Annotated in this window: 55 protein-coding genes (1 of these 55 running past the window's edge); 19 read left to right on the forward strand and 36 right to left on the reverse strand. The window is 45.2% G+C overall.

The annotated features are described in order from the left end of the window. Positions 1 to 26: 26 nt before the first annotated feature. The 18 genes from AC5JL3_RS32480 to AC5JL3_RS32565 all read right to left on the reverse strand — a co-directional run bounded on the left by AC5JL3_RS32480 (position 27) and on the right by AC5JL3_RS32565 (position 19,160). Positions 27 to 611 (reverse strand): YdcF family protein, encoded by a 585-nt coding sequence (locus tag AC5JL3_RS32480; RefSeq protein ID WP_496078388.1) that lies wholly within the window; start codon positions 609 to 611, stop codon positions 27 to 29. Positions 612 to 786: 175 nt separating this feature from the next. Then, the gene (locus tag AC5JL3_RS32485; RefSeq protein WP_496078389.1) at positions 787 to 1,971 is read right to left on the reverse strand and encodes a glycosyltransferase; all 1,185 of its coding nucleotides are present in this window, start codon (positions 1,969 to 1,971) and stop codon (positions 787 to 789) included. 534 nt (positions 1,972 to 2,505) lie between these two features. Next, entirely contained in the window at positions 2,506 to 3,270 is a 765-nt protein-coding gene (locus AC5JL3_RS32490; protein ID WP_496078390.1) for a class I SAM-dependent DNA methyltransferase, read from the reverse strand. 18 nt (positions 3,271 to 3,288) lie between these two features. Then, entirely contained in the window at positions 3,289 to 4,149 is an 861-nt protein-coding gene (locus AC5JL3_RS32495; RefSeq protein WP_496078391.1) for a phosphotransferase, read from the reverse strand. 206 nt (positions 4,150 to 4,355) lie between these two features. Further along, positions 4,356 to 5,459 carry a glycosyltransferase family 4 protein gene (locus AC5JL3_RS32500; RefSeq protein ID WP_496078392.1) on the reverse strand — a complete coding sequence of 368 codons (1,104 nt, stop codon included), beginning with the start codon at positions 5,457 to 5,459 and terminating at the stop codon, positions 4,356 to 4,358. Between the two features lie 112 nt (positions 5,460 to 5,571). Beyond that, a complete protein-coding gene (locus AC5JL3_RS32505; protein ID WP_496078393.1) occupies positions 5,572 to 6,771 on the reverse strand; it encodes a hypothetical protein in 1,200 nt (399 codons plus the stop codon). Between the two features lie 104 nt (positions 6,772 to 6,875). Then, positions 6,876 to 8,015 carry a glycosyltransferase family 4 protein gene (locus AC5JL3_RS32510; RefSeq protein ID WP_496078394.1) on the reverse strand — a complete coding sequence of 380 codons (1,140 nt, stop codon included), beginning with the start codon at positions 8,013 to 8,015 and terminating at the stop codon, positions 6,876 to 6,878. Then, positions 7,991 to 9,169: a glycosyltransferase gene (locus AC5JL3_RS32515; RefSeq protein WP_496078395.1), complete on the reverse strand. Its 1,179-nt coding sequence runs from the start codon at positions 9,167 to 9,169 to the stop codon at positions 7,991 to 7,993. The genes AC5JL3_RS32510 and AC5JL3_RS32515 overlap by 25 nt, the downstream gene beginning before the upstream one ends. A gap of 20 nt (positions 9,170 to 9,189) precedes the next feature. Continuing rightward, positions 9,190 to 9,855 (reverse strand): class I SAM-dependent methyltransferase, encoded by a 666-nt coding sequence (locus AC5JL3_RS32520; protein WP_496078396.1) that lies wholly within the window; start codon positions 9,853 to 9,855, stop codon positions 9,190 to 9,192. Then, entirely contained in the window at positions 9,849 to 10,703 is an 855-nt protein-coding gene (locus AC5JL3_RS32525) for an FkbM family methyltransferase (protein WP_496078397.1), read from the reverse strand. The genes AC5JL3_RS32520 and AC5JL3_RS32525 overlap by 7 nt, the downstream gene beginning before the upstream one ends. After that, positions 10,703 to 11,389 carry a class I SAM-dependent methyltransferase gene (locus AC5JL3_RS32530; RefSeq protein ID WP_496078398.1) on the reverse strand — a complete coding sequence of 229 codons (687 nt, stop codon included), beginning with the start codon at positions 11,387 to 11,389 and terminating at the stop codon, positions 10,703 to 10,705. The genes AC5JL3_RS32525 and AC5JL3_RS32530 overlap by 1 nt, the downstream gene beginning before the upstream one ends. Before the next feature lie 21 nt (positions 11,390 to 11,410). Further along, a complete protein-coding gene (locus AC5JL3_RS32535) occupies positions 11,411 to 12,616 on the reverse strand; it encodes a glycosyltransferase family 4 protein (protein WP_496078399.1) in 1,206 nt (401 codons plus the stop codon). 20 nt (positions 12,617 to 12,636) lie between these two features. Then, entirely contained in the window at positions 12,637 to 13,365 is a 729-nt protein-coding gene (locus tag AC5JL3_RS32540) for a class I SAM-dependent methyltransferase (RefSeq protein ID WP_496078400.1), read from the reverse strand. Positions 13,366 to 13,391: 26 nt separating this feature from the next. Then, on the reverse strand, positions 13,392 to 14,513 hold the full coding sequence (locus tag AC5JL3_RS32545) for a glycosyltransferase (protein ID WP_496078401.1): 1,122 nt from the start codon (positions 14,511 to 14,513) through the stop codon (positions 13,392 to 13,394). Further along, entirely contained in the window at positions 14,510 to 15,241 is a 732-nt protein-coding gene (locus AC5JL3_RS32550) for an FkbM family methyltransferase (protein ID WP_496078402.1), read from the reverse strand. The genes AC5JL3_RS32545 and AC5JL3_RS32550 overlap by 4 nt, the downstream gene beginning before the upstream one ends. A gap of 79 nt (positions 15,242 to 15,320) precedes the next feature. Next, the gene (locus AC5JL3_RS32555) at positions 15,321 to 16,880 is read right to left on the reverse strand and encodes a lipopolysaccharide biosynthesis protein (protein ID WP_496078403.1); all 1,560 of its coding nucleotides are present in this window, start codon (positions 16,878 to 16,880) and stop codon (positions 15,321 to 15,323) included. After that, on the reverse strand, positions 16,867 to 17,073 hold the full coding sequence (locus tag AC5JL3_RS32560) for a hypothetical protein (protein WP_496078404.1): 207 nt from the start codon (positions 17,071 to 17,073) through the stop codon (positions 16,867 to 16,869). Before AC5JL3_RS32560 ends, AC5JL3_RS32555 begins: the two co-directional genes overlap by 14 nt. Positions 17,074 to 17,615: 542 nt before the next feature. Beyond that, on the reverse strand, positions 17,616 to 19,160 hold the full coding sequence (locus AC5JL3_RS32565; RefSeq protein WP_496078405.1) for a calcium-binding protein: 1,545 nt from the start codon (positions 19,158 to 19,160) through the stop codon (positions 17,616 to 17,618). A gap of 1,179 nt (positions 19,161 to 20,339) precedes the next feature. Here AC5JL3_RS32565 and AC5JL3_RS32570 point away from each other — a divergent pair. Beyond that, positions 20,340 to 22,634, forward strand: a complete 2,295-nt coding sequence (locus AC5JL3_RS32570; RefSeq protein ID WP_496078406.1) for a GumC family protein — start codon at positions 20,340 to 20,342, stop codon at positions 22,632 to 22,634. A gap of 145 nt (positions 22,635 to 22,779) precedes the next feature. Here AC5JL3_RS32570 and fmt read toward each other — a convergent pair whose 3' ends face one another. Next, positions 22,780 to 23,787, reverse strand: coding sequence for a methionyl-tRNA formyltransferase (gene fmt / locus AC5JL3_RS32575; RefSeq protein WP_496078407.1), 1,008 nt, complete (start codon positions 23,785 to 23,787; stop codon positions 22,780 to 22,782). Positions 23,788 to 23,918: 131 nt separating this feature from the next. Continuing rightward, a complete protein-coding gene (locus AC5JL3_RS32580; RefSeq protein WP_496078408.1) occupies positions 23,919 to 24,797 on the reverse strand; it encodes an OmpA family protein in 879 nt (292 codons plus the stop codon). Positions 24,798 to 25,148: 351 nt separating this feature from the next. Here AC5JL3_RS32580 and AC5JL3_RS32585 point away from each other — a divergent pair, with 351 nt between their 5' ends. The 3 genes from AC5JL3_RS32585 to AC5JL3_RS32595 all read left to right on the forward strand — a co-directional run bounded on the left by AC5JL3_RS32585 (position 25,149) and on the right by AC5JL3_RS32595 (position 28,268). Beyond that, the gene (locus tag AC5JL3_RS32585) at positions 25,149 to 26,000 is read left to right on the forward strand and encodes a hypothetical protein (protein ID WP_496078409.1); all 852 of its coding nucleotides are present in this window, start codon (positions 25,149 to 25,151) and stop codon (positions 25,998 to 26,000) included. Between the two features lie 643 nt (positions 26,001 to 26,643). After that, on the forward strand, positions 26,644 to 27,555 hold the full coding sequence (locus AC5JL3_RS32590; protein WP_496078410.1) for an ion channel: 912 nt from the start codon (positions 26,644 to 26,646) through the stop codon (positions 27,553 to 27,555). Positions 27,556 to 27,692: 137 nt separating this feature from the next. Beyond that, positions 27,693 to 28,268, forward strand: coding sequence for an Alr1449 family protein (locus tag AC5JL3_RS32595; RefSeq protein WP_496078411.1), 576 nt, complete (start codon positions 27,693 to 27,695; stop codon positions 28,266 to 28,268). Positions 28,269 to 28,393: 125 nt separating this feature from the next. Here AC5JL3_RS32595 and AC5JL3_RS32600 read toward each other — a convergent pair whose 3' ends face one another. Together AC5JL3_RS32600 and AC5JL3_RS32605 are read right to left on the reverse strand one after the other, a co-directional pair. Next, positions 28,394 to 28,600 carry a hypothetical protein gene (locus tag AC5JL3_RS32600; protein ID WP_496078412.1) on the reverse strand — a complete coding sequence of 69 codons (207 nt, stop codon included), beginning with the start codon at positions 28,598 to 28,600 and terminating at the stop codon, positions 28,394 to 28,396. A gap of 56 nt (positions 28,601 to 28,656) precedes the next feature. Further along, the gene (locus tag AC5JL3_RS32605; RefSeq protein ID WP_496078413.1) at positions 28,657 to 29,424 is read right to left on the reverse strand and encodes a Coq4 family protein; all 768 of its coding nucleotides are present in this window, start codon (positions 29,422 to 29,424) and stop codon (positions 28,657 to 28,659) included. A 102-nt stretch (positions 29,425 to 29,526) separates the two neighbouring features. Between AC5JL3_RS32605 and AC5JL3_RS32610 the strand changes: the two genes are divergently transcribed. Beyond that, positions 29,527 to 30,159 carry a TetR/AcrR family transcriptional regulator gene (locus AC5JL3_RS32610; protein WP_496078414.1) on the forward strand — a complete coding sequence of 211 codons (633 nt, stop codon included), beginning with the start codon at positions 29,527 to 29,529 and terminating at the stop codon, positions 30,157 to 30,159. A 90-nt stretch (positions 30,160 to 30,249) separates the two neighbouring features. Here the strand turns inward: AC5JL3_RS32610 and cysS are convergent, their stop codons facing one another. Next, positions 30,250 to 31,737: a cysteine--tRNA ligase gene (gene cysS, locus AC5JL3_RS32615; protein WP_496078415.1), complete on the reverse strand. Its 1,488-nt coding sequence runs from the start codon at positions 31,735 to 31,737 to the stop codon at positions 30,250 to 30,252. 143 nt (positions 31,738 to 31,880) lie between these two features. Here cysS and AC5JL3_RS32620 point away from each other — a divergent pair, with 143 nt between their 5' ends. Then, entirely contained in the window at positions 31,881 to 32,984 is a 1,104-nt protein-coding gene (locus tag AC5JL3_RS32620) for a CobW family GTP-binding protein (protein WP_496078416.1), read from the forward strand. A gap of 152 nt (positions 32,985 to 33,136) precedes the next feature. Here the strand turns inward: AC5JL3_RS32620 and AC5JL3_RS32625 are convergent, their stop codons facing one another. From AC5JL3_RS32625 to AC5JL3_RS32640, 4 genes are all read right to left on the reverse strand, one after another. Continuing rightward, positions 33,137 to 33,379, reverse strand: coding sequence for a hypothetical protein (locus AC5JL3_RS32625; protein ID WP_496078417.1), 243 nt, complete (start codon positions 33,377 to 33,379; stop codon positions 33,137 to 33,139). A 171-nt stretch (positions 33,380 to 33,550) separates the two neighbouring features. Next, complete coding sequence (locus tag AC5JL3_RS32630) at positions 33,551 to 34,426, reverse strand: SEC-C domain-containing protein (protein WP_496078418.1); 876 nt, start codon at positions 34,424 to 34,426, stop codon at positions 33,551 to 33,553. Positions 34,427 to 34,455: 29 nt separating this feature from the next. Continuing rightward, positions 34,456 to 35,178 carry a hypothetical protein gene (locus tag AC5JL3_RS32635; protein WP_496078419.1) on the reverse strand — a complete coding sequence of 241 codons (723 nt, stop codon included), beginning with the start codon at positions 35,176 to 35,178 and terminating at the stop codon, positions 34,456 to 34,458. Continuing rightward, positions 35,165 to 35,437, reverse strand: a complete 273-nt coding sequence (locus tag AC5JL3_RS32640) for a BrnT family toxin (protein ID WP_496078420.1) — start codon at positions 35,435 to 35,437, stop codon at positions 35,165 to 35,167. The genes AC5JL3_RS32635 and AC5JL3_RS32640 overlap by 14 nt, the downstream gene beginning before the upstream one ends. 205 nt (positions 35,438 to 35,642) lie before the next feature. Here AC5JL3_RS32640 and ilvA point away from each other — a divergent pair, with 205 nt between their 5' ends. From ilvA to AC5JL3_RS32655, 3 genes are all read left to right on the forward strand, one after another. Beyond that, on the forward strand, positions 35,643 to 37,175 hold the full coding sequence (gene ilvA / locus AC5JL3_RS32645; protein ID WP_496078480.1) for a threonine ammonia-lyase, biosynthetic: 1,533 nt from the start codon (positions 35,643 to 35,645) through the stop codon (positions 37,173 to 37,175). Positions 37,176 to 37,243: 68 nt separating this feature from the next. Then, positions 37,244 to 37,741 (forward strand): DUF29 domain-containing protein, encoded by a 498-nt coding sequence (locus tag AC5JL3_RS32650; RefSeq protein WP_496078421.1) that lies wholly within the window; start codon positions 37,244 to 37,246, stop codon positions 37,739 to 37,741. A gap of 386 nt (positions 37,742 to 38,127) precedes the next feature. Next, entirely contained in the window at positions 38,128 to 38,619 is a 492-nt protein-coding gene (locus tag AC5JL3_RS32655; protein WP_192217752.1) for a CAAD domain-containing protein, read from the forward strand. Between the two features lie 385 nt (positions 38,620 to 39,004). On the opposite strand, the gene AC5JL3_RS32660 is transcribed toward AC5JL3_RS32655, so the two are convergent. After that, positions 39,005 to 39,616 (reverse strand): (2Fe-2S) ferredoxin domain-containing protein, encoded by a 612-nt coding sequence (locus AC5JL3_RS32660; protein WP_496078422.1) that lies wholly within the window; start codon positions 39,614 to 39,616, stop codon positions 39,005 to 39,007. Positions 39,617 to 40,236: 620 nt separating this feature from the next. Between AC5JL3_RS32660 and AC5JL3_RS32665 the strand changes: the two genes are divergently transcribed. Next, complete coding sequence (locus AC5JL3_RS32665; protein ID WP_496078423.1) at positions 40,237 to 40,866, forward strand: SH3 domain-containing protein; 630 nt, start codon at positions 40,237 to 40,239, stop codon at positions 40,864 to 40,866. A 234-nt stretch (positions 40,867 to 41,100) separates the two neighbouring features. After that, positions 41,101 to 41,805, forward strand: a complete 705-nt coding sequence (locus AC5JL3_RS32670; RefSeq protein ID WP_496078424.1) for a hypothetical protein — start codon at positions 41,101 to 41,103, stop codon at positions 41,803 to 41,805. 251 nt (positions 41,806 to 42,056) lie between these two features. Here the strand turns inward: AC5JL3_RS32670 and AC5JL3_RS32675 are convergent, their stop codons facing one another. Continuing rightward, entirely contained in the window at positions 42,057 to 43,340 is a 1,284-nt protein-coding gene (locus AC5JL3_RS32675) for an aspartate aminotransferase family protein (RefSeq protein ID WP_496078425.1), read from the reverse strand. Between the two features lie 382 nt (positions 43,341 to 43,722). Here AC5JL3_RS32675 and AC5JL3_RS32680 point away from each other — a divergent pair, with 382 nt between their 5' ends. Both AC5JL3_RS32680 and AC5JL3_RS32685 read left to right on the forward strand, forming a co-directional pair. After that, entirely contained in the window at positions 43,723 to 44,790 is a 1,068-nt protein-coding gene (locus AC5JL3_RS32680; RefSeq protein WP_496078426.1) for a potassium channel family protein, read from the forward strand. A gap of 318 nt (positions 44,791 to 45,108) precedes the next feature. Next, entirely contained in the window at positions 45,109 to 45,507 is a 399-nt protein-coding gene (locus AC5JL3_RS32685) for a response regulator (protein WP_496078427.1), read from the forward strand. A gap of 302 nt (positions 45,508 to 45,809) precedes the next feature. Here AC5JL3_RS32685 and AC5JL3_RS32690 read toward each other — a convergent pair whose 3' ends face one another. Next, complete coding sequence (locus AC5JL3_RS32690; RefSeq protein WP_192217745.1) at positions 45,810 to 46,391, reverse strand: methylmalonic aciduria and homocystinuria type D protein; 582 nt, start codon at positions 46,389 to 46,391, stop codon at positions 45,810 to 45,812. 881 nt (positions 46,392 to 47,272) lie between these two features. On the opposite strand from AC5JL3_RS32690, the gene AC5JL3_RS32695 reads away from it, so the two are divergent. Beyond that, entirely contained in the window at positions 47,273 to 47,464 is a 192-nt protein-coding gene (locus AC5JL3_RS32695; RefSeq protein WP_496078428.1) for a DUF1707 domain-containing protein, read from the forward strand. A gap of 111 nt (positions 47,465 to 47,575) precedes the next feature. Here the strand turns inward: AC5JL3_RS32695 and AC5JL3_RS32700 are convergent, their stop codons facing one another. The 3 genes from AC5JL3_RS32700 to AC5JL3_RS32710 all read right to left on the reverse strand — a co-directional run bounded on the left by AC5JL3_RS32700 (position 47,576) and on the right by AC5JL3_RS32710 (position 50,908). Then, positions 47,576 to 48,187: a YdcF family protein gene (locus AC5JL3_RS32700; protein WP_192217740.1), complete on the reverse strand. Its 612-nt coding sequence runs from the start codon at positions 48,185 to 48,187 to the stop codon at positions 47,576 to 47,578. A gap of 854 nt (positions 48,188 to 49,041) precedes the next feature. Next, the gene (locus tag AC5JL3_RS32705) at positions 49,042 to 50,145 is read right to left on the reverse strand and encodes a tocopherol cyclase family protein (protein ID WP_496078429.1); all 1,104 of its coding nucleotides are present in this window, start codon (positions 50,143 to 50,145) and stop codon (positions 49,042 to 49,044) included. 202 nt (positions 50,146 to 50,347) lie between these two features. Further along, positions 50,348 to 50,908, reverse strand: a complete 561-nt coding sequence (locus AC5JL3_RS32710) for a hypothetical protein (RefSeq protein ID WP_496078430.1) — start codon at positions 50,906 to 50,908, stop codon at positions 50,348 to 50,350. 86 nt (positions 50,909 to 50,994) lie between these two features. On the opposite strand from AC5JL3_RS32710, the gene AC5JL3_RS32715 reads away from it, so the two are divergent. The 4 genes from AC5JL3_RS32715 (at position 50,995) to AC5JL3_RS32730 (ending at position 55,836) form a co-directional block, all read left to right on the forward strand. Then, positions 50,995 to 51,996, forward strand: a complete 1,002-nt coding sequence (locus AC5JL3_RS32715) for a hypothetical protein (RefSeq protein ID WP_496078431.1) — start codon at positions 50,995 to 50,997, stop codon at positions 51,994 to 51,996. 198 nt (positions 51,997 to 52,194) lie between these two features. Next, complete coding sequence (gene bchI / locus AC5JL3_RS32720; RefSeq protein WP_496078481.1) at positions 52,195 to 53,304, forward strand: magnesium chelatase ATPase subunit I; 1,110 nt, start codon at positions 52,195 to 52,197, stop codon at positions 53,302 to 53,304. Between the two features lie 206 nt (positions 53,305 to 53,510). Next, positions 53,511 to 54,290 carry an ABC transporter ATP-binding protein gene (locus AC5JL3_RS32725; RefSeq protein WP_496078432.1) on the forward strand — a complete coding sequence of 260 codons (780 nt, stop codon included), beginning with the start codon at positions 53,511 to 53,513 and terminating at the stop codon, positions 54,288 to 54,290. Between the two features lie 130 nt (positions 54,291 to 54,420). Further along, positions 54,421 to 55,836: an MlaD family protein gene (locus AC5JL3_RS32730; protein ID WP_496078433.1), complete on the forward strand. Its 1,416-nt coding sequence runs from the start codon at positions 54,421 to 54,423 to the stop codon at positions 55,834 to 55,836. Here AC5JL3_RS32730 and AC5JL3_RS32735 read toward each other — a convergent pair. After that, the gene (locus AC5JL3_RS32735) at positions 55,833 to 56,129 is read right to left on the reverse strand and encodes a DUF3288 family protein (RefSeq protein WP_348259205.1); all 297 of its coding nucleotides are present in this window, start codon (positions 56,127 to 56,129) and stop codon (positions 55,833 to 55,835) included. The two genes, AC5JL3_RS32730 and AC5JL3_RS32735, sit on opposite strands and share 4 nt — an antisense overlap. Before the next feature lie 59 nt (positions 56,130 to 56,188). Here AC5JL3_RS32735 and AC5JL3_RS32740 point away from each other — a divergent pair, with 59 nt between their 5' ends. Beyond that, positions 56,189 to 56,776 carry a calcium-binding protein gene (locus AC5JL3_RS32740; protein WP_496078434.1) on the forward strand — a complete coding sequence of 196 codons (588 nt, stop codon included), beginning with the start codon at positions 56,189 to 56,191 and terminating at the stop codon, positions 56,774 to 56,776. Between the two features lie 27 nt (positions 56,777 to 56,803). Here AC5JL3_RS32740 and AC5JL3_RS32745 read toward each other — a convergent pair whose 3' ends face one another. Beyond that, positions 56,804 to 57,070: a type II toxin-antitoxin system antitoxin gene (locus tag AC5JL3_RS32745; RefSeq protein ID WP_496078435.1), complete on the reverse strand. Its 267-nt coding sequence runs from the start codon at positions 57,068 to 57,070 to the stop codon at positions 56,804 to 56,806. Then, on the reverse strand, positions 57,067 to 57,671 hold the 3' portion of the coding sequence (locus AC5JL3_RS32750) for an SPFH domain-containing protein (protein WP_496078436.1). It continues 334 nt past the right edge of the window; 605 of the gene's 939 nt are visible here — the last part of the coding sequence; its start codon lies beyond the right edge, outside the window; the stop codon is at positions 57,067 to 57,069. The genes AC5JL3_RS32745 and AC5JL3_RS32750 overlap by 4 nt, the downstream gene beginning before the upstream one ends.

Below are 57,671 nucleotides of genomic sequence, written 5' to 3' on the forward strand. Positions count from 1 at the left end.
AATAGAGAAGCTATGTAATGCACAGATTAGCGTTCAGGCTTAAGACTAGCTCCAGTGTGTCCTGTAATGACCCAGAAGAGGGCGCGACCAGTATCACGGAGGATACGCAGCCAGGATTCAGGTGGGTAATTGGAGGGGATGGAAATAGGAGTGAAGGCGATGCCCCAACTGCCTAAAACAACAGTTGCGATCGCTTTTGCTCTTGGCATATGAAAGTCTGAGGTAATTAGGTAGATGTGCTGAATATCCTGACTTTTGAAGTCAGCGACTAGTGAAGTAAAGTTAGTTACGGTATCAATGGCACGGCGATCGAGATGTACTCGTGTGTCTGGAATGCCAGCATTGCGAAAAATGGTACGCGCTTTTACAGGTTTTGTGCCAGTAGAAACCCAGATTTCTAGAGATGGATGAGTTTGAGCAAATTGGGCGGTAAACTTTTCTCGATCAATGCCGCCACCGAGCGTGAGGATGGCTTCAGGGTGGGGAGCTTGGTAGGATGCGATCGCCAGTTGAAGAGGAATGATGCTCAACAGCAGCAGGATTAGGGTACAGCTTGCTATACCGAAAAAACGGTATCCCCAGCGGTTGCGACGGAAAGTCTTCATCAGCATAGTTTTTTACTGCTATGTTAGCTGACGTGTTAGCTGAACTTCAGCGCTTGCGATCCCGCAATAACTCAAGAACTGGATATAGCAGAACTTACCGCAGATGGATTGTGTTTAACGACTGAGTTTCTTAGAGGACAACAGCTTTATTCCTTTTCGCAGGAGTTATCTGCTTGCTGGGCTAACTGACAGAACTCATAAGTGCTTCAGGAATAGATTGCCCACCAATAATAGCTTTATAAACTTGCATCAGCCGTTTGGCGGATTGTTCCCAAGTGTAGTTCTCGAAAATGAACTGTCTGGCGCGATCGCCCATTGTTTTGGCTTGTTGGGGATTACTCAAACATTCGATTAAGGCATCGGCGATCGCATCAGCATCGATCTTGACAACATGTGCGGCTTTAGCTGCTGCTGCTTCAGGAAAATTGCAACCCGTGGTAATCACACAGGGTACTCCAGAAGCCAAACCTTCTAGTACAGACATACTAAAGCCTTCCGAATAGGAAGGGGAAACGTATAAACTTGCAGCGGCAAGAGCAGCATGTTTAAAAGCCCCTTTGAGCATACCGGTGAAGGTCACAGACTCTAGGACACCTTCTTGTGCAAAGTAATGCTGAGCCGTAGGAAGAAAGCCGATACTATCTGGTCCTGCGACAACTAAATGGGTGTGAGGAAATTTCTGATGAACTTTGGCAAAGGCAGGAGCGAGTAAATCCAGCCCTTTTTTAGGGTCAATACGACCGAGAAACAGAATTATAGTTTTGTTTCTAGTAGCTGGAAATTGTTGGTAGAAAAGCTCTGGTTCGGGTAAATTATCAAATTCTTGGCGGTGAATACCATTAGGAATAACAATCGTATGCTGAAAGCCTAGAGACTTTAAATTATCGGCTTCAGAATTCGCCAAAACATGGATAGCACTAGACTGTTGGAGAGCCGATTTCTCGAACAGAGCATAGTAGAATTGTTTCTTCCAAGACTTATAGGATAGTGCCCAAGGCTCTAACATGCCGTGTGGAGTTATTATATAAGGCACTTTGTGTAAGTTGCATATCCAGTGAGTGAGGAAAACAAGCGGTGCGAAAACTGTATTGGTATGAATCAAGTCGTAATCAGATACATGCTTAAACAGCCAGCTAATTAGAGATGGACTGAAAATGAAATCATACCGATGCCAGCAAGGGAAGTACTGCACTCGGTAATATTTTTCTTGAATCCAAAAATTAAGAGGAACGTCTAACTTTCCTGAGCCATTAGCATTTGTGGTGATGATATCAACGGTAATACCAAGATTATTAAAACCTTGAGATAATTCTCTAACAACCTTAGAAGTTCCGCCGTAAATTGACCCCATATAAGGGGTGACCATTAAAATATTCAGGGTTAACCTCACTTTTGTATAGAGATATTACTCCCTACCACTGAAGTTGAGTTTATCCGGACTATCTCTTACTTTGCTTTTAAAGGTACAAGTAATTAACGTCTTAATAATTTAATTTAAAAAGAGAATAATTAAAGTAATAAAGCCATGATTTGGAGTATTAAAGTATGATTTACATAGTGTTAGTTTTAAAAGTAAGTCTAAAAGTTAAAAAGTTTATAAGAATATCATTTATGCTCCAATATTGTCCTTTTCAAAATGAAGTCATTTCGATGAGCGCAAGAAAATAATGCACCTAGTAAATTTTGTCAGTAATCCAGACATTGAGAGGAACGTCTAAATTATCAGACCCATTAGCATTGTTGTGATTAGATCCACCGTAACGCCAAGATTAGCTAAACTTTTGGCTAGATCTATGACGACTTTGGAAGTTCCACCGTAAATAGACCCCAAATAGGGGACAACTACCAGAATCTTCATAGAGTGTTTTCACAAAAACCATATTCAACCCTTCGGTCATCCCTAGAAGCTTTTGGAACGCTTCAGCCGAGCGACGAATAACTGATTAACTCCGAAAGCCTGAATAACTGGCTTACCTGCGAGTAGTCGTTCAATTTTTTCGCATAGCGCATAGGGTAGTAACTGCATAATTTTTGGGCTAATAAACCCCATTCCAATAACCTGTACAACCTCCATACCAGCCTCGTCGAGCAATGCCCGAACTTGCTGATTAGTCATGTAGTTGCCTTCTCGCCTATCGCCGAAGATTGCCTGACAAACTTGATGGTATGGCCAGAGCAAGCCCTTGTAGCTCCAAGGGTTTCCATGATTGTTGAACACCAGCAGGCTGGACTCGTCTTTCAGGCGGACCGCAAGTGCTTTAAACGCGGTCACGCGCAGGCTTGGTTCAGCATTGAGAATGAAGCGGAAGGTTGTTATCAGGTCGTATGCACCCTCAACCTCAGCACTAGGCGCGGTGATGTCTTTGCACAGCAGCGTTCCCCGCCTCAACTTCTGCTTTGCTAAAGCCATCATTTCCGGTGAAATCTCGATGCCTGTAGCAGTATCGACCTTATCTTCTAGAAAGGTGATGATGCGGCCAGTACCACAAGCAAAGTCGAGATAGTCGATTTTTGCAGAGGATTGCCGAAGGTTTTCGACGATTTGTGTTAGATACATTTTCTCGACCTGCCACAACAATTCCCAGGCAGACATCGGCGCGTATTGCGTCTCATAGGTGAGAGCATCTGATTGGCACACGAATTGTTCGCGATACGTTTTATCCATTGGTTTTTCTCCTAAAAATTATTCCAACTTATCCCAGTGGCTTACCAAAGCGGTAGCCACGCTCATCTTGGCACCATGAAGAAATGCCAACGCCATCACAACATTCCAGCGATGCTCCTGGCTTGATTGAGACAGATATCGTGCGGTCAATGCACGCAGCCCCAAAAGCGGATTGGAAAGGAACTGGCGCTGATTAAGTCCGAAGAAAAAAGCAATCTCATCTGTCATGTGCGGTGCCTGAGTACAGCTCTCCTCCCAATCGAATATCCAGAGTTGACCGTCTACCCAGGCTATGTTTGCGCCTGTAAGATCCCCATGAACGCGACAAACCCGCAGTGGAAGCTCCTGAAGATGTCGAACCTCCTGAGCGAACGCCGACTCTGCTTGTGTAACTTCCCAGAATCTTTGCCACCAGACGAGTTCCCTCAATTGCTCACCATACAAAAGCTGATCGGGTCCGGCATATTCTCTTATGCACTGGTATGGGAAGGTGTCCCATGAGGCATTGACGGGTTTTGCATCAACTGGTAGAGGTTGGAAAATCAGATATGAATGATTCTCAAAGCTCCCTACTTGTAGGACGGATGGTATGCGGAACTTGTGTAACCCAATCGCTTCAAGCTCGACCAGCGCATTGGCTTCGGCGAGCAGAAGCTGGTCATTATAAGCGTTCAGCGAGAGCTTGATAAACGCAAGGGGCTTGGTGTCAGGGCCGAGTAGGTGAACGTATACCCGCCCGCGATTGCGTTGTGGTGGCCACACGACGACCGCCTTAGCCAATGGTTCGCCGAGGAATTCACAGATCGAATCGAGCCAACTGGCAAAGTCGAATGGCAGTAATCGCTCTAAGGAGGAATCGACATACTTAGACAGCAGCATATCGGCTCCTGTTACTATAGCTAGACGCATGCCCCAACTGAAAATTATTCGTCTGATGGTGCTGGCTTGGTAGCATCGTAAGCCTGCAAGCTTCATCTGTCTAGCATTGGCTGGCAGTGCAATAATAGGACACTCGGCAAGGCGAACCAGACGATAGCCGTTTGATAGTGCAGTGCCACTAGGGTAATGAGATGACACAGATGTACTCATGTGAAAATTTCCTTTTGAGGGTTACCCCTGTTCTGTCCCGCTAGAATGGCTTTCCAAAGATTCTTAGCAAAGTGTTGGGGAGTCCAATCAGAAATAATCTCTCTCGACCGATGTCCCATGACATCACGAGCTGTTGAATTAGAAGCTGTCCGTTCCATTGCCTGTGCCATCTCAGTTACATTTTCTGGGTTGAACTTAAAGCCGTTCTCTCCTTCTTTTATAAGGTCGTAAGCACACCCCACCGAAGCGGCACTCAAGATAGGGAGACCACAGGCCATCGCTTCGTTCACAACTAATCCCCACTGCTCATTGAGCGCTGGATGGACGAACGCACCAGCATGGGCATAGTAAGCAGGCAGCTCATTAATCTGTCGGAAACCTGGAAAGACAACATCAGGAATCGCCTCTTCTGAAATCATTCGCTTCAACTTGGTTTCTTCCTCTCCACTACCCATCACAATTAGACGCCATCCATCTGGTTGGCGATTTCGATAAATCTTATAAGCCTGAAACAATCGCGGAAGATTCTTTCTTTTAATAAAGCGACTCGATGCCAAGAAATAAGTCCGCCTATCATCGAGTCCAGGCAACCCTATAGATAAGCTTTTATCTGCCCTATGTAGAGCTGACTCTAGTTCAAAGTACTTATTGTCCACTACATCATATTTCTGGAAAATGCGCTCTGACGGCATCCCCAACTGCTCCAAATAGCCCAGATGAGGTGTACCACCGCAAATGGCAGCATCAAACTTCGAGATCAGATATCGCTTAAACAACTCCTTGATTGGATGACGTGGAGAATCATCAGCCTTGCTTTCGGACATCAGGATTGCCAATCGTCTGCGCGACAAGCACCAAGCCATCGCAGCTTGCGAATCCTTAAGGCTATAGCCTGAGATTACTACTGCGTTGGGATTAATCTCATCCAGAATAGAATGGATAGCCCGTTTCATTTCACCCGGCAAGATTTTGAAGTAAGAACAATTTGGGAAAGCCACTCGCAGCTCAATTTCTGTATCTTTATTTACTGTTTTCCACTTATAAGTTTCACTACTACTAGCCGTTGCTAGACCAATAAGTTCTATACCTTTACTACTCAAAAAATCAAATGAAGCCTGGAGCCTTGCGAGGTGATATGGTCCAAAACTTGGCCAACATATAACTATTTTCATGACTCAATGTATAAATCTAATATCCAAAACATGGATCACTTTAATACTTGATTTGCTTTTCGAGCATATTATCGACGCTGACATTCAAACCTTTGTACATAGGCTTACGGGAAGCATATATAATTACCAAAGATAGAAAAATTAAATTAAATACAAAGTCAGGAATAAATCCTACAGTCCCATGAGTAACAGATAGCATAGATGGACTGAATAAGCTGACATAAAAGATTTGGCTCGTAATACTATTTTTGTAATTTGCTGAAAACCACAAGGTTTTAAAAAACCATGCTAAACAGAAAAAGAAGAGACACCCCATGTAGTCGAATTGAGTAAATGCATCGCCAATTCCCGTTATAGTTATTCCAGTCGTCATTTTGTATCTATACAGAGTTTCTAAATCATAATTAGCTAACTCGATTTGCAGGAGTTTTTTAAAATTTGCTCCAACTAACTGAGCTGGAACAAAACGGAATATTAATGAATTCCAATACTCTATTCCATAACCATATTGATTTGTTCTAACAGCGGCATCCATGAGGAGCGCGGCATTTTTTAATTCTAATATTTCCTGATTTTTGACAAAATTCTCAAGTGTTTCTAAGGGTTGGATTTCTTGAAGTTGACTCCAATCTCCCGTTTTTGCTATCGCACGATAAGTACCTGTCAAAGGAATTGCAAATAAAGCAATGACTACAAAACTTATAACTAACCATCTAGGAGGAACTAATTTACGAATGAAATAAAGGGAAAGTCCTATGGTCAGAATAAAGGTAGCAGTAGGTTCACGACGCCCATATAAAATAATAGTGTGAAGAGGAAGTGCGGCTGCAAAAGCGGTTAAGATTAATTTGCTGATAGTTGGATGCCGCAAAGTAGATGACAGAAGAATCGTAAGACCTGGATAAATAAGCGTACTAAAGAATGCATAAATTGTGATAATGCCAGTCCACTGAGTATTTTCTCTGGCAGCTTCAGGTTGCCGCATTATTAAAAAGTAGGACACATAGCCAATTAAAACAAAGACGATACCCCCCTGAAAAAGCTTCTTGGTGTCAATTGCTAGGTCGAGTTTTTTGATCAAATTCCGACTTGGCGGTAACTGATAGCCAAACCAGCACATGGCAGCACAAAGGCATGACATCAAGAAAACCCTTTCTAGTGCCTCTTGACTGACTGGGCCAGGTTTATTGATTAGCGCGATCGCCTGCGGCAAGATAAAGGAGACGAAAATACCACCCATAAAGAAGGGATATTGGTAAACTCTCTCAGGTCGAATCAGACCCCAACCTAATAGACCAAGACAGATCACTATTAGTAAGTAAAGGTATAGGTCAACCATTTACGTTAAATATCGGTCGCTTTGTTGAGTACCTCTTTGTAGAGCTGAGCCAAGCGCGAGGTGTTTTTTTCCCAGTTGTGGTTGTGTTCCAGCACTGAGGCAGCTTTGGTGTGACGCTGATACCAGCGTTCTGGATACTTAATCGCCTCAATAACAGCCTGAGCCATTGCTTCTAAATCTCTATACGGGAGAACACAACCTGTCTCCGGAGTAAGCAACTCATTAACTCCCCCTTGACAAGGAAGCCCAACGACAGGAACTCGACAAGCCATAGCTTCAGCGACTACCAGACCAAACGGTTCCCAATGAGAGGTGAGACAGAAGACATCCATTGAGTGATACGCAGGTGTGGGGTTTTCTACTATTCCAGTAAAGACAACTCGTTCAGCAATCCCCAACGTCGTCGCTAACTGCTTGAGATTATCAGCATCCGGACCAGCACCAACGACTAAAGCCCAGAAATGAGAGGGTAAAAGCGCGATCGCTTTTAAAAAATCATCGGTTCCTTTCATTTGACAGTGCAGGCGACCGACAAATCCAATCACAGGAATATCAGTAGGCAATCCAAACTGACGACGTGCGATCGCACGTTCAGTATCAGTAGGCGGGTAGAAGCGATCGCGATCAACACCGTTGTAGAGAACTTGAGTGCGATTGGCGATATATCTTCCCTGCTCAATATGGCTTTTGCGGGTATCTTCAGTGATGCCAATTAAGAGGTCTGTGGATTGACGTTGTAACCAAGCTGCTAAAGCGCTGCGTGAAAGCAATCCTCCACTCTCTGCACCTAGATGAGCATGAGCGATCTTAACGACACCTCGATGAGAGAAGGTCAGCAGATGCGACCAGAGTAAGCCATCGTGATGATGGATAATCTGGGGCTGAAACTTGTGGAGAAAGTGGAGTAAGCGCCTAAATTTGAGAAATTCCCGTGAATTCTGAATCCTTAAGTAATGAGTGCGATGTTCGCCCAGTTCGGTTTGGAAACAACCTGGAGAACCATAAAGGAAGAGACAGTGAGCATCTACCTCATAGTTGGGTAAGTGTTTCACATACTCAGCAGCTACACGGACAGCACCGCCTGTAGCCGGGTCATCTCTTTGGCAAATGTGTAATACTCTCAACTGCTTTGTTGGGATATCCATCCTTTTTCCTCCAGCAGATGATAGAGTTTGTGAGCTTGCATTTTCCAAGTATGAGCTTGTGCCACCTCCAATCGCTCTTGCGATCGCCAATTTGAATTTGCCAACCCGAATCTAATATTTTTGGCAAACTCTTCTGGATTTTCTGAAACGAGTATCAGATGATGCCACAAGTTCACCTCTGGCACTACATTGTTTGCCACAATGGGCAGTGAAGTTCCCATGTAGTCCCAAAGTTTTGTCGGACAGGCATTCAGATTAAAATTGCATGAAGAATACAGCATTAAAAGGACATCAAAGGATTGCAAGTATTCACCCAGCCGATTATGGGGAACCCGACCAATAAAGTGAACGTTCGGCAAACGACGAACCTGTTCTACTCCCTGCCACCATTCCGGAGAATCTTCACTTGGCTGAGGAATAGAACCTCCCAGAATGATTGTGATATCGGGTATTTGTTCAGCTACCCTCGCTAAGTAATGAAAGTCAAAGCGATAATTTAAGGCACCAACATATCCTGCAATTGGACGAGAGTAGGTTTGCAGTTGTGCTGGTAGCGACTTAGATTGTGTCAGTGGACGCTCAACCATAAATTCTGGCGAACAACCATGAGGAATGTGGACAATTTTATGAGCCTGCGATGAACATTCCTGTCTTAAGTAATTAGTTCGATGGTGAGCCACACACAAAGTAAGATCTGCATGGATAACTGCCTGCTGCTCCACTGCTGGCGTCTGAGACTCACGACCTGGCCAATACTGGCGATAATCATCAATGTTGTAATAAATTGAGTGCGCTTTTAGTTCTCGCACTAAGCTGTAGTAGTAAGGGTAGCTAAATGCAAAAATCAAAGGATTAGTACCCTGAAATTGGCGAATCAGGTGAGTAAAGAAGCGTCGAGTTAAAGGCCAGTAATGAAAGAGCCAACCCGGAGGACAACAAATTCGCTGGTTCCAAATCCCTTCAGATACAAGCTGGGGTTGAAGCTCAATATAGTAACGACCGTACTGTTTGCGGAAGGCACGGAAATCTAGGGGGTACAACAGGAGAATATCGGCAAAATCATGACAAGCAGAAAAGAGTTGTTCTGTCCAGTAGAAATTGGCATCTAGAACAACTAATTTGCAACGTCCTGATGTAGCATTAGTCGTTTTCATCAAGACAATTTATTGAAAGACTAAGGTTTACGAGCCATCACACAAAGGCGATTCCCTCTCAGAGGAAAAAGCTGTTGTGTCAGACGGCGTAACGGTGGAAAGAATTCCAGACTCTCTAAGCCGGAGACAGATTTCATCACAATGTTGTCAAAACCAGCATTTTTTAGAGCGCTCTCCATCCGTTTAGGAGCGAGGTAACGAACATGTCCTAACTGATTAGCTCCTGAATCAACCCACATAAACTGATCGGTTTGCAACCAGTAACGTAAATTGGCGAAAGAGGATAAGTTAGGTGTGGTCAAGAGGAGGTAACCTCCATGACGCAGTGCATCAAAAGATCGATGCAAAAATAAGTCTGTATCTAGGACATGTTCGATTACTTCTCCCGCTAAGACAACATCAAAGTAATTTGGCGGGACAGGCCACGACTGAGAAAAATCACAGGCATGAAAGTTAAAATTATTCGGTAAGGTTGGGTGGCGCTCAAAATCAAGCCCCCATTTTTCAACATGTTCAGGCAGTAGGGCTGAAAAACCCCCACTGGCACAGCCGATATCTAGCGATCGCGAAACTGAAGCAAGGTTTTGTAGCCATTTGCCCAGTAAAGCAGCGCGATCACTATCGAAATCAGGTGCTTGTTCTGCTGCCGAGTACAGGAGTTGATTCTCCTTAGAAGTGTTCAGCATAGTGATGTCGGTGAAAGCGGTTGTATGGAGAGCAAGCATTCAGTTTTATAGCTGAGGGATTTTAGGGTAGCCTTATGCCATCGATGCCCGTCCCACACTAACTGATGCAAGTTAAACTCTTGGCAAAAGTTATCGATAAAGCTTGTTAATTGCTCGGAGCGGCACTCTAAAATTACAAAGTCAATGGCTTTTGCTTCAAATAAGTTTCTTGCTCCTTCTAAAACCTTGGCTTCGTGTCCTTCTGTATCTAGTTTGAGCAAGGAAATTTTCTTTATTCCCTGTGATTCTGTCCACTCATCAAGAGTTACTGTATCGATTTCTTCATTGCCTTCAACCTTGTCGAGATGATGAAATTCATCTTCTATAGCATGGTAGGTACTGTACCGATGCACATTTAAGATGGCTTTTCCATTCGCTGAACTAGCCGCTAACTTATAAGCTGAACAGTTGAATCCCTGTTCCTGGATAAGGTGACAATTGAATTTGAGGTACTCAAAATTTTTAGTTTCTGGCTCAAAACAGAAAACCTGTCCCTGCTTTCCTACTGCTGCTGCTGCATAGGCAGAGATGTAACCAATATTAGCCCCAACATCAATAACTACATCACCCTTTTTGAGTAGCTTTGTAATCGCATTACTAATATGTGGCTCGTGGGATTTAATTAAGTATCTGAAAAAGTGCGGATCTGGAGGTAGAACAACGGAAATATTCTCATTCCGGCAAATGGTAACTTGCCGCTGGAACCTGAAAAGCAATGCATCGAGTTTAGCAAGAGTGTGTTCTCCTCTACCTGCAAAGAGACGCAAAAGGTTTTGATAGAGGGGAGTTAAAAGTTGTTCGGGATACATTAATTGCTCTTCTCCAAATAAATTAACGTTAGATTATTTGGATGAGCAAACTGTTTAGCATTATGGCAAGCATCAAAAACTGCTTTTCTGGTTCCTGCGAAGCTTTTTTGATCGGTGTCATGCATCGCTAAAATACCGCCATCTACCATTAGTGATGACCACGCTTCAATGTCAAACCCGGTATTCACATAATCATGTAGAGCATCAATGAAAACGAGACTCACAGGCTCATGCTTCCACGTTCTTACGGCTTCCCCTGAACTCACCCGCTCGTGAATGAGATTGAGTAAACCAGCCGTGTTGCTTTGAAACAGCCGGTAGTCTTCATCGCTACCGCCATAACCAATATAAGGATCAACGGCAATCACCTTACGGGCGGTGGCTCTCGCCAGAACTTGAGTTGTCACACCGCGATAGGAACCTACTTCAACAACTACCGTATCTGTCAAATGCTCAGTTGCCGATAGAGCATATAAAAGATGCTGCATCTGAACGGGTGTAACGGCTGTGTTCGAGTAATCAGCATCAGGAGCAGGTGGAAGATTGGGAATAATTTTTTCCGCTAATGCGTATTTCGGAAAGTTCCATCTAGCTTCCTGTTCGATGAGTCTTGCTCTTGCTGTAAAAGCTAGCCTTATTGGATGCCACTTTGGATATTTTTTGATAACAAATGGATCGGTTTTCATTGATTTCCTCAAGTTGTCAACCTAAACAGCTTGCAGCACCCCTAATAATCGCTCTGCATACTTGTCCCAGGTATAATCTTTGGCGCGTTCTCTAGCAGCAGCAGCCATGCGATCACGCAATTCTCGATTTTCCACGAGTTCTTCAATTCGATTCGCTAGTGCCTCTGAGTCTCTCTCTGGGATAATGAATCCTTCAATGCCATCCCGAACCACTGATCCTGCTGCCTGAGTAGTAATGACGGGTAATCCTGCTGCTAGAGCCTCATAGGTTACCTCTGCTGACCCTTCTGCTAAACTGGGCAGTACAAAAATGTCTGATCCGGCATACTCGTGTTGAATATCAGCTCTAGGAACTCGACCTAAAAAGTTTAAGTTTTGAGTCAGTCGATGGTGACCAATGGTACTAGAAACGCCGCCAGCTACCCTGAATTCATAATTGCGGTGGCTGAGTTTCCCGGCTGCCATTCCCAAACTATGAATTCCCTTTCTAAGTTCTGCCGTTCCTACAAATAAAATGCGTCCTTTCGTGGGTTGATTATTGAGTTTCAACCAAGAATCCCCTACGACATAAGGTACTGTATAACACTTACTCCGCTCGATACCAAACTCTTCTAGCCCCCTCGCCACAAACTCTGATGGTACGATAAATACATCAGTTGACTCACAGACCCGATCAAATGACGCATAATCGGCTTGGATAATCTCTTGAGATAGAATAGGCTCGATATCCGGGAAACTCTTTCTTTCTGCTTGAACAATTTTATGCGTTAAAGGAGAAATATAAATTTCTGTAATAACTTGCAAATTTTGTTTTTTAGCAAACGCCAAAAAGTTAGTTCCTTCTCCAAACATAGAAAAAATGTGAGTTGCCTGACCTAAGCCTGTAGAACGCATTGCCCGAGCAAACTCTTCGTTGAAAATTGCAAGAGCCTGGTGCTGAGCGAGCGCGTCGTCTCCAGCTATTTGCTGCCTAATTAAATAGCCAAGTGCAACCCAGTCGAATGTATGGACGTTTCGCTGGATATGGGAAGGAACGCGACGATTTAATAGTCGGCTTAAAGCACCACGCTTTAGAGGGTGAGGGCAAAAGTGATCGAGAAGCGCTCCTAATCCAGTATTGGCACAAAGGTCTGTATAGAAAGCTTCTAACATCCCAGCTTTCTCTAAAATACTCGGCACTGCATAATTGCGCCTCGCACCAGTTTGAATAGCAATGAAACGCTTCATTTTTAGACAATTAATGAAAGTTAAACTTTGAGAGCAGCAAACCGAGTCGCGTAGATGTGAAATGCCCCTTTATTTCGTAACCTGTTGGCGTATTGAATAATTTCTGGAAAACTGAAACAGTAGTCATCCCAGATTATCCATCCCCCCTTATTCATGAGTGGCAACAGTTTTTCAGTATCATTTTTGACGTAATCATAGGAGTGAGCGCCATCAACAAATGCTAAATCAAACGTTCTATTAAGATTGGTAAAGTCAAAGCTGGCACTATCTCCATAAATTTGATGAATGCGGCTATTCGTAGCATATGAAGGCTGAATGTAGGAATTGGGATTACGAAGTTTAAGAACGTCTAGATCGTCATCATCAGGTCGGTAAAGGTGATTGGTAAACTCTGGTGGTAGGTCGAGCGTGTAGATATCGGCATCAACCAGATTCCGAGCCATTAGATCGCTAGTTTCTCCTCGAAACGTTCCAATTTCAATGACAGTTTTTGGCTTCAATAGGTTGCAGAGAACCGCTATCACTACCTTTTCACTCAGGGTCAGAGAAGCATTTCGAGTAGAACCGTGAGAATAATTAGGAATGTTGAGATTGAAGTCATCGGATTCTAGATCGAAAAGTTCTAAAACTTCAATGCGAGGCAATCCTAAAAAACTGCGGCGAAGTAGGTACTTCAAATCTTTGCTTGCCTCAACCAATCCCTCGGTTGATGCATATCCTTTAAGTTTAATGAATCGACTGAATGTCATTAGCTTCCATCCAAAATAGCTAAAATTTAATTGCACAGAGAAATGAGTAAGTTTCTATAGCGATCGCCAATTTGTGTAGGTTCATATCGCTCTAGATAGGCACTTCGGACTGTCTCTGGTGAAATAGAGTGCTGATGAATTAACTTCACTAGATCTGTAAGAGAACTAGCAAAGTTTTCTGGATTAGCAGATGGCACCAGCTTACCCAGACGTGAATCCGATAAAATTTCCGGTAACGCTCCGGCATCTGTAGCAACAATCGGACGACCGCAGGCTAAAATTTCCAGTGCAGCGAGGCATTGCCCTTCCCAGCGAGAGGTGAAAGCAAACAGATGACAGGATGCGATTGCTTCCTCAACCTGACTGTGGGGAACACTGCCATGAAAAATAATGGAGGAAGCGATCCCCAAGTTTTGAGTAAGTTGTTCGAGTTCCTGGCGTAGATGACCATCACCAAATAGATGTAGGCTTGGCTCAAAATTTTTCTTACCTTCCCGATTCAATTCCCTTAAATAGATATCCAAAAAGCATCGGAATGATTCTATTAGCAACGGAACATTCTTATCTTCAACCAGCCTTCCAAGAAAGCCGATTTTTAATTTTTCTTGTGAAGGTAAAGGTTTTAGATTGCCAGGATTGTGTGGAATATAAGGGATAACTTCACTTCGGCCTAGGTAGCCAATATTGTGTAAATCATCTATAAATGAAGATGATTGCACTAAAATCATATCAAAGAGATTAAGCGCTTCTAGAATATACCTTTTATCTATGCTAATCGTTGGCTGCAAGGGTTTGTAAGGGGTAATGTAGACAAAGCGCGTAGTTTCACCAGCTTGTAACCGGAGTCGTTTTAAAATATCGAGGGGAAAAAGTTTGCCAAACAGGACTAGATCAGCCTGTTTAATCTGTTGAATACCTATAAGTAAAAGTACCCAATCTGGTAAATTAAATCGACACCCCCACCGCCATGGGCTGCGAAGGATTGGAACCGTAGCTTGCTTAATGGATTCAAGTAGGGGCGACATCTGCCCCCAACATAGTAAGGTGCAGCTATGATCTCTAGACTGAAGGTGACTGAGAAGATTTTTTCCGAATGTTTCAATTCCTCCTACTGGTGCAAAGCCACCGAAGTAAAATAGGATTTTCATTCTTTACCTTGGGTAAGTGTTTCTTTACTCAATAATCTAGTAATAATCCTTGACAATCCCCTAAAATACCTTGCTAAAAATTGAATATAAATATAATCAAAAAACGGCAGTTGACATTGTTTTAAATTTATAAATAAAACATCACCATTGTTCGATCTTGAAAAAATGACACAAGCAAAACCAAGTAACTTCAGCCGATTTATAATTGCTTCAACTTCTCTGTTAGAATTAAATACAAAATCATGAAATTCAATAGTGATTTGCTTAATCTTACATAGGGTTGTGTCACTCATTGATTTAAATAAATCAATTTCTGCGCCTTCAATGTCAACTTTCAGTAAATCTACACTTTGCAAAGTGTTTCGCTTCATAAAACTTTCGATTGAAAGACCTTCAATTTTAATGGTTTCCTTGACAGAATAGGTAGACCCTTTATTAATATGATTGAACTCTGGATTATCAGTGATACAAAATTCTACGAGTTCATCTGTGATAGATATTGCATAGTTAAACTTTTTTACTAGAGACGTTTCAACAATTTTGTTATACAAAGAAGGTAGTGCTTCCACCGCATAGCAGCAACAACCGAAAATATCGCTTACTTCAGAGGAAAACTGACCTAAGTGGGCACCCAGATCAAGAACTATTGAATCAGAATTAATTAAGTTAGCGTAAAAGTGATGACCTCTAATTGCAATCAAGCCTGAAATTTTATTGAATTGATTCATGAGCTTAGTTTAGGGGGTAATTAATTGTTGCTTAGATTACTGACTAATATCCTGAAGAATTGAGCTACAGATTCGCTTTTTATATCATTCTGAAGAATTGCTTTATTCTCCGGGAAATTTTGTCTTTTTGTTCTTTTGATAAAACCATTGACCAGAGAGTTATACAAAAAATAAGACCACAGTTTGTGGCTGTTGTTATCACGATAATCCAAGGGTTATTATACTGACTTGTTAACAAATAATATTTAATCATTAACGATGTTAATAAGCTGAATATTAGAGATGATAACCATACCAATAAAACCTGCTCTATATAATCTATAAAGTATAATTTTAAACGTAATAAAGGCTTGTAGACTGCGTACCAATTAATCGTTAACATCTGACCGAGTAGCGTCCCCATTGCGACCCCCCACAATCCCAAAGGTTTTATTAGTATCATGGTAAAGATAATATTAAGTACACCAGCTCCTAAAGATGGAAGTGCATACTCCTCATTTTCAGTTGCCCTGGCACTATACATGAGACAAACGTTTTGAACCTCAAAGGTGAACATGATGCAGAATGTCAATAGAACTTGATAACCAATAAAAACATCTTCTCCTAACCACAAATCTGTTACTTCTTTGCCTGCAACTAAAAGAAAACTCACGCCACAACCCATTATTATTAGACCCAAATTACAGTTTCTTATGACTAATCGGTTAATTTTGTTTAACTCACCTGCTTGCCACATTTGACTTAAAAAAGTAGAAGATGCTAGAGTAAATGAAATTGCAATATTTCTTAAGTTTGAAACTAATTGATAAGCAGCATTATATGAGGGTATTGCCTGAGTGCCAGATACTAAAGCAATGAAGTATTGGTCGGTTTTCAAAATTAAAAACATTCCAAGAGAAGTCAACCAACAGTATAGGGATGGTTTGACCATTGCCTTAGCCAATTCAGCATTCCATTTACCTGGAAGAGAAAGCACTTCAGGTGTACGCCAGCGAATAAATCCCAAAATTGCAAACCGTTGGCTCAAGCCGCTAACAACCGAAATGACAGCCAACATTAGCAGCCCACCTCCCAATAGCACTGCTCCAAGACTTGTCAGGATGGTCAGCAATGATACTACTGTCATAATCAGACTATTCCAACCTACATACCCAATCCCTGCCAGCCAGCAGTCGAGGTAAGATACCCAAACCCCTACGGCGTAACCGAGACACATCAACGTCCACGCCCAGAACACCGTTTGCGGGGATACGTCCTTCAACTCCAGTTGACCAATCAAGCCATAACCTGATGCCCAAGCAATAAAAAACAATGCCACTGCCAGCCATTGCAGGATGATTCGACCCGTAACGACCAAATCCCCAATCTGCTGCTTACTCTCCTCGGTCAACTCCACTCCTGGGTCAGCACCACTTTTCCCCTTCGCCAGTGCAATGTGCCGCATTAGGGTTGGTGCAATCCCCATGTCCAGCAAACCCAAAAACGCTTGACTATTCCCTAGTAAAAACCAAAGTCCCAATGCCTCCTTCCCCATGAAGCGAAACAAGATGGGGAGCAAAAATAGGTTTGCCAGAATTGTTACCGCCCGACTCAGCCAAGAGAAGGCAACTGCTAGGGTAATTCGTCTAGATGCTGACATACTCTCCTGTCTGAAGGGGCTGAAAATACGAAAGTCTTTTAGCTATGCTGCGTAAATTCCGCTTTGGGTTTTGGACGATGCGATCGCATTTCATAATGATTGGCTGTAGTAGAAATTCAGTTTCTTCTCGAACTAGAGTTCTTTTGCCACCACACAACATGGCTAGGAAAATATTGTCTTGTGGGAATACCATAACTACGTCATCTGACCGTGATGCAGTATATTGCAAGAACTAATTAGCGTGAATGTCGCGCTTACCTAACTCTCTTGCTTTATTCAACTCCGGTTGACGGTATCAGGATGAATTCCTAAGCACTTGCAACTATCACTGCTTCAAAAAAGCTTGCTATATCTGTAATCTACTTCTCAAGGGGAGCTATAAAAGTGGATTTGGTTATCACTCGTTGTACAAACCACTTGAGAGAGAGAAACTGAGCCGAATACGTGTAATTCCACCAGACTGAGCCTGCGGCTACAAAAGTAGACCTCTTGCATAAGTCGAATAGACTCCCCTTAATCCCCAAGGGAGACTTGAAATTTTGCCCCCTCCCCTTGTCAAGGAGAGGGTTAGGAGAGGGGTCTTTCAAAGATTGTTGCAAGAGGTCTAATAAAGCCTACCCAGGCACGCTAATCGTATTACGGTCAATTGAGAAGATTTGCTATTACTCTCAATAGAACACTGAGTGGTTTATTTGTGAGCTGAGACTCCTAAAACTCTTGTAGAACTAAATGAGACTAGGCAGAGTAGACGAAGAAGTCACTTACTGTAATTGTGGGAGTACTAGCCAGTGTAGCAAAATGACCCCCACTACCAAATCCCCCTGCAACACCATCTTGGTTGTAGAACAGATTGCCGTTGGCAGAATTATAAACGATCAACCCACTACTGATAGCAGCATCAGCATCACTCATTACTGTCGCAAATTGGCTGTCCAAAGGCTGTATCAGTGGAACCTCAGAGAATAGCGATTTATCCAAGCCAATGTAATCCTGACCACTGACAAAGTTAGTGATGAGATCGATGCCTAAATCTGCAAAAGTATTCACACCAAAACTGTCTCTTTCAAACAAAAAGCCATCACTGCCGGTACCACCGTCGAGACGATCATTGCCTATACCACCGCGAAGTTGATCGTCACCATTTCCACCAAAAAGGAAATCATTGCCACCTTGTCCATCCAGGATGTTGCTCCCCCCATTTCCCCTGATAGTATTACCAATGGCGTTACCAGCACCGTTAATCGCATTGCTTCCCAGTAGCTCTAGATTTTCTACATTGTCGCCCTTATTGCCGATTAGTTCCCAACTGACACTGGCTAAAACAGTATCGATGCCTGCCCCAAGAGCTTCCACAACTGTATCACCGACACTATCAACAACATAAGTATCATTGCCAACACCGCCGATCATGCTGTCATCGCCCGTGCCACCATCGAGGCGGTCATTACCAGCCCCTCCAAAGAGTTGGTCATTACCACCTCCACCAATGAGGAAGTCATTGCCATCTTGACCATCTAAGATGTTATTTCCTCCATTTCCCCTGATAGTGTTGTTGAGGGCGTTACCAGTGCCGTTAATCGCATTGCTTCCCAGTAGCTCTAGATTTTCTACATTGTCGCCCTTATTGCCGATTAGTTCCCAACTGACACTGGCTAAAACAGTATCGATGCCTGCCCCAAGAGCTTCCACAACTGTATCACCGACACTATCAACAACATAAGTATCATTGCCAATACCGCCGATCATGCTGTCATCGCCCGTGCCACCATCGAGGCGGTCATTACCAGCACCTCCAATGAGTTGGTCATTACCACCTCCACCAATGAGGAAATCATTGCCACCTCGACCATCTAAGATGTTATTTCCTCCATTTCCCCTGATAGTGTTGTCGAGGGCGTTACCAGTACCGTTAATTGCCTCACTTCCCAGTAGTTCTAGATGTTCTACATTGTCACCCTTATTGCCGATCAGTTCCCAAGTGACACTAGCTAAAACGGTATCGATACCTTCTCCAGGAGCTTCCACAACTATGTCACCGATACTATCGACAACGTAGATATCATCGCCAATACCGCCGATCATGCTGTCATCGCCCGTGCCACCATCGAGGCGGTCATTACCAGCACCACCTTCAAGGGTATCGTTGCCCTCTCCACCAATGAGGAAGTCATTGCCCTGGCGACCAACAAGGCGATCATTGCCAGCTAGACCTCGTATTGTATCGTTTGATATTGTGCCAGTAAGGGAATCGTTTCCAGTAGTTCCTTCAATAACTGCCATTGGATTCTCCAAGTAGAAATGAATAAATGAAATGGATGACATTGGAACATTAGGAACAGGGCGTTCCTGCATTTCAACAGCAACCCCCTTATGGCTTCGGCAGCATACCTAAGCCGTGTTAGGAGATTTCAGTTGAACTGCCCCTGTGGTAGCGACCTGATTGTCTAAAAACTTTGCGCTCGTAAAACTCCGTTGAGACAGCACCTCTGACACTTACTGGCTAACAACAGCCCTACCAACCAGAAAGTGTTAGCATTTAACGAGTTTTCCTGCGCTTGGTTCAGTGTTTTTTTGTAAACCTATATGAAATCATTGCATCCTTTCACAGAGGATTGCCAGTATTGTCTCTGAACTTAATTGATTCTTCATACAGGAATATTTTAGTTAAAATCTTCAGTAGAGCGGTTAGCTAATAACCTTTTTTTACCTTATACTCCTATACATAAAAGGTTCCAACCGAAAATTTTGCGGCTAGTTTATAAAGTAAATCTTAAGCAAGTGAGAAGCAAAGCTGGCTATGCTTTTTAAACTTATAGTCCCATCTATATAAGCTGTGACTCTGTAAGTTTTAGGATGCAAAAGGCAGATGCTTCTGGATGTAGAAAATTGATAGAACGTGTTGCGTAATCCCAGAGTAGGGGTACAACATTTCGTACCCCTACGGCAGTAGAGTCCAATCTTGTGCAAGTGCGATCACAGAGTAGCAAGAGTTTCTTTCATCTATAACAGATTGTGATCGCTGCCTGTAGACTGCTCTCACCAGTATTCAAGACTAGCTTGAAAATGAAGGCTGAAACAAAGCTAAATCGTTTCTATTCCTATTTTCATCCTTGGTTGTGAGCGAAGGCTCATGGTCGTCTCTTGCAAGAGTCTCGGATACTCTCTCACCAGTATCAAAATCCGGATAACACCAAAAGGAATACACACCTCCAAAAGAACTCCAACAGATCAAAGCTTTAGCTGTCCGCTAAGTTCAGATTTGTGAAATTTTAATGTGGGTGATTTTTTCACTAATCTTTAATCCCTTCAAAGACAAAAAAGTTTGTCCTGATAGACGCCACAAGTCCTGTATCAGTAATTGGTAACGCTTGAGGAGAGGGATAATCCTCGCGATCGCTTTTTCTAGCATCGAGAGAATCAACCTTACCTTCCTCGCGCAAACTTCAGTGTTTTTGAACTATGGGTCCAGATGGAGATTATCAGCCGATGCCGCCTTACGGTAGCGGTAATCAGGCACCCCACTTGTCTTCACTCTACACAACTGGGTTATCTGAAGATGAAGACAAATTCGATCTACGCAAGATACTGGCAGTTGCACGTCGTCGGCTAATCATTATTGCCGGAGTTGCGATCGCAGTTAGCTCTGGAGTCGCCTCCAAAGTCTTGAAGCAGGTTCCCAACTATGAAGGCAAGTTTCAGCTTTTAGTGGGACCCGTGTCTGGTGAAGACCAGGTTGATAAACTCACTCAATCCCTCAGCCAAAACGCTGGTATCAAAGTCCAGGGACCCGACTACGAGACTCAAATCCAAGTCTTGTGGAGTCCCCAGGTTATCTCTCCCATCCTGAAGAACATCCAAGCTCGATATCCAGAAATTGACTACGACACCCTCAGAAGCAAGCTGGCTATCTCCCGACTAGCAGAAACCAAAATCTTAGAAGTTCGCTACCAGGACTCAGACCCCGAAAAAATTCAGTTTATCTTGAAGGAGCTTGCTGAGGGCTATGTCAAGTACTCTCAAGTTGAGCAGCGCAACAGCGTAAAACAAGGACTCGAATTTGTTAATACCCAGACAAAGGAACTCCAAGACCGAGTCAAAAGCCTTCAGCAGAAAATCCAGGAGCTGCGCGAAAATTACCGAATTGTCGATCCAGAAACACAGGGTACACTGTTAACCAATCGGATTAGCGAAGTTGTCCAACAACGCCAAGAAGCCCAAACTCAGCTAGATGAATCGAAACAACTCTATGTAGAGCTACAGAGTCAATTAGGTCAGTTGGGAGTAACACCCGACCAAGCGATCGCAGCAACAGCCCTCTCAGAAGGCCCCCGCTACCAAGAGTTACTCGACAAACTGACTGAACTAGACACGAAGATTGCCACTGAGTCAGCACGATTCACAGAAGAAAACCCAATCGTTCAAAGACTGGTCGAAGAAAGAGAAAGATTACTACCTCTGATTGAGAAGGAAGCCTCAACAGTAATCGGCAATAGTACTTCCGGTGTCCCTAGCGATGCCCCATCCTTAGCATCCCCTAGTTCCATTCGCCAAGACCTAACTCAAAAGCTGGTCGAGACAACCAATCAAATCGAGCTTCTAGAAATCCGCACAAGAGAGATTGCCGCTGCGGAAAACCTGCTAAATCAGCAAATCACAAATTTGCCAGCCATTGCCCGTCGTTACACGGATTACCAACGGGATTTAAAGGTAGCAACAGAAAGCCTAGGTCGCTTTCTCGCCGTTCGAGAGACACTACAAATAGAAGAATCCCAAAAAACCCCTCCCTGGCAGAAGCTTTCCGAGCCAAAACAACCCGAAGCGCCAATCTCACCCAACGTACCACGCGGTCTTGTCCTCAGCGCGATCGCAGGATTACTCGCTGGCGCTGGTGCTGGGTTGCTAGCCGAAAAGCTCGATAAGGTGTTTCACTCTCCCGACGAACTCAAAGACAGCACTGGCTTACCTGTATTAGGAACCATTCCCTTTACAAAAGAACTCAAGGCACGCCGCACCAAGCCTGGTGAGGCTACACCCGATCCAATAGAATTTCAAGGTCGGTCTTATGGTGGTTATAGTGCCTCTCCTTTATTAGAAGCATTTCGCTCACTCAACGCCAACCTCCAGTTTCTCAGCCCCGATCAACCGATTCGCTCATTAGTCCTCAGTTCATCGGTTCCTGCCGATGGTAAATCCACCGTAGCCACCTACCTAGCACAAGCCGCCGCCGCAATGGGACAACGGGTATTACTCGTAGATGCCGATTTGCGCCGTCCTCAGGTTCATGTACGAACCGATTTACCAAACGTCTGGGGACTCAGTAATGTCATCTCCAGCGAAATCAATGTTGATGATGTAATTCAGCGATCGCCTTTGGAAGACAATCTCTTTGTCCTAACGGCCGGTCAAATCCCCCCTGACCCAACTCGGCTTCTGTGTTCCAAAAAGATGCAAAATTTAGTGGAACGCTTCCAAGAGGCTTTCGACCTAGTAATTTTTGATACACCCCCTCTGTTGGGTCTAGCTGACGCTCGACTTCTCGCCGCTCATACCGATGGAATCGTTATGGTTGTAGGACTCGGCAGAACCGATCGCGCCGTATTGACCCAAGTTCTGTATGGGTTAAGAACCTCTCACGCCCGTGTCTTGGGACTCGTTGCCAATGGTGTCAAAGGTTATACAACTAGTTCCCCAGACTACTATCACCATTACTATGCCCAGTCTCCTCAAGGAGAATATACTTCCGCAAGACAGTAAATTTTCAGTTTCTTCTGGGTCGCCTTTAACATGCCGAGGTCGGGACTTCTGAACTTCTGAACTTCTGAACTCCTGTATTCTTCTTGGTCAACCCAGAGGGGTTCTGCGACTCTTGCGGCTTCTATAAACCCTCAAAACCAGAACTTTAAACGTAGCCATTACCTAGAACCTCACCCACCATTAAACGCATTCCATTGGCAAAATCCCAGCCAGACTGAGGGCGCTTGCCAGCTAGCTGCACTTCCCACAACAGCAATAGCCCCTCTCCCGTTTGAATAATTGGACCAATCCCCTTGACAATTTTCATCACTTCTCCTGTACGCTCTGACTTTCCAGCAAGAGAAGACAACTCCTCCTCCAGCACTGTTAACTCCGGAGGGAGTTGGGATAAGTAAGCCGAGTCAAGGGGAGCAGTGGCAATAATTTTTAGAGCTTTGTCTCGAAATGAGGCAATGCAGTTTGGGATAAATCCCCTCACCTGATTATGTAAATCAATTGCAGGGCGTGACCAATCCAGGCAATAATCAGACTTTTGAATCAATGGCGCATAGGTAGCTTGGGATTCATCTTGTGCGATCGCTTGAATCTCCTGTTTTCCCAGTTTCAGGAGCGTTTCAACTAACAAATCAGCTCCGGAACTTGCCAGCGTTTGGGCTAACTGGTGAGCATTATCCAATAGCTGAATCGGGGTGTAAGCCTTCAGTAGCATTGCCCCCGTGTCCATCCCCACATCCATCAGCATCGTTGTGATACCAGTTTCTGTCTCACCATGATACAGACACCACTGAATCGGAGCCGCCCCCCGATACTTCGGCAGAATTGAGCCATGAACATTAATACAACCCAGCTTTGGCATACCGAGAATCTCTTGAGAGAGAATCTGTCCATAAGCAACGACAACAAAGACATCGGCTTCTGTCTGCCGTAACTGAGTCAGAGTATCGGCATTTTTCTTCACCCGCTTCGGTTGCCAGACTGGTAGTTGATGCGTTAGAGCAACGGTTTTTACAGGTGAGGGAGTCAATTGGTTACCGCGCCCTCGACGCTTGTCTGGTTGGGTAACGACACCCAACACTTCAAATTCAGGATGGTTAACTAAGCGTTCTAAGCTAGGTACGGCGAATTGAGGAGTACCGAAGAAAACAACTCTCATTAGGGAATTGGGAGAGGGAGCAGGGGAGGTTGGGGAGGCAGAGGGCAGAAGCAGTAAGAAAAATTTTCATTCCTACTCCTGCGGAGAACGCTACGCGAACGTTGTGAGCGACAACTCATGGTGCCTAACTTCTAATTAATCGCAATCTCAACTCGGCGGTTGCGTTGTTGATTAGGTGCAGTATGGTCGGTGACAAGGGGATAAGTTGCGCCGTAGCCGACTACTAACCATCGGTATTCACCATCTAAGGCATTGGCAAAATATTGCTCAACGGCTTTAGCTCGGCGAAATGACAATTCTCGATTGTCTTCGGCTTCCCCATTCGAGTCAGTATGGGCACCAATGCGGATGGTACTGGAAGGATATTTTCGTAAATCCGCGACGATTTTGTCTAAAATTAGACCCGCCTCGGAACGTAAAATACTGTTGCTCTCTTCAAATAAAAGGTCGCTGGGCAATGTTACCTTCAATTTGTCAGATTGAACGATAGACACAGAGGATGCCCCAATTTGGTTAGCGCTGACGCTTCCTAACGACGTAGCATTTGTACTGGTAGCAGGTACGTCTTGGATTTGTAAAGCGATCGCTTCTAGTCGTGTGTCGAGAAATTCATTGGAGCGACGGATACCGAGTTGACTTTCCAGAGCCGCAACAGCATTGCTTAATGCTCTAAACTGATTTTGTAATTGTGTCAACTCGGCTTGTGCCTGTTGTCGTTGTACAGGTGTTAACTGTAGTGACGAATTGCTAGAATTTGGCTCAACAGTTGGGCTGGTATCGGGCGCGGTTACTAGTGCCTTATTTTCAAGACGCTCTAGTAGCTTAATGAGTAGAGGTTTCTCTGGACTCGGATTGGGATAGATGTTCGCAAAGAGAATGCCCAAGATTAGGGCTAACCCCCCACCAACACCTAGGAGTAGCAGTCGGAAAATTAGGACGAGTAACCACGGTTGCCGACTGCTCGGTTTGTCAGGGGAAGTCTTAGCTGCTGAATTAGCGGATTGGGTCACCGATTTTCCTGAATTTTATTCAGACCACAGAAGAATAATAAAGAAAATGGAGAATTTGATCATGCCCTATTTAGGGTAAAAAGTCGAAGCCCATCACTAAAATAGGGGAGGATAACATCAAAATTCGTAAACACGAAGTGAAAACTTTCGTAAATGAGTGAGTTGATGGATTCTTAAGTTGTTATACATAAATAACATAAGGAACTGCGGCAGCATTCCTTGGGCGTTGCTCCTCACACAAGACGCGCCGTTTAGCAACCTCACCCCCCATCAATGCTTAAAAGAATAGTCTGTTTAGTAGGATGGTTTCGTGATCAACCATGCCGAATGCTTTTAGCCGCTCTAGTACTTATGGCACATAACCTACCTGCTCAGGCAGACTCTGTGAATGTGCCTATGGTCGTAGACCCATCATCACTAAATCTACCTATGGTCGTAGACCCGTCATCGGTGCCCTCTTCCCCGCCCTCAATTGAAGTACCTGTTGAAGTGCCTGAAGAAATCGCCCCCGACATGCTTGAACTTGGAGTACAGCTTGACCCTCTGGATAGTCCCCATCCCGTACCTTGGAATTGGGTACTCGCTACCCAGGCTGAAGTGGGTACTTCAGAAAATTTTGGACCACGTTACTATCGCAGCCAATCATTAATTTCTCCCGACGGTCAGTATGCTGCCTATAGTCGCATTCAGATGTACGCGCAGCCGGAACTCTACCGCAGCCGCGTGACGAGTGTGATGTTTCTGGAAAATTTAGAGACGGGAGACTTGCGAACTATCACGGCTTCTTCTCCCTTGGCTGATAATCCCTTAGTCAGTAATCAAGAGGCGGATATGCCAGGGACGATCGCAATTTTAATTCCAGTCTCCTGGTCACAAGAAAGCGATCGCATCTTAGCGCGACAGTTTGAAGGCATGTTTAGTACATCGGATGCCTCTGATTACGCCGTAATTTGGGATCGACGGCAAAATCGTACCAGTACCATCGCACCGGAACAAATTCAATACTCTAACGCCGTCTTGTTGGGTTGGAGTCAAACCAATCCCGATCAAGTTCTCTTTCGTGCTGGAGAATTGGGAGATGAACACCCACCTGTATGGGCAGTTGATTTCATGGGTCAAACCGCCCTCGCTTATGAAGACGAACCGATGGTTTATGGTCAAGTCGTAAACCAAGTTTGGGCGGGTCCCCAGGCACGTTGGTAATTATACTATTTCACTTTCTTGTTAGTAGTTGGAAGAAGACGGAGGAAAAAGGAGGAGGAAACATATTATAGTTTCCCCCTCCTTTTTCCTCTATGTGTCTTACTCAAGATAGCGATAGCCTAATAGTCTACCGCGTCTTTTTAAAGGGCGGAGTGTCAAAACGGAATAGGCATAGACAATCGGTAACATGCATAGTACACTCATGCGATGTCTCCCCCCTGACCCTGCAAATTTGCTAGTAGCAATCAAAGCCCTAGCAGGTTGAATGAGTTTAGCCATGTGTATTGGACTGATGTGCGTTCGCCAGTAAACAGATGTTTGCAGACGAACAAGCTTTACGCGATCGCCAGCGCAGCATCACCCAAAGCCAAAGCAAACTGCAACAAGCCTTTAGACGAGTTCGACTTTAGTCAAAAGAGGAATCACCATGACTCAGACAATTCCCTCTTCTAATAGCAGCCCTGAGAAAACAATTAATCACGAGCAGTTTAGTGAGGTTTAGGCTTGTACCCTAATCCGCTTGATTTCTACACCTCTAATAATTGCGCTCCTATAGGCAATCGCTATGTTGCATCAGTGCCTGATACTCAATCTGTAGGCATAGTCCACTATTAACCCTTACAAACCAACAAGCTACACTCAGATGGATAAAACGTATCGCACACCCTTCGTGAGACGCAGGGTAAACCAACGTAAGGGGTTTGACACTGCCAGTATTAATAGACGGTTTGACATTGTGAGGAAAGGGATTGCGTACTTTGATTGGCGCGACCCTTATCATTGGATACTCACGATGAACTGGTTCAAGTTCATTGGGTTGACTGTGGTTTGCTATGTCATCACAAATGCTATATTTGCGCTTTTGTACATGGCAGGAGGAGACTCTATTAAGAACGCTCGTCCTGGTTCTTTCTTGGATGCTTTTGCTTTCAGCGTTCAAACAATGGCAACTATTGGATATGGCGCAATGTATCCACAAACCGCCTATGCGAATGTGCTAGTCGCGCTCGAAGCGTTGGTAGGTTTGATGGGAGTAGCTATGGGTACTGGACTGATGTTTGCCCGCTTCTCGCGTCCCACAGCAAGAGTTCTCTTCAGCCGAGTGGGAGTCATTACTCCGTTTAACGGTACACCTACCCTGATGTTTCGGGTTGCGAACGAACGACGTAACCAGATTCTTGAAGCCCAAATAGGAGTGAGCTTACTACGCGATGAAACCACGGCGGAAGGGGAATATACACGTCGTTTCTATGACCTCAAACTGCTTCGTAGCCAGTCACGCAGTTTTGCACTGACTTGGACAGTGATGCATCCTGTTGATGAGAGTAGCCCCCTCTATGGGGAGACACCAGAGTCAATGGCTCAGGCGCAAGCGGATATTGCCGTTACGCTAACTGGTCTGGATGAAACGGTTTCGCAAACTGTTCATGCTCGTCATTACTACTTAGCAGAGGAAATTCTCTGGGACAAGCGTTTCGTTGATATTATTGCCAGGAAACCGGACGGACGGCGCATGATTGATTACACTCGCTTTCATGATGTTATGGATTTTTGAGAGTAAAGCAAGTCTCGCTGAGTGCAGGGTTGCAGAAGTTTTTACAGCCATTAATGCCGTGGTCAAGCCCCTAACAATATATGCTGTGTAGCCAAACCTACGGCAAAATAAGAGAAAGGTCAACAGGCTTTGTGGCTATGTCTAAGCGCAAAAAGCATAATCTCCAATGGCTCAAGGAAACCCAAGGCTTAAAAGAAGACCACAACTGGAAATCAAAGCCAGGAACTCAGATTTTTGTGGCAGGGCGAGGGGCATTGCGCTTCGATGTCCCCGACGATTGGCATTTTGAACCGGATACAAAGTCGTTCCGGTTTCTAGACAGAAAGCCGCCGAACGATGATTGCCGCTTAGAAGCTTCGTTTAATTTACTACCCCCTGGCAACTGGGCAGATTTTCCGCTGGTTAGGCTGTTAAAGCAGACAGTTCAAGATGATGAGCGGAATGTAGTTGAGCGAGGGAAAATTATTCAATTCAAGCGTCAAACAGCCCGCGTCGTTTGGAGCGAAATCAAATTTATTGACCCTCAGGAAAACCGCGAAGCCTACTCCCGAATCTGCATTGGGTTGGGTTCTGGAGTCCAGTGCCTGATTACTTTTGACTACTGGGCGGACGATACACAGCGTTTGATTCCCGTATGGGACACAGTTATGGAATCGTTAGTTCTAGGGCTTTATATCCGCGATCCTCGAACAGGACTTGCCTTCCCCGACTAGACGTTGGTGGCTCTAAGCTGTCAGGGTGTGATTATGAAGGTTATCACAAACAGATTGTGCAATTGGTTCCTTGATACCGAACCACTCAGGAAGCAAATTACGAAACCCTATTGCCCGGTTAGACCTCACGCCCAATATTCGGGTTGACTTATCTCAATAGCGATCGCAAACAAGTTTGCAAAATCAATTCGGGTCAATAGCATCCAGAAACGAACCTGGCTACGGCTGCGCTGAACGCCTGTTGAACTAGCCATACGCCAGAGCGCGATCGCCAACGGCAACCAGGGATAGGTGAGACGAACGGTGCGCCAGTAGAGCCTGCATGACATCATGATTGTTTCTTTTATCGAGTACTCGGTTCCCGGTTAGACAAAATCTTGCAGCAACACTAGCTCAAAGAGATTTTGTCCAGCGCAAGTTCGAGTTGTGCAAAGGGTTGCACATTCAGTTGTGTCTGCCACACCGCAACGGGTTTTTCCCAAGCTTCTTCCCATTTCTGAGCTATTAACGGTTTGGCAGTTTGTCCCATTTGCCATCCATATGTGATCGCATTTACAAGTGGAGATAGCACCTCAGGTTGCAACAGCGTGGTGGCAATCAGAGCATTGGCGATGAGCATACTGGCAAGCGGTAGCTGAAACTGAGCTAGGTAGAAGGCTTGCAAACCAATTTCGCCAATTTCACTGGTATCAAATCCGGTAATAATGTGCCAAATGTCGTGGGTTTGTAGCCAACGATTTTCAACATAGCTGGTATCCGAGTCAATTTTGACTTGGGCTGCTAACGGTTGAAAACCTGCCTGTTTAATGCTGCTGGCATAGGCATAACCCAACGAGTCCTTGGGATACTGCAACAAAGCTTCCAGATCGTGGGAGGGAGCCATATAGCGTTCTTCAATAATTTCAGCCACTTCTGGCGCTGCCTTCATTGCTTCAACGGCAAGTTGGAAGGCATGGCTGTCAACCAGCGTCGTACTCAACTCTAGAACTGGAGCCAGATTTCCGCTGTCGTCGAACAGCAGCGTCAAGAATGCTTTTGTTCCTCTTAATGTCCGAAAGAAGTCTTTGACGCTCGTCAATATCTGTCCGTTAGAATGCGCTTGCACACCCGGATTTTGTTTGGCTGGTTGAAAAACTTGGGAATTCAGAGACTGCATAGGAGTACCTCCGACAAGTAGAATTGAAGTAATATATGAACATTGTTCACATCTTAAATAATACGAACAACGTTCATATTTTGTCAAAGATGATTTCTGTAAATGACGGCTGACCCTCAACAACCCTCAACCATGCGACGGCAACCAAAGCAGGCACGCAGCCAGGAGCGGGTGCATCACATCCTTGATGTTGCCGAGCAACTATTCATTGAACTGGGCTACAACCAGACCACGACACGGGCGATCGCGTCTCGTGCGGAAGTTCCCGTTGGGTCGCTCTACCAGTTCTTTCCGGACAAAGAAGCGATCGTCAAAGCTTTGGCGAATCGGTACTTTGAGCAGGAGTATCACCTGTTTATGAAACTTGACGCTGAACTGGCAGAGGCTCCAATTGTGGTCTATGTCGATCGCATGATTGATGCATTTGATCAGTTTGCAACCAACCATCCCGGCTATCGTGCTGTACTAGAACAATTAATTGATCTGATGACGGCAGCCGATATCAGTACCCTAGATGAGTACGACCAAAAGATTCTTACAGAACTCGCCCGTTTTCTGGAACAGCGAAACCCATCTTTAGATAAAGCAAAATGTGAATTAATTGCCACAACCGTTGTGAAAGCTGCCAATGAGTTGCTATGGCTCTCTCTGACCCGCGATCAAATCTTCCGGGAACAACTTGTAGCAGAAACGAAAACATTGATTGCAGCGTACCTGCAAACCTACCAGATATAAAAGTTGATTTTTTGGAAAAGCTAGAGAATACAGGTGCTGCGATCGCCGTTTGAACACTGGCAAAGCCACATACTTTGATTCAGCAACACCCTAATTGCGATGCCAACGGGTGACACCACCTGACTGATCAATTAGGGTGATACCTTTGCGGGAGAGTTCATTGCGAATGCGATCGCCTTCTGCAAAATCTCTCCGACTCCGCGCCTCTGCACGCTGCTGAATCATCGCTTCGATGTCCGCATCACTCAAACCATCAGTCGGTTCCTCACTTACTTCTGGTTGTGCCTCCAAACCCAACACATTTGCCAGCGTTACTAGCGTATGCCACTGCTTTTCTAACTCTGATGGTGGTGTTTCCGTCTTCCCCTCATGCACAAGGATATTTCCCTCGCGTTGCAAATCCTTTGCGAGTTCAAACAACACAGGTAAACCCCCCGCGAAGTTGAAGTCATCATTCACCGCTTCATTAAATCGCTCGATTTGGGAATTGGGATTGGGGAATTGGGAATTGGGATTGGGGAATTGGGAATTGGGAATTGGGGTGGATGGTTGCCAACCCAGCTTTTCGCCCCACTCATAACCGAAGAGCAACCCTTCTTTAAGGGTGTGCCAACCGTTGGTTGCGGATGCGATCGCTTCATCAGTAAAATCAATTGGCTTGCGGTAGTGAGCCATCAGTACAAATAGCCGCACTGCCATTGGGTCAACCGGACGATCTAGTAGTTCGCGGATAGTGATAAAGTTGCCCAGAGACTTGGACATCTTCTCTCCTTCCACCTTCACCATGCCATTGTGTAGCCAGTAGCGAGAGAGTGGCTTACCTGTGACAGCTTCCGATTGGGCAATTTCATTCTCGTGGTGAGGAAACTTCAAGTCATCCCCACCCGTATGAATATCAATTGTTTCACCCAAAACATCTCGAACCATCGCAGAGCATTCAATATGCCAACCCGGACGACCTGCACCCCAGCGTGATTCCCAGGAAGGTTCCCCAGGTTTTGCCGCCTTCCATAGGGCAAAATCAAACGGGTCTTTCTTCTTGGATGCTTCTGGATCTTCTACATCCACCCGTCCACTTGCCCCTGCTTGTAAATCGTCCAACTTGCGTCCCGAAAGCTTGCCATACTCTGGAAACTGGCGCACGGCATAGTAGACATCACCCGATGCTGGGTAGGCAAAGCCTTTTTGTTCCAACTCGTAAATTAGCTTTTGTATGCCGTTAATCGTATGCGTCGCACGGGGATAGGCATCTGCTTCTTTGACATTTAGCCGCGCCATATCCTCAAAGTAGGCTTTGATGAAGCGTTCCGAGACATCCTCCATTGAGGTTCCCTCGTTTACAGCTCGCTTGAGAATCTTGTCGTCAATATCGGTGAAGTTCTGTACATAGTGAACCTCTAGCCCGACAAATTGCAGATATCGACGGACTGTATCCCAAACAATGCAAGTTCTGGCATGACCCAAGTGGCAATAGTCATACACCGTAATGCCGCAGCAATACATCCGTACTTTCCCAGCTTCCAACGGTTCAAAGGGTTCTTTGCGGCGGGTCAGTGTATCAAAAAGCGTTAAGGTCATAACACAGTAGGGATTGAAATCACTAAGGAACAGATACGCAATAATGGGGAAGGCAAGGATGTCTAGTAAACATCCGTCATGCCTGTGTGAATAGCACAATAAAGCTATCCTTTTATATTCTGACTTTTCAAGGCAGTTACGCTATGAAATCAGCAGCTCCTTCCGAACAATCTCAGTCAATAGACGCTCCGAAACAAGGTTTACCCGTCACCATCATCACAGGTTTTCTCGGTAGCGGCAAAACCACTCTCCTCAACCACATTTTGACCAATCAGCAGGGACTCAAGACGGCTGTACTGGTGAATGAGTTTGGTGAAATCGGCATCGACAATGAGCTGATTGTAACCACTGGCGAGGACATGGTGGAACTGAACAATGGTTGTGTCTGCTGCACGATTAACAACGATTTGGTTGAAGCCGTATACAAAGTCCTGGAACGCGAAGACAAGGTAGATTATCTAGTGGTAGAAACCACAGGTCTTGCTGACCCCCTGCCAGTTGCGCTCACCTTTTTGGGGACAGAACTGCGAGACATGACTCGCCTAGATTCTATCGTTACAGTGGTAGACTGCGAAAACTTCAGTCTGGATCTATTTAACAGTGAGGCAGCTTATAGCCAGATAGCCTACGGCGATATCATCCTGCTTAATAAGGTAGACCTAGTAGACGAAGGCGATGTAGATGCCTTAGAAATTAGGATTCGCGATATTAAAGCGGGGGCAAGAGTTCTCAGAACGACAAAATCCCAGGTGCCATTGCCGTTGATTCTCAGTGTTGGTCTGTTTGAAACAGACAAATATTTTGAAGAGGTGTCGGAACACAAGCATGAGCATCATGACCATGAACACGTCCATGATGAGCATTGCAACCATGACCATGATCATCACCACCACGACCACGAGCATCATCATCACTCTCACCACTTAGAAAATGATGGTTTTACCTCGCTTTCCTTCGAGAGTGATAAGCCATTTGCAATCAGGCAGTTTCAGTATTTCCTCGACAATCAGCTTCCGGAAAATGTCTTTCGAGCAAAGGGAATTCTCTGGTTTAATGAAAGTCCAAACCGTCACGTCTTTCACTTGAGTGGTAAGCGTTTCACGATTGAGGATGATGAGTGGAAAGGTGAGCCTAAAACGCAGTTAGTGCTAATTGGTCAGAATTTAGATCACGACACGTTGCGATCGCAAATAGAAAGCTGCATCTGTCTTCCTACCCCCAAGCGCGGCAAAGGATTTGGAAAATAGCGTTTAAGGATTGAAGCAAAGATTCCCGACTTCTTAGAGGATACTGCTGGCGAACAGGGGGTATTACCCCCTGTTCAACTAAACTAATTGTAAAGAGCAAACTTTTAGCACAAGCTTTAGTAATGTGCAGAGTATTGTGACCCGCACTTGTGTTAGACTGTACCACCACTACTTGCTTGAGGCATCGCTTCAATAAGTGCCCGAAGCACCTTATTTACTGACTCCGGTCTTGAGAAAACCTGGGCAACATCCTCATCCAAAACAACAACTGTTAACTTTGGCTTTCCACTTCGATTTGCAAAGTGGTTGGGCTTTGCCTTTTTATAATCAAACTGGTACTCTGGCAAAAGCTCATCTTCAGAGTTTGAAGGTCGATCAAAAGGCATTTTGTTCATAATCTTCACGCTCCCTACGAGTGGCAAGACGGGCACGAGGGTTCTCAATTGTCCAATTCTGCAAGAGCCACCTTGACACAAGTCGCCTGTTGCAGCATATTGCAAGGAAAAGGCAACTAGATCGAGTTGCTCTTGCTCTGTCCATGTATCACTCTGTTGATACTTTGAATTTCAGGCAGTTATAGTCGAAAGTGCAGCATAGGTGAATTGATAATGTGGCATGGGTATAGTTGAGTTAATGCAACAATTGCCATATTTTTTCTCAGAACCGCATGGGCAGAGATCTTGCTCTTTAACCCCACGTTCCTTAAAGTAAGCATAATCTCTTTCGGCTTGTTGAATAACGTAATCCCATTCTTGAAAAGGGTCAGTTAAAACCGAAGCTAACCCTCCTACAAGTCTGTAATCATATTGATCAACTGGTTCTCCAGTTTTAGGATCTACTAGAAACAGGACAGCAAACTTATTTGCAGGATTTTCTACGAGTGCAACATGATCACATCTAATATCTCTAGTCACTCGCGCACGCATTTCACCGTTGTATATCTGACCATCATTATGACCACATGGTTTACGCGGGTTAATTTCACTATTACAAACACTGCAATATTCCTTATAAGTCAACCCAGGACTTATGAATAACTTATAAGGAAATAATCCTTGCCACTTTGATACGTGCTTCTCAATAAAGCCATATTTCCCAGATATCCAAAATTCTTCCCAGTAATCTGGCAAATACTTTTGAGGTGGTTTGATAGACCATAGTCCCTTTTCAGCTTTTTCAAGTTCACACCAAGCCTCATAGAATTCACCTTGCTTCAGTAGTGAAAATGCGGCGAGATAACTACTGTGAACCAAAACAGCTTCTTGTAAGCACCAAAGATGAGCAGCCAGTTCTTGTTGTTGACGTTGTAATGCTTTTTCTTTAAAAATTATAAGTAATTCTTTTATTTGATTCTCTTCATACCTATGCTCAGCAACTCTGGAAATGTGATTGACAATTCCCTCAAGTGAAAGGCTATTACTACTCATTAAAGTATTCTTCATGCAGCAATCATTTTTTTCACTTAAAGAGTTTATTCCTTAAGAGTGTCTCTATCTGAAATAATTTGGCTCTCCTCAAGTTTTTTCGTCGTAGAAACATCAGCAAATCCTGCTTGATTTAAAACTTTATCCATCACTTTAGGAAGAAATTTTTCAATCTCGGTTGAAGAACCAGAACATTGAATTTCACGAATGAATCCATTTTCATTGTCAATAACGAGGGTAATGCGAAACTCTGAATCCTTACCCGCTCTAGCCCTATTTGCTCGAATATAGTCAAGAATTAAATCTTTAATAACTGGTGCAATAATTGCTGATATAACGATTGTCCCTATCACAGTTAAAGTAATTGGCTCAGAGTATAAGGCTGATTTTCGGTATTCACCATCATTGACGCAAATATCTGCTTTGATCTCTTTCTTGCTAGAGTCAAGTAAATACTTAAAAAAGCTCTCTGCTCCAGAAGCAAATACTTTTCCAGAGCTAGAGCTGTCGCCCCTGTATAGATCACCCTCTAGAGGGACAAATAGAACATTTGCATCCACTATCTCCTTCTTAACCTGGCTAGATAGCTCTTCGTTGTGTCTCCAGTACTCTAATCCCTGAGTTACATCCTCTTTCACTTCAATAAGAACGTTATTCACGTTTATATCTACGAAAGTTTTACGTCCAGAGCCAACCCGTCTAACTCGTAGGCTCCGCAAGTCATATTCTGAACGCAGATTATCTTCCATTTCAGACTCAACCTTCTTCATAGACTCTTCGTTCCTGACGGGTCACTTCTCTTGCACTAATCAGACGAATTGAACTACCTCTTTCTGTGTACGAAACAATTAATATGCGCTCTTGATTCGATTGACCAACAATTAGGTAACGATCTTCGTCTACAGAATGGTCTGGATCATAGAAGTCGATATACAGGGGATCGTCGAAAACTGTTTTGGCTTCATCGAAGGAAACTTGATGTTTCAATAAGTTCTTTCCAGCTTTGTTTTCGTCCCACTCAAACTTCATAAAACTATCTTAACACTGGCGATCTGAGTGGATCATAGTTGAGATCTGTATCTTGATCTTGTGCTACTCACAATCATGCTTCATCTACAACTCTCACCAGCAACCTGAGCAACCAACACGCTGACTTGTTACATGGTGAAGCGATCGCACTCTCACTCCCACACCTCAGAGCCACCAGTAAAGTAAAATTTTCTTTACACCCCGCATCTGCTCACCTGTTGACCCCATGCTTTGCGACTACCTGGTACAAATCCTGACGGCTCGTGTCTACGATGTCGCCCAAGAAACCCCCCTAGAATACGCCCCAAACCTATCCGCACGACTGAATAACAAACTCCTGCTCAAACGGGAAGATATGCAATCAGTGTTTTCCTTCAAACTGCGGGGTGCTTACAACAAGATGGCGCAACTGCCGCCGGATATGCTGGCACAAGGCGTAATTGCTGCATCTGCCGGAAACCATGCCCAAGGAGTTGCCCTTGCTGCCCGTCAGCTAGGAACGCAAGCGATTATCGTCATGCCAGTTACCACACCCCAGGTTAAGATAGATGCCGTCAAAGCCCGTGGGGGAGAAGTGGTGTTGCATGGGGATACCTATGATGATGCTTATGCCTATGCCCGTCAACTGGAGGCAGAAAAAGGGTTAACCTTCATTCATCCCTTTGACGATCCTCATGTGATTGCCGGACAGGGAACCATCGGGATGGAAATTCTGCGGCAATACCAGCAACCCATCCATGCCATTTTTGTTGCAATTGGCGGTGGGGGATTGATTTCCGGGATTGGGGCGTATGTGAAACGGTTGCGCCCCGAAATCAAGATTATTGGTGTTGAACCTGTCGATGCCGATGCTATGCATCAATCCCTCAAAGCAGGGAAACGGGTGCGCTTATCGAACGTGGGTTTATTTGCCGACGGGGTTGCAGTGCGAGAAGTCGGGGAAGAAACCTTCCGTCTGTGCCAGGAATATGTCGATGAAATCATTTTGGTTGACACCGATGACACCTGTGCCGCGATAAAAGACGTGTTTGAGGATACGCGATCGATTCTAGAACCCGCCGGAGCACTTGCGATCGCAGCCGCCAAAGCCTACGCAGAACGGGAACAAATCCAAGACCAAACCTTAATCGCCGTTGCCTGCGGTGCTAACATGAACTTTGATCGCCTCCGCTTTGTCGCAGAACGAGCAGAGTTAGGCGAACGCCGCGAAGCCATCTTTGCCGTCACGATTCCTGAAGAACCAGGCAGTCTCCGCAAGTTTTGTGACTGTATGGGCAAACGCAACCTTACCGAGTTTAACTACCGCATTGCCGACGAAAAAGAAGCCCATATTTTTGTCGGAGTGCAAATTCAAAACCGTGCCGACGCAGCAAAGATGGCTGAATCTTTTGAAGTCTGTGGGTTCAAAACCCTTGACTTAACTGATGATGAACTGACGAAGTTGCATTTGCGGCACATGGTAGGTGGACGTTCTCCCCTAGCACACAATGAATTGCTCTACCGTTTTGAGTTTCCCGAACGTCCCGGTGCATTAATGAAGTTCGTCCGTTCCATGAGTCCTAACTGGAATATCAGCTTGTTTCACTACCGCAATAATGGGGCAGACTACGGGCGAATTGTTGTCGGGATGCAAGTACCGCCTCACGAAATGGAAGAGTGGCAAGCCTTTCTCGATACGCTTGGCTATCGCTATTGGGACGAAAACCAGAATCCAGCCTACAAACTGTTTTTGGGATAAGGCGATTTCATCACAGGTGGATCTAATTTTTTAGAATAAAGCAAAGATCGCCAGGTTTTAACCTTTTTATGCAAACGCCACAAACCGCCCATACACCTGGAGCCTTAACGCCAAATCTTTATGAGACTGACTTCTATGCCTGGATACAGGAACAAGCAAAACTCCTCAGACATCAGCAATGGAGCAAACTTGATCTACCTAATTTAATTGAGGAGATTGAGTCGCTGGGAAAACAACAACGTGCAGAATTGAGAAATCGCTTAAAGGTTTTAATTGGACATCTTTTAAAATGGGAATATCAACCAGAACGACGAAGCCGTAGCTGGTTGATGACGATTCGCGTTCAGCGTCGCGATACTCAAGAATTGCTGGAAGAAAATCCTAGCCTTAAGCCCTATCTTGAGGAAGCATTGCAAAAGATATATGAGAGTGGTAGAGATTTGGCTGTAGGAGAAACAAACCTGCCGCTAAAAAGCTTCCCAGAGAATTGCTCGTATACTTTGACAGAAATATTTAGGGATGGCTTTTATCCAGGTGAACCTGCGACAGATAATGTGATGGAATAATGGCGAACTTCCGTTCCGTTATGCGGATGGGCATCTATTCCTCTGTAGTAGTGATCACAGAGTCACTTTCATCTATTCTCTACCTCTTCCCTGCAACTCGTGCTGGTTCTAAGATACTACACCATAGAATCATGTAGCGGTTGCAGGTGAATAGTAAGATGGGACGAGGATTAAATGTTTAAACTCTCTAAAGTTATGTACTGCCTTAGGAGGATGTTTGACAATCATCTCTGTTCATATTAGTGACTAGCGACACTCGCCTTCTGCCTTCATTAAGCCTTTAAAAAACTTTTGGTAATATGGGCAGAAGTTAGTCAGCATGAATTGTACTAAGCTGTCTTAACTCAAACAACAAATGTGCTACCTGAGGTAACAGTAGAGGAACTATGGAAACCAACTTGCAACAATCTGAATATACCGATAGTGCTTCCCAAGAGGCTACAACCACAGAAGCTCAACCCTATAAAGAAGCCCAAGAGCTTAAAGTAGACGTAAGTGTTGACCAGCCTGGGGCACTAACAATAAACACTCCTCCCGCTCCATCAACAGATCAGGTTTGGCAGGAATGGGTACAACCTGTTACTGATTTTTTATCAAAACTGCCTGATTATGTTGGTGGATTCTTTTCCAGTTACCAGCAACCCCTGATTACCCTGGCGCTACTATTCTCAGGAGTCATCACGGTTAAAGTCACACTCGCGGTACTGGATGCCATTAATGACATTCCACTCTTATCACCGATGTTTGAGATTGTAGGCATTGGCTACACAGCCTGGTTTGTCTACCGCTACCTCCTCAAAGTTGAAACACGCAAAGAGCTATCATCACAGTTTCAATCTCTCAAAGGAGAAGTAATCGGCTCGGACTCTAAGAGCTAATACTCTTAAAACCCTGAGCGATTTCTCAACGAAGCAAGTGCTTGCTTCAAATGTCTTCATTTATCACTTAATAGGGCGGACTGATACAATCACCACGCAGTCCGCTGCTACCTATTGATGCTTTCAAGGAAAGAAAGTTAATCACATAATCAAATACAGCCGCTAGGTAGATGCAGAACTTATCGGCTTTTTTTGAGAATTAGTCATTACGGTGACTAGAGAGTTAGCCCCTTTTGGGGCTTTTTTCTAAGTCAAAGGAACACTGAAATACCATATATTGAATTCGTAAGATAAAGCTATTGGCAGAAGGAAAAAGGTGAAAGATATGCTGGGAATAGCCTTTTTCCTTTCCGTAAAACCCACTAATTAAATAGGCATTAGTGTATCAAGTTACAGGTGAGAGTTGTCGTTGACTCGCTTCTGGCGTGAGCTTAGCAGCAAAATGCTTTTCAATGAGCGTGGAAACTTCTTTTGGAGCAACTCCGGTGTAACGGGATTTGTCGGGCATGAAGACTACACAAGGGCCTTTCTTACACTCTTTCATGCAGCCAGTACCTTTAATGGCAACTTGATCTTCTAAACCGCGATCGCGTATAGATTCACTTACCGCCTGACAAACTTCCCCAGCGCCTCGCTTACGGCAAGAAGACTTTTGGCAAACCATTACACAGGCTTTGGTTTTAGGTGCAGCGACGGGTGGTTGGAAAACTTTCTCTTGCTTGGTAGGATCGGTTGTTTTTACCTGATAAGCTTTCAGCTTCAGTTCATCAGTTTTGTACTTGCGCTTCTGTTCTCCAGAAATCTCCACCCAATCTCCTGGTTGGAGAACGTCACCTAGGGAACTACGCAGTTCTTTAGAGAGCTTGATATAGCACTCACCCTCTGCTGTCGCTACACGCAGACGTTTTGGCTTTTCTTCAAGATTGCCAACAAAACCGACGAACCGACCCTCAATTTTGAAGCTTGAGACTCCTACTTCTTTGTTTAAGTTACCCACGCTTACCTCCTAAACCTTTCTCTAAAAATAACCCTAAATGATAATCTCTGTCATCTATTAACTTAATATTACTTTAGAAAACTAGTATCTCTAGTCCGGATTGAGCGATAAACTCCTGACTGGTTAACCCTTTGAGGAGAAGGGCAAGACTCTTCAGGTATCGCTCTCCCCTCTTACCTTCACAGCTTATTGAGAGAAACTGTAAGCTAGCTAAACGTTAAAATATACCTTGCAAATAAAAAGTGAAATTGTTCAAGCTAGCAAAAAGCGATCGCCTAATCACTGCGCTGTAAGCAACGGGTTTATTCACGACGGTTTAGATACAACAAAGCGAACCTAATTCCGATCAGGAGGAAAAGGCGATTCAGGTCATCCGCGAACCCTTTGGTATCAACCCCATCATTCCCATAATTCGCACTGACCTTTTTTTTGTATGCTATTGGACGAAGAGGCTGACGAGAGATTAATTATCCTACTAACGCCAGGTGATTAGGGGCAGATATCTAAAACCCTTGGCTACTTAGCTAAAGGTCTTGGAAAACTCGACCCTACTACTTGTAGGACTTTGAATCTGGAAGTCTCAACTTAAAAAACATTTGGTTAGATGAGGAGTTGACAGTATGAACAAGATAAGAACCTGGGGTAAGTCTCCCACTATATTGGCTGTGACATTAAGCCTGATCGGGGGAATCAGTGCGCCTGTTATCGCTGTTCCTAGCAACTTAGCCGCCAATAGTGTTCAAGAAACAGAAGCACTCTCCTTGCAGGCACAGGGTGATGTTCAGCTTGCACAAAACCTTATAGGACAATGCCGCGCGGCTAACCGAACGATAGATATCTTCTCACAAGCTTCAGTTGCGCCTGGAAGTGAAGCGCTTGCAACTCTACAAACAAACGCTCGCGTTACCCTTGCTGATAGTGGCAATGCTGGTTGGATAGGAGTCAGTTCTCCCACAAATGGATATGTAATCGCCAGATACCTGAAAGCTTGCTCTGGGAATCCTCCCGTTGGGTCAAACACTTGCCGTAGAGCAGATGTCACGTTGTCTATTCGTCCCAACCCTAACACGACTCAAGGAAGTCCAATTGGCAGCGTCGCTGCTGGGGGAGTCGTCAAGCTTACGAATCCTGAACAGTCACAAGTAGACAGCACAGGACGTACCTGGGTCAGAATCGTCACGCCCCTAAGTGGCTGGGTTTCCAGTGGCTTCCCTGAAGGAAATCTTGGTTCAAGATTTTCTTGCTCTTAGTGCAGTAGCACTTTCTGTGCCTATCAAGCTTTCTCTTAAATTTGTGCTGACTTTTTTTCGTATGCTATGGGACTATGAGGCTTGGTAGAGATTAATTATCCAAGTATCAATCGTTCATTTATGAGCCTTGGCTACTTGGTTAGAGGTCTTGCACAACCTGACCCTAGTGCTTGTAAGACTTTTAATCTAGAAGTCTCTACTCAAAACGTTTTGGTTAGATGAGGAGTGAACAACATGAAAAAGCTAAGCCACTGGGCTAAGTCTTCCGCTTTATTGGCTTTGGTATTCGGCGTTGTGGGAGGGGTAAATACACCCATCACCGCTGTTCCCAGTACCCTAGCCGCTAATAGTATTCAAGAATCAGAATCACTGTCGTTGCAACCTGAGGGCAACGTTCAACTTGCACAAGGGCTTGTGGGACAATGCCGCGCTGTTAATACGTCAACCTTTATCCGGAGTCAGCCTTCAATCGGCAGCCAAGCCGTTAGAGCGCTAGCGCCGAATGAACAGGTTACACTTGCTGACAATGGCAACAGCCAAGGATGGATAGCTGTCAGCGCCCCGGCTGTAGGATTTGTACAGACATCAGTCCTCAAAGCCTGCACTGGAACGCAACCGTCACCGCAACCAACACCGCAACCAACACCGCAACCAACACCGCAACCAACACCACCACCAACAACGTCAAGCACCTGCCACGTAACTAGGACAGCTTTGAGCGTCCGTCAAAGTCCAAGCCTGTCCTCTTCTTCAAACCCTAGTGGCGGTGTTGCTTCTGGAGCAACAATCAGGCTGGCAAATCCTATACAAAGTCAGACCAACAGTGCAGAAGGAAATCGCGTCTGGGTCAGGATCGTATCGCCTAGAACTGGGTGGATTTCTACTGGATTTGGCGCCTCTCCTACTGGAAATGTTGGGCCGGGATTTGCTTGCCGCTAGTGTTTCAGACTTTCTTCTCACTCGCTGATGCTTTTTAGTTGAGGCTGAACAAGAAAGCAGGGAAGGCAGGGGAAAAAGAGGGGGAAGTCGATTGGGAGCATGTCAAGGAAAGCAAGGGGAGTAAGATTTCATGCGTCCCTCTCCCACGGGGAGAGGGATTTAGGGTGAGAGCTTCCCATCGGTGACATGCTCCCAGTCGATTCCTCGGTAGTGAGTGGGCACCCGTGAGGGTACTCTAGAGCGTTGGGTGTTTATGAGGTTAATTCTGCGATCGCACTTTCAACTGCTTGAGTAGCTTGATCGACTTCCTGAGCCGAGACAATCAGCGGTGGTACAAAGCGAAGCACTTTTGGTCCTGCGGGTACCAGCAGCAAGCCTTTTGCCATTACAGCTTTAACGATATCTGCTGAAGTTAGCTCGATGTCGCTATTTAGTTCCATCCCATTGATTAGACCCCAACCCCGCACTTCGGAAATGATTTGCGGGTACTTCGATGCGATCGCACTTAAGCTTGCCCGTAACTGTTCACCACGTTCCTGCACATTTTGCAGAATGTTCTCCCGTTCCAGCGTCTCACCAACAGTAAGCGCTGCCGCACAAGCAAACGGATTTCCGCCGAAGGTGCTGGCATGGTCACCTGCCTGGAAAACATCACAGAACTTTTTACACATCATCGCGCCAATTGGAATGCCACCAGCGAGTCCCTTAGCACTAGTAAAGATATCCGGCTCAATTCCCAGATTTTCATAACCCCAGTACTTGCCAGTGCGACCCATCCCAACCTGCACTTCATCTAAAATCAGCAGGATATTATTGTCATCACAGATTTTCCGCAGCTGCTGGAAGTACTCTAACTCGCCGGGCCGAACGCCACCTTCTCCCTGCAAGGCTTCCAACATAATTGCTGCTACTCGTTGGTTGCCCTCGTCGAGGTCAGCGATCGCATTTTCCACTGCCCGAAGGTCGTTGTAGGGGACGTAGTGGAACCCAGGCACCAAGGGGTTAAAGTCCTTCTGATACTTCGGCTGTCCTGTTGCTGTAATCGTTGCTAGTGTCCGTCCGTGGAAACTAGCTTTAGCCGTCACTATCACTGGATAGTCAATTTCTAATACCTTGTGAGCATACTTCCGGGCAAGCTTAATTGCTCCTTCGTTTGCCTCTGCCCCAGAGTTGCAGAAAAATACTCGCTCGGCACAAGAATGGTCAATAATCCACTTAGCTAATTTTCCTTGCTCTGGGATGTAGTAGAGATTAGAGACATGATGCAGTTTTTTGATTTGCTGCGTCACTGTTTCGACCAAAGCAGGGTGGGCGTGCCCTAAAGTACAAGTGGCAATACCTGCCACAAAGTCGAGATATTCACGTCCCTCGGTATCCCAGACACGGCAGCCTTCTCCCCGTTCTAAAGCGATCGGAAAGCGCCCGTAGGTCGTCATCACACTAGCGTCAAAGTCTGCGAAATCATAGGGAGCAGACGCACCTGATGTTGACTCGGCTGGGATGGAGGGATCTTGAACGAGAGTTTCTAGACTCACTAACTTAATCCTTAATTGCAGTATTGGACGATGATTTTTTTGAGAACGGATTCGATGAGTTTGGCTCAAGCTTCGCTCTACTTAACAGCAGAGCCGATAATGCAATGCTTGTCTGTCTGTCCTACTACTTAACATTCATTAACAGCCTGAGTCATATGTCTTTTATCTTATCTAGGGAAAAGGCAGCCCTAGACCTCTTTGCGAAATTGTTTTTCCAGCAAATCTTGACAATATGAAGCTCTAGTCTCAAAAAAGCGTTAAAGATGTCCACAGTACTCCTCTCTTGAGTAGTTACCGCTACAGGCTGAAATCACAAGTATTTGATCATTGTGTATGCTTGAAACTTCTCAGGAGCCACCATGATACACAGTGAGAACAAGCGGTGCTGTCAACACTTGAGCAGAAATATCGACGCTTGCGAAAAGAGCTAATTGCTGGAGCGATCGCGCTTTTTGTGGTCGCTCTGATTGGTACCTTGTGGTACAGGTTGGTTGAGGGATGGTCATGGTCAGACGCGGCATATATGACGGTGATTACGCTTGCAACCGTTGGCTATGGAGAAACGAACCCTCTAGGCGATCGCGGACGCATTTTTACAATCTCCCTGATTTTGATGGGTGTTGTCAGCATCGGCTATATCGTCAATCGGTTTACAGAAGCGGTCATTCAGGGCTACTTTCAAGAAGGAATGCGACTGAGGCAACGCAAACGCTTGGTAGACACTTTAACGGAACACTACATTCTTTGCGGCTTTGGGCGTACAGGGCGGCAGATTGCCTTGGAATTTAAAGCTGAAGGGATCTTGTTTATAGCGATCGACTCCGAAGTCGATCAAATTGAGGAAGCTCTGCAAATGGGGTATATGGCAGTACAAGGGGATGCCACTTTGGATGACACCCTCCTGAAAGTCGGAATTGAGCGATCGATTTGTCTCGTCGCCGCACTTCCCTCGGATGCCGAAAATCTCTACACCGTGCTTTCAGCGAAAACTCTCAATCCCAAAATCCGGGCAATTGCCCGTGCCAGTAACGAAGAAGCTGTAAAAAAGCTGCAACGGGCAGGCGCCGATGCCGTTGTCTCACCCTATATCACTGGTGGTAGGCGCATGGCAGCAGCAGCGCTTAGACCTCAAGTGATGGACTTTGTGGATGGGATTCTCACAGGAACTGATCGAGCGTTTTATTTAGAAGAAGTTCTTATTGAACCCCAAGCTTGCCCGATAGTGGGACAAACCCTAAGAGAGGCACGATTGCGATCGCAAACTGGGGCACTGGTACTCGCGATTCGTCGTGCTGAGGGTACCCTTATTGCAGGACCAACAGGTGACACCCCACTTCTGCCAGGAGATTTATTAATCTGCATGGGTACAGCAGAGCAGATACGTGAACTGAACCGCATCCTTAGTCCCCTATACTCCAAGCATCCCCGTACTCCTAAAGGGATTATTTAGCTTGCGTCGAACAATGAATAAATATAGCAGTTAGCCCTCAGCTATCAGCCATCAGCTTCTTATTTTCCTAACTAGGAGCGCCTGGTTCATGGTTCATAGCAAACTTTTCACTTTCTTCACAATATCTAGATTTTTACCCATAGATTATAAATTCTTTGTAAAGAATTCATTTATTTGACTCCCTATCAAAATAAAACTACTACAAATAATTCAAACTTATTACTCGAAGCCTATTTCCTCACAAGAGATGTTGAGGAGATTCGCACTCGTGAAAATTTGTTGAAGACCTAGTATTAACGGTTAGCCGAGTCTGGAAATATGGAAAGTCTCAAAGGTTTGTGGATACTTGTTGTTGAAAACAACCGAGCTTGTGCGGAGTTATTCAAATTTATATTTGAAGATGTCGGAGCTAGGGTAATAACAGCCGCTTCGGCTGGAGAAGCACTAGCCATACAAGACCGTTATAAGCCCAATGTGCTGGTGAGCAATCTTAACCTACCTGACCTAGATGGCTACGAGCTTGTCAAGCGGGTGCGGGCGTATGAGGCACAACGAGGTCGCCATTTAGTTGCCGTAGCAGTAACCCATTCTAAGAGGGGACTGAAGCTGGCTCGGATACTAGGTGCTGGCTTCCAGCTACACATCTCCAAGCCGATTAATCCCGATGAGTTAATAGCTGAGGTAGCAAGTCGGGTAGAACTTAAAGAGGCTCGTTAGCTCATTAGAACTTTGGTAAGAATCTGAGATTTTTTGTCCGCTAATCACCGACTCAGCACACCTTTTACTAAATGAAAGGGAAGAGAACTAATCCAAGAAGGCAGAAGGCAGGAGGCAGGAGGCAGAAGCCAGAAGCCAGAAGCAATATTGCTCGTACAGTAAGCCTTTTAGCTAATGTCCAACTGGATATTTATTTCCGCCGCGCTGCACTAGAGAGCGCCCTTAACATCAGATTTACCTTGATCGGTTAAACAAGAATAGTAGCTAAGTGACCTTTTAAACCAGTCACTTTCTTGAGTCTATTACAAATCAGCTTTCAGCTCTTTCCAGCAATGCTGCAACCCAACTTTTCTTAGTACAGGCTTTATTACCTTTGGCGGTGCCGAGGTTAGTAAGGTACTGGGGTAAACGGCTGTACCCCAACTGGGATGTTTTAGAACACGGCAGCGATTGCGAATTACTGGTAAGCCTAAGAGTGCTTTGACAGCCGCTGTGTCATCATGGCGAATTTCTCCTGGGGGTGAGAGCAAGGGATAGCCAGTCCGAGGATCGATCAAATTACTCAAAAAGCCGCGATCGCGCAAATTGAATACCACATCAAAACCGAAGCGCATAAACTGTTCTCGCAACCGCTCTTTCTCTTGCTCCACTTGAGGAGTCGTTGTCAGCAGTTCATATCGAGCTTGCTGCAAAACAATCACTACCCACAATACTGGTAAATTCCAACCCGGTAAGACACGCTCTAAGTTTTCAGTGATAAAGAGACTGGGACGATGAGTAGAGATTTCAACTGCCTGCCCTGTGTCTGTAACTAGATGAAGGGGGTTGCAGTAAGCGGTGGGTAATTGCAAGGTTTGAGGTTGCGAAGGCTGAATAGTAAACATTATCAAAGGTGAGTATAGGAGAGCTAAAAGCGATCGCTAATCCTCAATTGATTTTAGGGGAAGGGGTAAAGGTGAAATGATTCTTATCCTTCCCCTTTACCTTTTCCCAATGAATTCATGTTGCCAATCAATCTTGCAATAGCTTCCTAGGTAGAGCGATCGCAACCAAAGAAAGCCATTTGCCTATGAACCTGTTTAACCTATAACCCTCGCCATTGTCTATACTCTCCACCACCTTGCCCCAAAGCTTAGACCGAAACGGCTGGAGTTCTAGACCCTGATTCTACTGTCAGCCCTCCTAATCTTGTAGTGGATCAGCCAAGATAATAGAGGTGAAACTCTAGGTTTCGGAATATATTCAAAAAGACCATGCTCCTCGCTAACATCACTCAAGTAAATAATTACCTTCAATATTCGGCGATCTTCCAAATCTTGATGCCAAAATTCTGTCGTTACAGGACTTTTATTCGCAAAGTCTCGCCGGAAATGTATTCCCTGAAAAGCAATAGGCAGACCCATATAATTTTCGACAATGAAAATTGTGTAAAATGATCGCCTAAAGACAGCGGAGTGTATAGCGCCATACAACATTATTTCTTTCAAACTAAAGGTATCTGAAATGTAGCTAAAAACCCATATTTAGCTTGAAAATTAGTAAAGAAATCGCCACTCTAGCAATGAAGTTAAAGTCTTGGCAGATGCTCTTGGTAAATATAAACAAGACTGGTATACAGCATTGCAAGATTTTAGTCATCCTTTAGATAGAGCAAAATCAGAAGATGAGCGGATAATTTACCTTAATGTCGCTAATGTAGAACTCTCCCGTCGCCTTTCTTGATACGTCTACTGTTAGTTTTTGTCCACTTATCTATGGCAACACCATGATCTATGAAGTTGTCCAACAAGCTCTCTCGAATGGTTACTTGACGGTTGAAGAGGAAGAGAAATTGCGGCAGCTTCTTCAAGCTAAGTACGGTATTGATGACTTAAACGCTTTTTTTAACTTGCAGCAAGCCGTCATAGAAGGTCGTGTTAAGCAACAGTCCCGTGAGTTAAGAATGGCGAAGCTTTAAGGGTTGAGGAGTAACCTCTTCCTGATAATCGCTTGTGAGGAGGCTCTAATTTATGGTTGTGTCTAGACTCTATCAGACCCAACCACAAATTGCTTCTCGATACAGAACCACTCACTTAATTAAGTCTGAAGCGTCTCGGAGCGTTGCGCCTGTATAACCCGTAGTTAGCCATAAAATCGCTCTTGCGCCATCTCGTAGCGATTTTTCAATGGGTTCAGGTTCACGTTCTGAGGGAATCGCCACCGGTTTGAGTACAATTCCTCGACTACCGAAGACAATTTCACCAATAACGCGAGCACGGAGCATGTGGTCGTCAGAGGTAATTAAATAGACGCTATCAATCCCCTCGGCTTGCAATGTATCAACTAATTCGGTGAAGTTAGTTACCGTATCTACAGCCTGATAGTCTAAGTGGACACGATGTTTATCAATTCCTGCCTTGGCAAACACTCGCTTGGCATATCCTTCCGGGCTACCAGAAGATACCCAGATGGGTAGATTTGGGTGCGTCCGGGCAAATTTAGCAGCATACAACTCACGCTCCTCTGCTCCTCCTAAGACGAAGATTGCATCGGGTCTGACAAAATAGCTTTCAATTTGCTTGTAACCACACATGAGCGACATCGCTACTACAGGCAGCAGCCAGGGCAGTAATCTAACTTTAGAGCGTGGATTTTTAGCAAACACGTATCGCCGCTGACGGCAAGAAATCCTCAAGAGCATGAATCAACAGATAAGTCAAGGTTGGAGTGATGCCATTTCTATACTTATAAGCTAGACATGAGCTTTGCTTCATCTATCCGTTTCTCTATCTTGCCAGCGATGTTTAGCAGCAAAAAAGAGAAATGGATTGAGTAAGGACGCTATGGCTAGCGCTGAAAAAGCGATCGCATTTACTAGAGTGAAGATACCAGTCTAAGGGTACTGCCAGTTGCCACCAAATGAATGCAGGAGATGTCAAATTTCTGTACTCAACACTTTCCTCTTTAACCCCCTGGCAGTCCGTATAAATTTGTAGAAACTTGAAACTCACCCTTCGGGACTTGATAAAAAGCCTTGAAGAGTGAGTTATTCAGGATAATCCTGATTAAATTAGTGAAAGAACGGGACTGGCCGGATTTGAACCGGCGACCTAGCGCTTCAGATTTGTGTGAGTTTCCCCACTCTCTGGACTATACCTTCACCATAGACTTGTCGCCTTTAGGTGGTGGCCGTCTAGTCTCTCAACCTTCCTGATTCAGACGTTTACGATCAAGCGATCGCATTCTGACTCTGGCTTGGCTCGGTATTGCCTTTGAGTCATGGGTTACTCATCACTCTTTAGGTTTCACCGAATTTGACCACATTCACTCCTAGAGTTTCCTCCAAGGTGCCCAATTCTTCAGGAGGCGCTTGCTCTATCCATCTGAGCCACAGCCCCAATGCACGCAACTTATTATAGCCAACAAGAGGGAATAGAGAGTGGAGATTGATAACTTGCAGAGCAGGGGAAGAAGAGTAGCAGGGGGTGCAGAGGGAGAGTTTTCTCCAGCATCTCAGATAGAGACATCCTTCTCTCTCTAAATAACTCCCTACTCCTATTCAACCCAAGGAAATTTTGCACTATCGTGCCAGGTTTCATGCCAAGGACTACCGCCTGTTTCTAGCCCACAGACATCGCTGTGTGCCTTCAGGATAGTTTTAGATTTGCCGTTGCGTCGTCGTAGTTCTAAACTCAACTGTCCTTGCATCGTGTCGCGGCAAAAGAAAATTAAGCCTTGTTCAGTTGGTGCCCTTAAAGGCATTCCGGGTTTGTCTGTAGTTCCACTCAATTCAACCTCATACTCATGATTTTGGGCTTGCATCTGCCACCTGCCCCAAGGCTGTATTTGCCAACTGACTTGTGAGTTCCAGGGGACGAATTCATAGAACTTGCCCTGGTAATGGATGCCAATTAATGCCGCTGATTCCATCCACCAGAGTAGCTGCCGTCTACCACCGCCAGCCGTGAGGGCTAAATCGGGTTCATCAGTGAAGCTGTTGCAATTGAGCCAGAACCACTTTTGAGGAAAGGCACGACCCCAATTTTTTTCGCCATAAGCTGGGGCATTGGTGAATTCGTAGCGCTTGCCATTCCAATCAATCCATCCTGTTGCTAAGCCGTGCGCCATCAGAATCTGCCATCCGGGTTCAAAGATTGGTAAATATGAAAGCCAACCTGCTGTTGATTGCTGGGGTGCGGCTGTATCAGCCCAACCATAGATAGGCTTGATTTCATACTGCCAACGACAGTACGAATTGCTGGCGGGATCATGAATACACCCTTGATTTAAAGTCGTCGTTGCTTGGTAGCCTTCGAGTATGTATTGTTCAAACTTGGTTGGCTCAAGGTATTGGGGTGGAGATGTCAAGTTAGTTTTACCCCAATGTCCCAACGCTAGGGATTTTGATGATGCCCAGAACTGGTTAACATTCGGAAAGGTACGCCAGAGGTATTCGTCATTGGGACCAAGAATTTGGGCAGCACCACCGCTACAGGATTTACCACCAATAGGGTCATCAATGGAGTACATGAAGGCAAAGGTTTGACCACATTCTGGCAAGGTAACGCGGTAGTACCAACCTTCAAAGAAACGAACATCAGTGCCGTCCCAGTGATATTCGCTATGGGGTGTAGAAAGAGGATTCACGGGTATATTCAACAGGCTTGACTCTTTTTCAGTATGAGCGATAACTCTTACGAGATGATTTTTATCAAGGGATATAGCAGAAAGTCGTCAGCTATCGGCTATCAGCTTTTTTGTTTTCCTTGCTGTCTACGCCAGTTTCACACACCTCCCGCTGTACCTCATCCAACTGAACACGCTATAGAAGTAGCGATCGCATTTAACCCGCAAATGATCATCATTGGGATAAAAACCGTTCAAACACTTGAGCAAAACCCGTCGCTACCTGAACAACCGGCCAACCCAGTAAACAGATTATCGCCGCCCAGCGGGTACTGATATCTAACCCTTGGCGGACTGCCACAATCACAGCTAACAGACTCCATACGGCTAATACTCGCTGAATCGGTTGTCCTAGCATGGGAATCAACGTTAAAAAATTCAGGACTTGGGGCGCATAGGCAAAACCAATCGGAATCAGCAAATCTTTATAGGTTAAAGAATGGCGTTTGAGCCACTGCCCAATTTTCCAAATACTGAACGTCCAAAAGTAGTATCCTCCTACCACACTCAATCCATCAATCAGCAATGCGATCGCGAGTATCCCAAGAGACGCTCGATTAATCAATAAGATCAGCGCAGTCCCTAGAGCATGGGATATTGCTGCTAAAATCACAATCGTTAGCGCAATTCCCTGATTTTTTGGCGTATTGGGCGCTTTTTCGTAAAAATCTCCATCCAGAATGAGGGCTTTCCAGAGTGTTTTACCTAAATTCCCATTTAGCTCTGTGCCACTCACGCTCTACCCACTGCTCACAATTAACTCACAACCTAGATAGAATACGACTTCATCCAGCAAACGACAACCAAACGTTCAACAATTGAATGCTTACGTTAATTAGGCAAATATTTCTCTGGCTGCGAAGCGGCAGTTTAAAATTGTTGACTTTCGGAGGAGTATTACTTCTAATTTGGGGCACCCTATCGCCTGTAGGAACATTAGTGTGGTGGCTAGAGCAAGAGGTAGAGAGTTTAGGTTTCCAGAAAAAACGTCCGAAGCCATTGCCTACAAAAAATAGCTCCAAGCCCGAAGCTAGCTCAATTAATTGTTACATCGTCTTCCTGCCTGGAGTCGGTGATTTTTCTGGAAACCAGTTAACACCTGGAGAAGAATTTTTTCTAGATCGTTTAGTTCAGCTTCACCCTAACTGTGCAGCCGTCTCGGATGTTTTTCCCTACTCAGCCGCGAACGAGAGTTTAGGGGGACGGCGGGTTTTAGCTCCTCTGTGGCGTTTTGCGAATCAGGCAGAGGGGTGGCTAGAAATGGCAGATGTCTTGATTAAAATCCGCAATCTTTGGCGATTTGCAATTTCCGTGGACGAACGCTATGGTTCGATTTACAACCAGGGGATTGCTACTGCGATTATCGACCGGATGAACGCCGCGCATCCTATTCCACTTTCTCCAGAGCAACCCTTGAAAATTATTCTGATTGGTACCAGTGGTGGCGCACAAGTTGCCCTTGGTGCTACGCCTTATCTTGATCGGTGGTTAGATACTCAAATCATTGTCATTTCTGTTGGAGGTGTCTTTGCTGGTAGCGATGGGTTTAATGCGGCTGATCATATCTACCACCTCCATGGTCGTCGAGACTGGATTGAGGATATTGGTAAAATTGTCTTCCCCTCACGCTGGCTTTGGACTGTTGGTTCTCCAATTAATCAAGCCCGTCGTCAGGGTGATTATACAGTGGTTACTACAGGCTCACACGAGCATGACGGTGCTAGAGGCTATTTTGGTGAGAATCTGGCAGCCAAGGGTGTAACGTATGTCGAGTTGACAGTCCAAGAAGTTAACCAACTGCCAGTTTGGTCAGTTCAGAAGTAACTTTACTTCCTTCCGGCTAGAAAAATATCTAACAGAGGGGAGCAATTCTCTCCCTTCCAGCACAGGGAAAGAGGCTGGGGAGTTAGGTCTTAGGTTGCGCTTTTGTAAGTTGACCTACTTAACCCCAACACACTCATTCCCTGAAAACTCAAGCTCAACCGTCGCCGTATGGCAAAATGAAAGTCGTGATCAAAGATTATTTATCAGGTAATTGAAGTGAGTTCGACTGCCCAAACCCCTACCCGACGCCTGGTTTTTCCTTTCACTGCAATTGTGGGTCAGGAAGAAATGAAACTGGCTCTGCTCTTGAATGTGATTGACCCAAAAATTGGTGGGGTGATGATAATGGGCGATCGCGGTACAGGCAAATCTACCACTATTCGCGCCTTAGCTGACTTGTTGCCAGAAATTGATGTCGTTGCCGATGACCCCTTCAACAGTGACCCCCATGACCCTGACTGGATGGATAATGATGGGTCAGCGCAGGCGGTACGATTGACCGTCCAGAAAAAAGTCCCGATGGTTGACCTACCCTTGGGGGCAACCGAAGACCGAGTTTGCGGCACGATTGACATCGAAAAAGCGTTATCCGAAGGCGTAAAAGCCTTTGAACCCGGACTCCTTGCCAAAGCAAATCGTGGCATCCTCTATGTAGACGAAGTTAACCTACTCGATGACCACCTAGTCGATGTCCTCCTCGACTCCGCCGCTAGTGGTTGGAATACCGTTGAACGAGAAGGAATTTCGATTCGCCACCCCGCACGCTTTGTTCTAGTCGGTTCCGGCAACCCGGAAGAAGGCGAACTGCGACCGCAACTCCTTGACCGTTTCGGAATGCACGCAGAAATCCGCACGGTAAAAGAGCCAGCAATGCGTGTAGAAATCGTCGAGCAACGAGCCGCTTTCGACCAAAACCCTCAAGAATTCCTCGAAAACCACCAAACTGCTCAAGAAGCCATGCAAAAACAGCTAGTAATGGCGCAAGAGAAACTTCCTTCTGTCGAAATGGACTATGAGCAACGAGTGAAAATCTCTCAAGTCTGTTCAGAACTCGATGTTGATGGACTGCGAGGTGATATTGTCACCAACCGCGCTGCGAAAGCACTAGCTGCGTTTGAAGGACGCAACGAAGTCACCGTTGATGATATCCGCCGCGTCATCACCTTATGTCTGCGTCATCGCCTACGCAAAGACCCCTTAGAGTCCATTGACTCAGGCTACAAGGTAGAAAAAACCTTCAGCCGCATCTTTGGTTTGGAACCCTCTTCAGAGGAGAGTACAGTAGCTGCAAGCAATGGCATCCGTTGACCTAGCAACATAAATGCCCTCAATAAGGGACTGGTTGGGTGATGAGGTGATAAGTGGAAAACTCCCAAAGTTTATGTATATTAGCTTCTTACCTCCCCATCTCCCCAATTCCTAATCCCACTTACCCCAGAGGGTAGAATAGCAGACATATGCTTAATATCTGCCTGCAATAGGGTAGGGTTAGCTTTTTAGTCGCCTATCTCCTTATGACACCACTAATTGAATTAAAGGGAGTCTCTAAGTCGTTTGGTGGTAATGTAATTCTCGATCAGGTCGATCTAACAATTTATCGAGGTGAGGCGCTGGCGGTTATTGGTCCCTCCGGAACTGGTAAGTCAACAATTTTGCGGATTATTGCTGGCTTGCTTGTGGCTGATGCTGGTGAGATTTATGTGCAGGGACAACGGCGTATTGGTCTGATCGAGGATGCTAGAGACCCAATTGGCATCGGAATGGTATTTCAACAAGCGGCATTGTTCGACTCGCTGACGGTAGAAGAGAATGTTGGTTTCTTGCTTTACCAGCACTCAAGGCTATCCCATAAACGGATTCGAGAACTGGTGCGTAAACGGCTGGAGATGGTAGGGTTGTCTGGCATTGGCGATCGCTATCCGGCTGAGTTGTCAGGAGGGATGCGTAAGCGCGTGAGTTTTGCCCGTGCAATTATGTCCAATCCTGACAATCCCAAAGACAGCCCAGAAGTTTTACTGTACGATGAACCAACAGCAGGACTTGACCCGATCGCCTCAACTGTCATTGAGGATTTAGTCCGTCAGCTACAACAGGCAAATGGGGGTTGCGGTTCCTACGTGATGGTGACTCACCAGGACAGTACAATTCGCCGCACGGCTGACCGAGTTGTGTTTCTCTACAACGGCAAGGTACAGTGGCAAGGCAAGGTTAGCGAAATCGATACGACAGATAATCCTCTAGTTCGACAGTTCTTCAGTGCTAGTACCAGCGGGCCGATTCAGGTAATTGGATAGGATCACACTGACGGATGATCCAACAGAACAAGCAATTAACTGTCATTTGTCAATTAGTAATGCTTAGTGCCAAACGGGATAAAGATAAACCGCCAAGGGTGAATAGCTACTAGCTAAGGGAGGATATATTATGCGATCGCGAACGATTCGAGAAGGCTCCGTTGGGTTATTAATCCTTGTAGGACTGGCTGCATTTATTTGGTTAGTGCTGTGGCTACGGGGTTTTAGCCCAGGTAGCCGTACCTACAGATTCAGCGTCAGCTTCACGGATATCGCTGGTATGAAAACAGGGGCAACAGTCCGTTATCGCGGCGTTGATGTCGGAAAAATCGTTGAGATTACACCGGGTACCAATGGCGTCAATGCCGTTATTGAAATTGGCTCCGCTGACTTATTAATTCCTCGCAATGCCGTAATTGAAGCGAATCAATCCGGTTTAGTTGGCGAAACCACAATTGACATCACACCCACAAGACAGCTTCCCAAAGACGCACTATCAATCAATCCCCAGAGTTCACGCTGTAACTCTCAGCTAGTCATTTGTGACCAAGATCGGGTAAATGGTCAAATTGGAGTCAGTTTTGTTGAACTACTGCGTAGTGGTACTCGCCTTGCCCAACTCTACGGCGATCCAGCGTTCTTCAACAATGTCAATGCACTGACCAAAAATGCCTCGGTTGCTGCGATTGGAGTCTCGCAGCTTACTGGTGAGTTATCTCTCTTATCTCGCTCAGTCCGTCAAGAGGTAGGAGGCTTCTCGACAGCCGCCAATTCTGTTACCGCCGCTGCCAATCAGACAGCGGTTCAAGCTGGTATAGCAGCCAATCGCATTGCCAATACTGCCGACCAATACAGCTTAACAGCAGCTCAGCTCAATCAACTTGTTGCTTCTGCTAATGATTTAGTCACGAGTAATCGGGGTAACTTAGTCGAAACATTGGATAGTGTCAGGCAAACCAGCGATCAACTGCGGTTGCTAGTTGGCGGCTTCTCCCCAACCATAGCGCAGCTTAACTCTACTGTTGGTCAGGTCAACTCTAGCGTTGGTCGGGCAAATGTCGGAGTTTTGCTGGGGAACTTAGAAACGCTCTCTACCAATGCCGCAACCGCTTCTGCCAACTTGCGCGACATCTCCACTGCCCTGAATAGCCCAACCAATGTACTCGTGCTGCAACAAACTCTCGACTCAGCACGGGCAACATTTGAGAATGCTCAAAAAATTACAGCAGATTTAGATGAGCTAACGGGTGATCCTGAGTTTCGCAGTAATGTGAAACGGTTAGTGGATGGACTGGGTACGCTAGTGTCTTCAGCCCAGCAACTGGAAAATCAAGTGCAAGTTGCTCAGACGGTAGAACCAGTTAGGGCAGAAATTCTCACCGCTGTGTCTAGGGCTGCGCGTCAACCTGTTACTACTCAAACAGCCCAATCAAAGCCTCAGCAAGCCACTTCCTTGAGCCAGCTACCTACACACAGGCAAACATCAAAGCTTTTACCTCCAGCACCCAAGAAGCATCCGGCCGAAACACCTGTTAAAAACGATTAACTCCAATCATCTTGTCCTTGAGAGTCGCCACGTCGGTAAACTTGACCCACTTCATGCAAGCGACGAGTCAACTCAAAAAGTTGTTCTTCCGTCAGTTGCCACTGCTGGAGGACTCTATCCAAGCTTAGTTGAATTTCTCTAGCACCTGGAAAGCCACAATAGCGAATCCGCAGTCGGGCCAGTTCTGCTTGATTGTAATCATTTTGCCCTTCTCTTAAAAGACGCTCAATGACTTCCTGATCACGCTTTTCTTGAGGATGTTGCTGGTCTTTATTTTCTGCTGCTGAAGCCATAACTACAGAATGTACATAACTATAAAATGTAACTAACAATACCAAAAGAAAAACTTGCAATGTCAATCTACTATGGAACACTTGGAGACGATTTCTGGCAGCTAGGTACTGATACCCCCTTAGCGTATGGTCGTGCTGGGAATGATACGTTGTACGGCAGTGGTGGCAGCGAGGATACCCTGTACGGCAACAGAGGAAATGATAGCTTGTTTGGCAATGGTGGCGCTGATTCTCTTTTTGGAGGGTACGGCGCTGATTATCTGAGTGGTGGTGCTGGTGCTGATTATCTAAGTGGCGGTGCTGGCAATGATGTCCTGATTGGTTATAGTGTCAATTTTGGTACCGAGCCAGAGTTTGAGTTTGACACTCTAGAAGGGGGTACAGGAGCAGATACTTTTGTTCTCGGTGAGGGGGTTGCTTTTTATGCAAGTCCGGAGACAGATGAATTTGCTAGGATTCTAGACTTTAGTCGGGCAGAAGGCGATAAGATTCAAGTCTTTGGCAGCGTCAGTGACTACACTCTGGAGCTAGACCTTTTTGGAAGGACAATCATTGGCTACCAAGATAATATAATCGCTGTTGTGGAAAATGCAACTAATCTCAGCTTGCAGCTAGACTTCACCTTTACGGGCTTCAACTTTGTCTAGAACACTCGGCGCATACTGACTTGCAATCTACTCTGAGAGAGGGGGTTGCACTGAGTTGGGGTGTGTATCGTCTTCTAGGGGTTCTTCCTGTTCTGGGGTAAATTTTGACTGAGTGGGAAGTTGCGATCGCTTATTTTGCTTATTCTCTTTCAACCTCCCTGCCTTACGCGCTGCTTCTGTTAAGAGATACTCAATCTGAGCATTCACACTCCTCAACTCATCAGCCGACCATCTCTCTAGTGTTTCATATAGCTTCGGGTCTAGACGCAGCAAGAACCGTTTCTTCTGGCTCATGTATATAGGCTACCCGTATTCACCACAGGCTGTGTGTTCTGTTCAGACGTTAAAACCACCAGCAGGTTGTTAATCATAGCCGCTTTGCGTTCCTCATCCAACTCAATGATTTGCTGTTCACTTAAGCGCTTGAGTGCTTCATCTACCATCCCGACTGCACCCTCAACAATCTGCCGCCGTGCATCAATGATTGCCCGTGCTTGCTGACGACGCAACATTACTTGGGCAATTTCAGGCGCATAAGCAAGATGGGAGAGTCTCGCCTCTAATACTTCGACTCCTGCAACTTCGAGTCGCGCTTGCAATTCTTTCTGAAGAAACAACGCAATCTCGTCAGGAATTCCTCTTAGGGAAGACATAGAAGATTCATCAGGAGCATCATAAGGATAGCGGATTGCTAAGGCTCGAATTGCTGTCTCGCTTTGGATAGCAATAAACTCTTCGTAATCATCGACATCAAATTTAGACTTGGCTGAGTCTACTACCTGCCATACCACCACGGCAGCAATCTCAATCGGACTGCCTTGAGCATCATTAACTTTTAGTAGCTTGCTATTAAAGTTGCGAACCCGCAGAGAAACCCTACATTTACTGGTAAAGG

Source organism: Symplocastrum torsivum, from assembly GCF_059505465.1.

Excerpts from the sequence above, each read along its gene's own strand:
- AC5JL3_RS32585 (WP_496078409.1), top strand. The coding sequence starts at position 25,149 with ATGGCACATAACCTACCTGCTCAGGCAGACTCTGTGAATGTGCCTATG.
- AC5JL3_RS32735 (WP_348259205.1), bottom strand. The coding sequence starts at position 56,129 with ATGGCTTCAGCAGCAGAAAATAAAGACCAGCAACATCCTCAAGAAAAG.
- AC5JL3_RS32600 (WP_496078412.1), bottom strand. The coding sequence starts at position 28,600 with ATGATGTCATGCAGGCTCTACTGGCGCACCGTTCGTCTCACCTATCCC.
- AC5JL3_RS32505 (WP_496078393.1), bottom strand. The coding sequence starts at position 6,771 with ATGGGTGGTATTTTCGTCTCCTTTATCTTGCCGCAGGCGATCGCGCTA.
- AC5JL3_RS32570 (WP_496078406.1), top strand. The coding sequence starts at position 20,340 with ATGGGTCCAGATGGAGATTATCAGCCGATGCCGCCTTACGGTAGCGGT.
- AC5JL3_RS32550 (WP_496078402.1), bottom strand. The coding sequence starts at position 15,241 with ATGAATCAATTCAATAAAATTTCAGGCTTGATTGCAATTAGAGGTCAT.
- AC5JL3_RS32485 (WP_496078389.1), bottom strand. The coding sequence starts at position 1,971 with ATGGTCACCCCTTATATGGGGTCAATTTACGGCGGAACTTCTAAGGTT.
- AC5JL3_RS32740 (WP_496078434.1), top strand. The coding sequence starts at position 56,189 with ATGTCAATCTACTATGGAACACTTGGAGACGATTTCTGGCAGCTAGGT.
- AC5JL3_RS32490 (WP_496078390.1), bottom strand. The coding sequence starts at position 3,270 with ATGGATAAAACGTATCGCGAACAATTCGTGTGCCAATCAGATGCTCTC.
- AC5JL3_RS32640 (WP_496078420.1), bottom strand. The coding sequence starts at position 35,437 with ATGAAGTTTGAGTGGGACGAAAACAAAGCTGGAAAGAACTTATTGAAA.
- AC5JL3_RS32715 (WP_496078431.1), top strand. The coding sequence starts at position 50,995 with ATGCTTACGTTAATTAGGCAAATATTTCTCTGGCTGCGAAGCGGCAGT.
- AC5JL3_RS32495 (WP_496078391.1), bottom strand. The coding sequence starts at position 4,149 with ATGCTGCTGTCTAAGTATGTCGATTCCTCCTTAGAGCGATTACTGCCA.
- AC5JL3_RS32565 (WP_496078405.1), bottom strand. The coding sequence starts at position 19,160 with ATGGCAGTTATTGAAGGAACTACTGGAAACGATTCCCTTACTGGCACA.
- AC5JL3_RS32535 (WP_496078399.1), bottom strand. The coding sequence starts at position 12,616 with ATGAAGCGTTTCATTGCTATTCAAACTGGTGCGAGGCGCAATTATGCA.
- AC5JL3_RS32650 (WP_496078421.1), top strand. The coding sequence starts at position 37,244 with ATGCAAACGCCACAAACCGCCCATACACCTGGAGCCTTAACGCCAAAT.
- fmt (WP_496078407.1), bottom strand. The coding sequence starts at position 23,787 with ATGAGAGTTGTTTTCTTCGGTACTCCTCAATTCGCCGTACCTAGCTTA.
- AC5JL3_RS32630 (WP_496078418.1), bottom strand. The coding sequence starts at position 34,426 with ATGAAGAATACTTTAATGAGTAGTAATAGCCTTTCACTTGAGGGAATT.
- AC5JL3_RS32525 (WP_496078397.1), bottom strand. The coding sequence starts at position 10,703 with ATGTATCCCGAACAACTTTTAACTCCCCTCTATCAAAACCTTTTGCGT.
- AC5JL3_RS32545 (WP_496078401.1), bottom strand. The coding sequence starts at position 14,513 with ATGAAAATCCTATTTTACTTCGGTGGCTTTGCACCAGTAGGAGGAATT.
- AC5JL3_RS32530 (WP_496078398.1), bottom strand. The coding sequence starts at position 11,389 with ATGAAAACCGATCCATTTGTTATCAAAAAATATCCAAAGTGGCATCCA.
- AC5JL3_RS32690 (WP_192217745.1), bottom strand. The coding sequence starts at position 46,391 with ATGTTTACTATTCAGCCTTCGCAACCTCAAACCTTGCAATTACCCACC.
- AC5JL3_RS32745 (WP_496078435.1), bottom strand. The coding sequence starts at position 57,070 with ATGAGCCAGAAGAAACGGTTCTTGCTGCGTCTAGACCCGAAGCTATAT.
- AC5JL3_RS32510 (WP_496078394.1), bottom strand. The coding sequence starts at position 8,015 with ATGGATATCCCAACAAAGCAGTTGAGAGTATTACACATTTGCCAAAGA.
- AC5JL3_RS32520 (WP_496078396.1), bottom strand. The coding sequence starts at position 9,855 with ATGCTGAACACTTCTAAGGAGAATCAACTCCTGTACTCGGCAGCAGAA.
- AC5JL3_RS32700 (WP_192217740.1), bottom strand. The coding sequence starts at position 48,187 with ATGCTCTTGAGGATTTCTTGCCGTCAGCGGCGATACGTGTTTGCTAAA.
- AC5JL3_RS32595 (WP_496078411.1), top strand. The coding sequence starts at position 27,693 with ATGTCTAAGCGCAAAAAGCATAATCTCCAATGGCTCAAGGAAACCCAA.
- AC5JL3_RS32590 (WP_496078410.1), top strand. The coding sequence starts at position 26,644 with ATGGATAAAACGTATCGCACACCCTTCGTGAGACGCAGGGTAAACCAA.
- AC5JL3_RS32605 (WP_496078413.1), bottom strand. The coding sequence starts at position 29,424 with ATGCAGTCTCTGAATTCCCAAGTTTTTCAACCAGCCAAACAAAATCCG.
- AC5JL3_RS32620 (WP_496078416.1), top strand. The coding sequence starts at position 31,881 with ATGAAATCAGCAGCTCCTTCCGAACAATCTCAGTCAATAGACGCTCCG.
- AC5JL3_RS32560 (WP_496078404.1), bottom strand. The coding sequence starts at position 17,073 with ATGGTATTCCCACAAGACAATATTTTCCTAGCCATGTTGTGTGGTGGC.
- AC5JL3_RS32670 (WP_496078424.1), top strand. The coding sequence starts at position 41,101 with ATGAAAAAGCTAAGCCACTGGGCTAAGTCTTCCGCTTTATTGGCTTTG.
- AC5JL3_RS32635 (WP_496078419.1), bottom strand. The coding sequence starts at position 35,178 with ATGAAGAAGGTTGAGTCTGAAATGGAAGATAATCTGCGTTCAGAATAT.
- AC5JL3_RS32515 (WP_496078395.1), bottom strand. The coding sequence starts at position 9,169 with ATGAAAACGACTAATGCTACATCAGGACGTTGCAAATTAGTTGTTCTA.
- AC5JL3_RS32685 (WP_496078427.1), top strand. The coding sequence starts at position 45,109 with ATGGAAAGTCTCAAAGGTTTGTGGATACTTGTTGTTGAAAACAACCGA.
- AC5JL3_RS32625 (WP_496078417.1), bottom strand. The coding sequence starts at position 33,379 with ATGAACAAAATGCCTTTTGATCGACCTTCAAACTCTGAAGATGAGCTT.
- AC5JL3_RS32610 (WP_496078414.1), top strand. The coding sequence starts at position 29,527 with ATGACGGCTGACCCTCAACAACCCTCAACCATGCGACGGCAACCAAAG.
- AC5JL3_RS32480 (WP_496078388.1), bottom strand. The coding sequence starts at position 611 with ATGCTGATGAAGACTTTCCGTCGCAACCGCTGGGGATACCGTTTTTTC.
- AC5JL3_RS32730 (WP_496078433.1), top strand. The coding sequence starts at position 54,421 with ATGCGATCGCGAACGATTCGAGAAGGCTCCGTTGGGTTATTAATCCTT.
- AC5JL3_RS32665 (WP_496078423.1), top strand. The coding sequence starts at position 40,237 with ATGAACAAGATAAGAACCTGGGGTAAGTCTCCCACTATATTGGCTGTG.
- AC5JL3_RS32655 (WP_192217752.1), top strand. The coding sequence starts at position 38,128 with ATGGAAACCAACTTGCAACAATCTGAATATACCGATAGTGCTTCCCAA.
- AC5JL3_RS32725 (WP_496078432.1), top strand. The coding sequence starts at position 53,511 with ATGACACCACTAATTGAATTAAAGGGAGTCTCTAAGTCGTTTGGTGGT.
- AC5JL3_RS32540 (WP_496078400.1), bottom strand. The coding sequence starts at position 13,365 with ATGACATTCAGTCGATTCATTAAACTTAAAGGATATGCATCAACCGAG.
- AC5JL3_RS32555 (WP_496078403.1), bottom strand. The coding sequence starts at position 16,880 with ATGTCAGCATCTAGACGAATTACCCTAGCAGTTGCCTTCTCTTGGCTG.
- AC5JL3_RS32695 (WP_496078428.1), top strand. The coding sequence starts at position 47,273 with ATGATCTATGAAGTTGTCCAACAAGCTCTCTCGAATGGTTACTTGACG.
- cysS (WP_496078415.1), bottom strand. The coding sequence starts at position 31,737 with ATGACCTTAACGCTTTTTGATACACTGACCCGCCGCAAAGAACCCTTT.